Raw genomic sequence first — 57,671 nt, forward strand, 5'->3', positions numbered from 1 at the left:
GTTATTCCGCTTGGGAACCACTGTGACAGGAAGATCCGGGATACACCGCTGTACTTCCGTAATATACCAAGACGGAATCAACACTCCTCCGTTTTGATCCATGCGTTGCGTGCATAAGGTGAGAATTTCGCTGGTTGAATTGACCAATAAATAAAATAAGAGTTGCTCCTCTTCATACCCCGCAGCCTTTTCCGGAACCTTAAATCCTAAGGTGGCATCAAAGATTCGACGTACGGGATCTCGTAAAAACGCGTCCTCTTGAATATGTCGCGGAAAGACATGCTCCTGTAACCCCAATACAAACAACGCTCGAAAAGAAAAACCTCGTGCGGCCATCGCATTGAGAACCCATACCCCATCAACAAAAGGGTCCAGAGGATGGAGAGGCACCGTGGCCCCATGCATATACCGCTCCACGGTTTCGACAAAGTCTGAAAGGGACACCTCCCCGGACACTTGAACGAGCCGACGAATCTCATCAAGTTGATCACAGACCGCTTGATGGAGAAGTGAATCACTGATGAAACCTTGATCGTTTAGATCTCCGTTCCCCCAAACGTTCTGGACCGTTGAGGTTTTGCCATCCTCTGGTTGGTTAGGTGTTAAAAATTCTTCCAATAACTGAAAAGTCCGATCGACAAAGACCTCGTAAGTGGCCTGCGGAGGTAAAAGAGTCACCCTATCGAATAATTCTCGCAGCACATCACGGCACATCCTTACCTGAGGAGGGGGCATAGCATGAGAGTTCCCCCGAGCCTCTGGCTGTCCATTTTTTCCAGATTCTTTTTCCAACACCTGGACAAATCGTTTCCACTCCTCGACTCCCTTGATGATCCCTAAGCGGCGACTTGCTCGATCCCAAAGATCGGGTTGAGGATCTTGCATCTTCCGATGAGGGACGTTCCATCGAAAGTAGGGCGAGGTTAACACCTCCATGATCGGATCTCGCTGAAAATCGGAAACGGGAATCCTCAGAAACCGTAACAAGGACTGGACATACGGAAACTCCGCAAGTGACCGCTGCATGGTACTATTGAAGGTAATTCCATGTTCCGCGAAGACACGAGGAAGAATATGTTCATATCCCGATAAGGTCCGTCCCACCACACCAATGTCTCGCAAAGGAATTTGGCACTCCTCTGTGTAGCGTAAAATTTCTTTGGCCACGAACCGAATTTCATCTTCAGTTCCAGAGGTCTGAATGACCCGACACTCCGGCATGGAAGATTCAGGAAATGATTTGCTTCCAAGAACTTCATCGTCAATTAACTGGCTGGGCGAGGACACCGAGTCATACGATGGCTGGAAACGGCCTGCATCATCCTTTCCCTTATGGCCAAAGACTGTACGCAGCATTGTCCGCTCTGCCGATCCTGGAATATGTTGAACCCTTCCTCCACTCAAACCAAGAAGATGACGATCAAAAAATTGTTGAGCAAAATGATAAGCGGGATGATGCAGATCGAGCGGAAACAACACTGATGTGGGAAAGGTCTGGGCAATCGCATGAAGAAGGTCCAACTGGACCTGCGTCAGATCATAAAATCCGTAATACCAGATATGCCCCTGTTGGGAAAGAAAGGGTGAAGTGGACACACTGGCCGTCGCCATCCCCGCCACATCATCACAATCAAAATTCCGACTCTGTTGTTGTTCCTGGCCAAACCCATCATACAGCTTCAACACAGTGGGACTGATTGGATCAACCTCGCTCCCACTTTGAAAGAGGGCGTCCCGTGCCAAGACAGCATCAACGGCCCCATTTTTCAAATCTTTGATCGTGCTCCAGAGGGCAGCCCATCCTCCTGGCATATCCGATAATCTTGCTAATTGCGGCAAAGCAGCACTTCGCCTTCGTAGAAGATAATGAATCCATTCGTGAAAAAAATTATTCGATCGAAAACCATTGGCAAACGTGTGACCCTGCTCTTCGACGACACGAAGGGAGAGTTGGAAAAATGTCAGGAGATGGACGTTGAATAGTGAGAGCTCTCGTTCTGCGCACAAAGCCCATTGCAGACGAAACCTAACATATTCCGAAGGCACGACAATCGTCAGAGGAATGGTAGGAGCATGAGAACGAAAGGAGTGGAGGTGTTCAGCTAACGCGTCTTCAAGGTCGGAATACAGCGGGCCTGTTACAACATGAAGCATCGGGGGATAGGCAGCCTATCTTCGCGTTGTCAAGGAGGTAATTTTGGGGAAGGAGTTTATCCAGTTTCGGGGCCAATCAATTCCCCATTGCAATCGGTACATCCCCACTCCGCATCGATAAATTTCATGGGTTCGCCACAAAAGGGACATTCGGGGGCGGGACCACTGGCCATCGGTGGAAGAACGGGAAGTTCAATATCCAGCTCATCCTCATCCATGCCAAATGGGCGATCGTTGCTCATAAGAGTATGGAAGGGGAACTACCCACTCCGCCCAGCCAGAGCTTTCTCGATACTTTGACGGGTCGGAACGCCCACAAAGGTCAATCGACCATTGATAATGGAGGCAGGGACGGCACGAACTGAATGGCGATCGGCAAGTTCTTGTCCGTCAGGGGTACTGATATCAATCTCGCGATAACTGAAGCTGTGCTTCACACGCATTTGCTTCCAAAGACTTTTTGCCGATGGACAAGCTGAACAGGTAGAAGACACGAGCAAGGTCACATTGGCCATAGGAAAACTCTCCTTTAAGAACTAGAGAGCTAATGATAACACTGCAGGAAATGGAGCCGCAACCAGTGCTCCTAAGTGCGGGAGTACAGGGGAAAGAGGCCGGGATTCTATGCCAACACAGGCTTGGCCGACCGGAGAGCGTGTTCCTCGGAATCAAACACCGGGATAATTTTGGGAAGTTGGGTCATTTCTAGAATTCGCATCACGGTCCCACTAGGTTTGAGTATACAAAATTCAATATTTTTGACTTTAGCTTGTTCAAATCCCAACGCCAATAGCCCTAATCCGGCGCTATCCAGATAGGCCAATTCTTCAATATTCAGCACAATTTTCCTGGGATTTTTCTCGCGGGCCTTCGCCAACGCATCTTGGAAATCTTTTCTGACATCAAAGACTAATTTTCCGCTTAATGAAATAATGACCGTTTGACCAACCACACGTTCCGTCATTTTCATAGATGTCTCCTATCTATTTTTCGGATTTATTCCCGCTCTTTGGAAATCCATGGTTAATAATTCGGCATTAATACGAATGAACTAAAGGCATTTGGTCGATTTTTTGAGCGGAAAGTGGGCCGAAGCCATGAAGAGAAAATAGGACCTCCATGGGAACCCTGGCTTAGGAGCTAGACAACGGGAGAGAAGCAAAGAAGCCTCACTAGGCCTAGGGATGAGGCTCTAACTCAATGATCCCTTTGCGAATGGCGAGAATGGCGGCTTGCGTACGGTCGTAGACATGAAGTTTGTGGAAGATATTTCTGACGTGGTTCTTCACGGTTTTCTCACTCAGATCCAGAACATTGGCAATTTCCTTGTTGGTCTTACCATCGGCTACCAGACGAAGCACCGTAATCTCGCGCTCCGTCAGATCATGTTCGAGTAAGGACTTTCTCTTACCTTTCCCTTCAGATAACAGGGAAAACTCGGCCAAGATTTTACTGGCGACAGAGGGGTGAATCAGGGATTCCCCCCTGGAAATGGCGCGAATCGCAGCCAGGATTTCCGTGGAATCGGAATCTTTCAATAGATACCCCGTGGCCCCGGCTCGCACTAAATCAAAAATATACTGCTGATCTTCATACATGGTGAGAGCAATAATGCCAATATGAGGCATTTCGCGTTTAATGATGCGCGTGGCTTCCACCCCGGTCATCCCCGGCATGCTCACATCCATAACAATGACATCAGGCAATAATTGCCTGGCTTTTTCCACGGCCTCGCCGCCATCCTTGGCTTCCCCGACAATTTCAATTTCTTCTTTGGTCTCCAATATGGCGGATAAGCCTTCCCGCACGACACGATGATCATCCGTGATTAATACCTTAATTTTCTTGGTCATGCTGAAGCACATCCTTTCTTCCTAAAGGAATGCGCACCGTAATCGTAGTGCCTTTCCCTTTACTGGATTGCAACCGGGCTTCACCGCCGAGCAATTTAGCGCGCTCCTTCATGCCTCGAAGCCCAAAATGGTCCCACTTTTCCGGATCTCGGGATACGGCTTGCACATCAAACCCCACCCCATTGTCACGAATCGAGGCCGTGAGCATATCATGATTCACTACGATGTGTACAAACGCTTGAGATGCCTTGGCATGTTTGGATGAATTCTGGAGAGCTTCCTGGACGATTCGAAAGAGGAATACTTTCGTTTTAGGAGGTAAAGACAAATCATCCCCCTGAAAATCAAACTCCACTTTTACGCGATGTTGCTCTTCAAACGATTTCAAGAAATTCGACAACGCTGAGAATAAATCAAGTTTTTCTTCTTGCCCGGGGCGTAAGTTAAACACCACCTGACGCGTTTCCTGAATTCCATGTTTCAATTGGGCTTTGGCTTCCCGCATCAAATCCGACGACTTCGTGGGATTTTGAGCCACCAACTCCGCACAGAGTTCCATTTTAAAATTCACGCCGACCAACGTTTGCACCAAGCCATCATGAATTTCACAGGCAATTCGCGTTCGCTCTTCATGCACCGCTCGTTCCGCCTCTTCTTTCACAAAACGTTGAAATAAAGACTGATACCGAGTGAGAGTTTTTTCAATTTCCGTGGTGGCCCGAATACGGGCTTCTATGAGTTGCCACATAAATTTGGCACTGGCTCCTCCGATCACGGCCAAATTCGGCCTCCTCACCTTGAGTAACGCCAACTCCACCTTTGGGTTTCCGGTGACATCAATGATCAGATCCACGTCTTTGCGCTTGAGCAAATCCCGATAGTCCTTGATCACCGGCACTCCAAATTGTTGAGCTAATTTGGTCCCTGACGTCCGTGGTTTACTTTCGGCTAGACCCACGATGCGGGCCAATGGGTCTTGAGCAAAGATTTCCATGAGGGCTTTTCCGCCTTTCCCGCCACCAATAATGGCAACGCGGGTAGGATGGCCCGACCTGGAACGCACACCTTTTGATTTTGAGGATGGTTGTGGAGAAAGAGATCGAGGAACGGCCTTCTTACTCAAGGGACGTTTTGCCGTAATAGCTGAAGGAGGCATGAGAGGCTACAATCGAGGGACGATGCGTTTAACCTTTCTGTTGTTAGACATAAAGTCTTGCTTACAACCCACCACGTTCTTGGGCCAAAGATTTAATCGTATCCATGAATTGATCAATGTCTTTAAACTCTTTATACACAGAGGCAAATCGAACATACGCCACTTGATCAAGCTGGTGAAGTTCCCGCATCACCTCTTCACCCACCACGCGAGCCGGCACCTCGGATTCACCATATTCTTGAAGACGCTTTTCAATACGCTCGACGGCGGCTTCAAGGGCCGCGCTGCTTACCGGACGTTTTTCACAGGCTTTTTTGATTCCCGCCATGACTTTATTGCGATCGAAGGTTTCACGGCGATTATCCTTTTTGACGAGCACCGGCAGGCTTTCTTCAATACGCTCATACGTGGTGAATCGACGCTTACACTCCAAGCATTCGCGCCTTCGGCGGATCACTTCGCCTTCACGAGCCGTTCGAGAATCAATAACTTTATCATCAATTCGATTGCAAAAGGGGCATCGCACGTCTGAATAACCTCAGTGTAGAATCAAATGCATGACTTGGCACATTTACTATGCCCCACGTCGAATAGCATCACCTGGCTCATTGAAAGTGGGAAAAACCAGACTCTTTTTATGTGGCTCCCTGCGCTTGCAGAGAGAAAAGTGGGTCGGGTTTTGGGCATGAATAAACAGGACTCAGATGACGATGCCGTCATTGTGAGGTTTGAAAGATTGGAAACCGGCTACAGAGGGCTTTCACCTCTTTGGCGATTCGTCGATGCACACGACGCTTATCACTCTGCTGCAGAACCTCATCGATCCAGGCGACGATCTGTGACATTTCCCTGAGGCCCATGCCTCTGGTTGTCACCACTGGAGTGCCGATGCGGACTCCACTCGTAATGGCCGGAGGCCGCTCATCATTGGGCACAGCATTTTTGTTCAGAATAATACCCGCCGTCTCTAAGGCGGATTCGGCATCTTTGCCAGTCACACCTTTAGATGTCAGGTTCATGAGGAACAAATGGGTGTCCGTCCCGCCTGAAACAACGTGGTACCCACGCTCCGTAAACCCGTTGGCTAAGGCCTTGGCATTATCCAAAATGTTCTGTTGATACACTTTGAACTCCGGGGCCAAGGCTTCTTGAAACGCGATCGCCTTGGCTGCAATCACATGCATCAACGGCCCACCTTGGAGACCAGGGAACACGATTTTGTCAACCGCCTTCGCATGTTCCTCCTTGCACATGACCATTCCAGCCCGAGGACCGCGCAAGGTTTTATGGGTGGTGGTGGTCACAAAATCGGCATAGGGCACAGGGCTTGGATGCAACCCCGTGGCCACCAAGCCGGAAATATGGGCAATATCCACTAACAGATAGGCACCAACCGAATCAGCAATTTGCTTACAACGCGCAAAATCGATAATGCGAGAATAAGCACTCGCCCCTACCACTAACATTCGTGGGCGACATTCCTCTGCTGCACGCTGGACGGCATCATAATCAATCAGTTCTGTTTCGGGATTCAGCCCATAGGAATAGGACTGAAAGAGCTTTCCTGAAAAATTGACTTTGCTGCCATGGGTAAGATGTCCGCCCTGGGAAAGAGCCATCCCCAAAATGGTATCCCCTGGCTTGAGAACCGAAAGATAGGCCGCCATGTTGGCAGTGGAACCGGAATGCGGTTGCACATTCACATGTTCACAGCCAAACAACTGTTTGGCACGCCCAATGGCAAGGTCTTCCACCGTATCCACATGCTCACAGCCACCATAATATCGCCGTCCTGAATACCCTTCGGCATACTTATTGGTCATAAGCGACCCTTGCGCCGCAAGAACAGCCGGACTGGCATAATTCTCCGACGCAATCAGCACGAGTTTATCACGCTGACGCTTCTCCTCTGCCCGAATGGCCGCAAACACTTCCGGATCGGTCGACTGAATCGCTTTTAATGTACCAACAGCATGTCCCATGGTGAGATTGAGGTTTCCTTATGTTTGGGAGGATTCGGTGTCTGAATCTGGGGTTTCAGTCGATTCATTCTCTTCGGCTGATTCTGAGTCTTCATTTTTGGCGGCAGCCTCATCACCGCCCTGTTTGACCAAGGTCACGGAAATTTGCGCCGAGATTTCCCGAAACAACTTAATCGCAACCGCAGAAGTGCCCAATTCCTTCAAAGGCTGTCCCAGCTGAATTTTCCGCCGGTCGACCTCAAACCCATCAGCGAGTAACCGTTCCTCAATATCTTTCGAGGTGATGGACCCAAAGAGCTTACCGTCTTTCCCAGCTTTCACCTCAAAGGTCAGCGAGACTCCGCTCAATTTCTCCGCTTCCCCTTTCATTCCCTCTTCCACTTGCTTGGCCTTATGCCCCGTCACCCGCTTGGCATGTTCCAAAGCTTTCACATTCCGGGGGTTGGCTTCCGCCGCTTTTTTTCGAGGCAATAAAAAGTTCCGAGCGTACCCGTCGGCCACATCAAGGATATCACCTACATAGCCTAAATTGTCGACATTTTCTTGAAGGATCACCTTCATCGTGCTTACTCCTCCCTTAGGTTCTTGACGAAAGAAAGGATATTAAGGACCGCCAGGAGAAATGTCAATTTTGGCAGTCGGCAAGCAGGATAAGATCAACTTGGAAAAATCTGAGAGGTAAGGGAAGACTAACCGTGACCATTCGGCCAGCTCGTTCTTCGAAGGTCCTATGGGAAAGGGTGTTTGTAAAGAATTTTAGTGTGTGGGCGAAATCCCGAGTAAAAATTAATGGTGGGCGATGCCCACCCCACAATATAAATAATAATTCCAATCTTCCTAGACACTCTAATTCACTGTTTACTACAATGCTTTTATGCTAACACCAAGGATCACAATCTCTTTTCTCCTCTGCATCTTGCCCCTTGTCATGTTGCTCGGAAACACTAGCCTCGCCGAGAATCTCCTCCATTCTTCCTATAAAGGAGCAGCGAAGGTTGATCCTGACACTCCGAATCTCACGTCGCTCAATGTCCGCATGAGTCATCAAGCTATTGAGGCTCCAGAAGGGTTAGTGAAAGAAAGCATGGATTTACCGGGAGTTCGCGCCGCGCGATCAATGATCGCGCCAACCCCCAAAGCCGCAATCCTCGAAGATGACAATCACCATCGCGTGGTGATTCTTTCGGCATCCGAGGAGGGACAGATTCATGCGCAAGTGCTAGAAGATCTCGACTTTTCTCAAAAAATTCCTTTCATTGCCGCCTGCGCCGACCAACGTGGCTGTGCTTTTAACCGCCAACCCGTCACCGGGGGGCTGGCCTGCGTGGCCATCTGTGTGCAACAAGCCCTTGACCCTGAGCACGAAGTGGCGCCATGAAATTGCTTGATCTCCTTCAGCATTACGCCAAACAATTAACCGAGGAAAAAGAGGAGGCGATTGCCCAGGGTTTGGACGACCCCATCGAATCTCCTCTCGCGAACAAGCTGGGGAAAGCGGGCAATTTACATCTTTATTCTCTTACGCTCCCTTCCCGAATGACCGTGCTGGAAGATATCCCTCTCACAATTGTTCCACCCGGTGATCTTGAACCCACAGAAGGCTATTCACTCCGTCACCTTGGTGGAGAAATTCTGATCCAAACCGTTGATTCCTTGGGGCAATCTCTCGACGACAACACCATTGTGCCCGACACTTCGGGGTTTTTTTTGACGGCGACAAAACGACTAGAGGAGATGGCCGCGAAACCCGAGTCCTATTCGCTGGGCCCTGCCGAACGGTTGACCCCCTGGCTTGACCCTGAACAGGCCGGCGGTGATGGGTCCGCGCGAACCGGGGCTTCCACAGCAGTCCTGTCCACGGTTTGGAGTGATGACGCCTCTGCCCGGTGGAAGAAACTTGCCACGATAGCGGTGGATCTCATGCGCAAAAATAAACGCGTATTGCTGATTGCGCCAAGTCATCACATGGTGAGTGATTTATTAGGATTTTTTGCAAAAACGTTTCGGGATGCCCCGCTGCCGTATAAAAGTTTGCTGAGTTGCTATGAAATCCCCGTGCTTTCTCATGGGTCGGGCATCTCCTTGCAAGAATTGGGATATGAATCCCAAATGCATTCCTTTTTCGCCGCATCCCGATCGCATAAAACGGCCCTGCAACAAAAGTATGATCGTTTTCGTGAACTCACCCCCATCCTGGCCTATAAGGGTCAGAAACAACGCGACCTCAATGAGGTCAAATTACTGGAATGGCGATTACTCGCGGAAGTGAGTGGGTTTCAAGGTAAGATCAAAGACATCGACAAAATCTTAGCCGACTATGAAAAACTGCCAATTTGGAAACGACTCGGCATGCAAGCGATTGGGAAGAACATACAAACACTTGCTGAATATCGAGTGATCTACACGGAAAAAATCGCGGGGCTGATGAAAGAAGTCGAGATTGCCCAAGCCCGCATTCGCGAACTCGTACCCGAAGCTGCCATCCCGAAAGAGATGAGGCCGGAATACGAAGAACTAAAGGATGATATTTCGCGCCTTGGCGGCACGAAAAAAATTCGCGAAATGCTCTCGGCAGGGGAAGGTACCAATCGACAAGCCTTTATTCAAAACAAAAAACTTGTGGCAGCCACCCCGGCGCGAATAGTATGCGATCCACTATTTAAACGAGTACGCTTTGACGTGCTGATTGCCGAAGACGCCCCTAATATTCCTGCACCACTCTTATTAGGTGCCGCAGGATTGATTCGGGAACAAATCATCATCGCCGGCAATACCCAAGACCTCACGTCGACCCACGGAGCTTCAGCAATCAGTGGTCTCTGGCGACAATCGTGCCTTGAGCCCAATCCCGCACCGTCGAAGACGGCATCATCATCGTAAAGAGGATGATTCGTTAAGCATGATGGATGAAGCGTCATGCGAGAAGACTGCGTCTCTTTCTCTTTCCTCTCGGGTCACTCTCTTTACGCTTCACAACTCAAGGAAAAATTTCTTCATGACCTTCGGCATTCTAAGAGCAGGAGTTTTCAACTGCCTTCACACGATCAACGCATCTGCCTTGACGCTCTCCCCTGAAAAGCTGATAATTCTAACTCTTCTTGTGCCGAAGTGGCGGAATGGCAGACGCGCTAGATTCAGGTTCTAGTGCCCTCACGGGTGTGCGGGTTCAACTCCCGCCTTCGGCACCACTTTTACTTCCCCTTCAAGTGGTCCCCACTGGTGCATTTCTTTTGTAGCTGCACGATCTCATCGTGCATTCTTCGAACCTTGTCATGGGTCGGGGAGGCCAAAAAAGAGTCGGCATAAGATGCCGAAGCTACACTTTTGTTGTCTGGCCAAAAGAGTCAGAACTCATGCGCGATTAAAAATGGAGTGTATGAACAAAAAGAAAAATGGCTATACAGGGTTCGTGAAGGCAAATGCGCGAAGCGTGAGCTAGGAAAAGGGCAGGGACGTTCTTTCACGTTTGACGATTCGCCGATTACGCCTCAAATTTTGCGTGAGGAAAGAAAAGCAGCAGGTACCCATATCACCAAGTCAGTTAGGTAAATGATTCAGAATTTGCCGTAATATGCGCGGCAAAAGGATTGGGGTCCTTTTCAGTAGGTGCAGGCGGGACTAAAGCCTCCGGCGTTTTGGCCATTTTCACTTCACCCGATGCAGAGGGTTCTGTTTCTTCTTCTGCTGAGTCTTCCAAGCTTTGATCTTCTAATTCTCTATGCTTAAACGAAGAGATCTGTTGGAGGTGTGCCATGCCACATCAGAGTCAGCAGGACTTCCGACAGACTATCAGCCACGAGTCGAACAGGTTCAGAGGCATCATAATCCGGTCGAAGAATTTTGGGATTGGTGGTCGCAGCCAGGCCGGAACATACTGGAGAACCCTCGTGGCAAGATAGCTCACGGTAAAATACCAGGTCGGGCGAGATATGTGGATGATGTCCATACCCGCGCTTTTCATGGCAAGCCGAAGCGTTGAACGATTGAAGTAGCCAATATGGGCCAGCCGATAATGCCACCATCGCCACCCCATGAGCCTCGCCGCCACCGAGCCGATGTCGGGAGTAGCGATGAGGCACACTCCATCATCGGCCAACACGTTTCCAAGCGACTGGGTCACTTCGATCGGGTTCGGCACGTGCTCGATAACGTCCACCAGAGTCACCACATCAAATGGCCCCGTCACGTTGTCGTGAGGAAGAGCCCCGAGAGTGACCGGAAGACCACGCTGGCGCGCCTGCGCGTGTAAGGACCGAGACGGTTCCACTCCACAGGCGGTGAAGCCTGCTTTTTGCGCCTGCTCCACGAAGATTCCGCTACCTGCCCCCACGTCGAGCAGGCGGCCCCTCGGCTTGAACCTTTCGACGATCTTAAGCAAGGTGTTAGCCTGGATCGCACGTTCAGCGCGGGTCGCTTCGTACTCGTCATCCTCCATCTCCTCGTAGTACTGGAGAACGTTGACGAGATCCGAGCACTGCCGAAAGCCGCACTGGCCACACTGGAAGATGTCCGCTGTCAACCCATAGGTCGCGTCGGTGATCCGATAGTCGTGTCCCGACATGTTTTCGGGAATCGCTCCCCTCTTGACCAATGTCATCGAGGAAGATTTACAAACCCAGCACCACTGGGTCGAATTATCTAACGTCGTCAATCCTTGTGTGCTAGGGAATGAGGGCAAGATGCGCTCCTGCACCAGCAGTCCTTCGTCCATCATAGGCTGCCCTTCAATGCGACAAGCAACACGTTCGGTGCGAAGACCCTGAAGGGTACAAAGGGATTGGTTACGAGGCGCTTATTGGCAGAATTTAATAAAGCATACGAGTTAAGCCGGACAAGCTGTAGAGCACTATTCAACATAAAGTAAGTTCTTTCGTTGTCTTTCTTAATATTAAAAATTGCAGACCTAAAAAATATTCAGAATGTGAGATGGAGTCATAAATCTATTTTTCTCATCCATCGCTAATCAGATCGCTCAGTGTGTAGGAATTGAGTCGATGGAAAAATAGGGGACTCCTCACTCATAAAGTAGAATTATTAGTTTCCTGCAGATATGTCAGAGCTATGTATGCAGAATACGTGAAGGGTTAGGGGAAAGTGAATACGTCTTTTATCCAAGAGTTTTTTGACACAGTAAGTCGTGACATCCAAGATGCACGGTAATTGTCAAGCTTTTTGGCAAGTGGCTATTGTAAGAAGTAATGGATTCCCGGTGTTCGGTGTGACAAGCAACAAGCATCACTCCTGAGCTATCTATGCACCGTACAATAGGAATCAAGGCGGGCAATGGTCGGATAGACATTCAGGTTCTAGTACCCTCAGGGTATGCGGGTTCAACCCCACCTTCGACGCCACTTCACTCTCTCCCCTGCTCAATCAGACATTGATCGATACTAAACCATTCTGGGCCTATCGAGATCGTGACAGGTTTCGTGAAACGTGAAGCGTCGTGCGTGGAACGTGGGGAAAAAGAGTTCGGCAGTTCTTCCGCACTGCACGCTTGGGGTCAGAAGGACACTCGCTAGATGGGTGTTTTAGCAGATCTGTTACGTTGTCGATTCAGAAGATGCTGAAAGATGCACCGCAAATGGGTTGGGCTTCTTCTCAATGGGTACAGGTTGGACTGAAACCTCTGGCGTGTTTGACCGTTCTACGTCACCCGGTGCAGAGGGTTCTGTTTCTTCTTCCACCGAATTGTTCAAAGTTTGATCTTCTTCATACGCTTGTTTGACTGAACGAATCTGGATATCCACATCTTCACAAGCCAGCAACCGTTTTAAATCCCACTCGGTCACCCAGCTCTTGACCCACTCACGCATGCGTTTGCCTTTGAAATGGGCGGGAGTCGATTCCTGAATCTGCATTGAGGCATGCCGATCATCACCATAGACGGAATGATGAAGTTGTCGAATCTTATGATACGCTTCCTCCACCCGGACTTCAGTCAATTCTCGAAGAGGAGTAGTATCCCATTCGATAAATCGCACCCCTTGCTCAGCCTGCTTTTCAAGTTGAGCCGTGGTTCCGACTTTCCCCAACGCAGCGAGCACGCGAGCCCGATCTCCCTTGGATTCAAGAATTTCGGATTGAAAATCATCCGTCAATGCGACGACGGCGGCCAGCCCTGGAATCCCCACCTCTGGAGAGGCCCCTAGCATTCGCGATAACTCCGCATAGGCTTTGAGCCGTTGCACAAACGAATATCGCCCTATCAATTCAGCCTCATCCAGACACACGACCCATCCACGATACCCGGCCAGGCGCATCAGTCTGGCCGCGAAACGAAACCGTTGGATCGCCAAATCCACCTCACGGATTCTTGCAAACGAGTAGTTTTGGAACACGCCACATTGCCGAAGGCAGGCCCGAATCTCATTCATGGCCAGTGGTTCACCACTCCAAAATCGCGTGACACGATGACACATTTCAGGTTCGGTGCTCATACGTTGAAATAAAAACATAGTCGCGGCAAATCGCTGATCCATGCCATTGCGATAATCATGTACCCAATCAGATAATTCTTGATACCCCGGACTCCACACATCGAGTCGATTGGCTAGTTCCACCAATACTTGACCGGTTTGCCCTGGCATGACCGCGCTTTCCACGGCAGCCTGAAATACTTTCAATGGATGATATAACGGCGTTTCCTTACTGATGATGACGCGGCTACAAATACATTGTTGCTCTAGGGCAAGATGTTGCAAATAGGCCAGTACATGAGACTTCCCCGTGCCGAAGCCTCCCTCCACGATCATGCCTCGAGTCGATTGGCCCTCCGCCGCTTGCTGATCTACTGCCGTTAACATCCGCTCGAACCGACCTTCGACTTCCGGTTGATAACACCCCATGACTCGAATCACATCAAGGTTGGGCACCCCTGCTCGCAATCCTTCGATAACTCGACGATCCCGCAAAGATGCAGCCCCCTGGTGAAGAGGAGTTGCTCCAATCCCAATGCTATGGTGACGGACATTCGCCGGAGATGCGGACAGTCGCACCATGGGTGCGAGAGGGTTTTGTTGATATTTATCACGAACATCATCCCAAATGCGTAGCTTCAACGCTTCATAGCGATCCAGCCCTCGACGACGATCACTCAAAAACTCCTTTGGTGCCAATACCACAATCAAACATCCCGCATGGTCATCCACGCTATCGATGAATTGGCGCAAAGTGTCATACAGATCGAGTACGGCCGCCGAACTGTAATAAAATGTGGAATCGATTTCAGCGGGTTTCTTTGCAACCAAGTATCGCGACAAATCCAATGTCAACAGAAGCCCAGTCTTTTTCGCCCGCCGCAACCAATGCGTGAGGGACGTCAACATGTGTCGACCATTGTGACGAGAGATCTTTTGAAAGATTAACGCGTGCTTCACGCTGGAAATTAGTCGCAATTCCCCTCGCAACCATTCCTTGACCGATTGAGCGACATGGAGATCCGCGTCACTGGATTGTAATTGGGCCGTACACAGACTGATCATGGCCATCCGGAATTCCTGGCAAAGATTCAAATCAGCTTCAATCGTACGCTCAATCCACGTTTGCATGTCTTTCCAGAGCAGGGCCTCTTTACGATCATTGAGTTGGGCAAGTTTTGTCAGACTGAAATCTTCCCATTTATCAGGAACCTGATACCCTTTTTCACGAACGAGGTCGACCAAAAAATTATAGGCAAGTTCATCCCAATCTATTTGCTTCGCAACCTTGAAAAACAATCGATCCACCATATGCATCTTGGTAAACCGGGCGTCGACTCTGGCAAAGAGTAGGCCTTCCTCTTTTCCCAGAGCACTCAATCCAGACTGAAGCGCCGGACGGGTCTCTTGGCATGACCCAATCGCAAATTTGACCGAGCTTCCCCCATCCCGAATATATGACCGCACGTATTCTTGCTTGAGAATTCGCAACCAATCCTCCACCAACATTTCATCCAATTCGGGTTCCGCTGGCTCTGAAGATTCAGCCAAGGCTGAAGGGGCAGTCGGTTTGGGCATAGAGACAGAAGGGGCAAAAAAGTCGCGCAAATCCGCGGGACGTCTTTGAGCTACTTCGACCACAGATTCGTCAGGAATTTCGGCTACAGCCTGAGGCGCTTCGCCCCTCGAGCCTTCCCCGGACCTTGCCGCCTGAATGCGGTTTAGCGCTTCCACAATCTCACTCATGCCAATGTTCATCCTTTCCAGGGATTCATAAGCCTCTGATTTGGAAAATAGATCATTTTTAAGTTCACGGTTTGGTGTCACAATCACCCATTACCAAGGGTTTTGCCAGGTTCATAGGGCTTATGGAACTTTATCGGTTTTTCCTACCATTTCTTGATACTTTTTTCCCTTCCGCCTCCTAAAAACCTTAGTCACCAATGCCAAAATTTTTTCCCGTATGGGATGGTACCACCACCACAAGATCTGGTAGTGTGCATTCAGGACAACAAATTTACATCGCGATTGATGAAAGATTTCTCCTCAAGCCAATTCTTTCTCTTTGGAAGGGCCAAAAAATCATGGTGATATCCTGTTTTCCCATACTGAAAATCATTTCATTCCTCCTCCTGATCCAGGGTTGGACCACTGGGGCAGGAATCCCCCTTGCACAGGCCAAACCGATTGACGGTGTTGGCCAATTGAAATTTGGCATGAAGCCCAGTGCGGTCGAGGCCTTGGATGGCTGTTCCAGCGAATACGAATGCCTCTATGACATTTTAGGGAAAAATCGCTATTTTACATTGAGTTATGGAAGATCAGGGCCCTCCAGCACCCCGGACGATTCTCATTCGCAAAATGGTACGTTGACCCATATCGATATCGACATGGGAAGCCATACCAAAGAATGGTTTGGGGAATTGTACGAGGTTCTGGTTTCCCAATATCCCCTAAGTCATATACCCACGGAGCAAGAGGACGACCATTTCCAAAGTGGAAAAGATCAGGAGTTAATTATTGGGTTCGCCGATGGATCCGTGTTGCTCAAAATTGTTCGTCGCAAATTCGGGAATACGATTCTTCGGGTCGTGTATCAGGACGAGGTAGCCGCCAAGGCCCAACGAAATCATTGGGAACAGAATCGCGAGTAAAAGGATCACTCTTTTTCTTCTTTCTCCCCTTCCACTCATACTGTCCACTCCACCCTTCACCAGTGTGTCAAAAATTGCCTTGGTTTTTTCAATTCCTTTAGCATTTTCAAGAAATTCAAGCATATAGACTAAGCATGAATATTGCTTATTCTTCAGCTTAAGTACTAAGGCGAAGGGAACCCTCATGAAGGTTATGGAACATACAATTCAGGGCGCTATTCTATTGGAATTGCAGGGGGAGCTCGATTTTTCATCACGAAAGGAATTTATGGATGCCATTCAACAGACCTTTCATAGTAATCAGCCACATATCATTGTTGATCTTCAAGGGATAACTTGCGCTGATGAAGCGGCCATGAGTTTGCTCGTAATCGCCCATCAAAAGCTTATCCAACAATGCCGACGCTTAAGTTTACTTCATCCCCCAAACCATTTGGCAAACAAACTTCACTCCATGAAATTTCCCCGTATCATTCCTATTTATCGTTCGCTCGAAGAAGCCTTAAAGCGACAAATTTTTTCTCTACCCCTATATCATTAACTCCCGCTCGCGAAAATTCCTGGGACTAGATCCGTTAATCCCTCGAAAACTGCGGTATACACTCCTCCTATTGTTACCCTCCAAACCACATTTGAACCAATCCTCTTCATACTTTCAAATAGTTGCAGGCAAGGAAGAATCGGGGTCATAATTTCTTAAGGACACCTCGATTACTAGTGTGTTCCTGATAATATTGATCACCACTCTTTACCAGAGGAGGTCTGCCATGAGTGCCACTGTGACCGAAACTCCGCTCTTACCCTCCGTGCAAAAATTTCTCGCCACAGAAGGCAAACTGCTTATTGATGGAACCTGGATCCCAGCTCTTTCAGGGAAGACGTTTTCCACTTTCAACCCCGCCACAGGAGAACCCATGTGCCAAGTGGCTGAAGGACAAAAGGGCGATATCGATCTCGCCGTGAAGGCTGCTCGACGGGCTTTTGATAAAGGTCCGTGGCGAAAACTGACCGCGTCAGAACGTGGAAAAATGATTTGGAAATTGGCTGACCTCATGGAAGCCCGACTAGAAGACTTTGCCCAATTGGAATCTTTGGATAATGGAAAACCCGTGGCTGTGGCCCGAGTGGCTGATGTACCCCTAGCCATCGATTTGTTTCGGTATATGGCAGGATGGACCACTAAGATCGAAGGCAACACGATTCCGATTTCCGTGCCCTATGCCCCTGGGGCTCAATTTCATGCTTACACACTTCGCGAACCCGTTGGCGTAGTCGGACAAATCATTCCCTGGAATTTTCCTCTCCTCATGGCCGCGTGGAAATTAGGTCCAGCCCTTGCTGCCGGTTGTACCATTGTGCTGAAACCCGCTGAACAAACACCATTGTCGGCCCTGCTTCTTGGAGAATTGTTTTGTGAAGCCGGATTTCCTCCAGGGGTCTTAAATATCGTGACAGGCTTTGGCGAAACAGCCGGAGCAGGCCTGGCTGCTCACCCTGATGTGGATAAAGTGGCATTCACAGGATCCACAGAAGTCGGGAAATTAATCGCCAAGGCCGCTACCGGCAATCTCAAAAAAGTCTCCCTCGAATTAGGCGGAAAATCTCCCAGTCTCGTATTGCCCGATGCCAACATCGAGAGCACCATTCCGGGTGTGGCCAATGCCATCTTTTTTAATCATGGACAATGTTGTTGCGCCGGGTCACGTCTGTATGTAGACAAATCTATTTTTGACAAAGTCGTCTCTGGGGTGGCGGAGCAAGCTAAGAAGATAAAAGTCGGTCCTGGCATGGACGCCCAAACCGACATGGGCCCGCTGGTCTCCGATGAGCAACAACAACGAGTCTTAGGATATTTAGAGTCAGGGATGAACGAAGGCGCCAAAGCCATGGTGGGAGGCGGACGGGTTGGGACTAAAGGATATTTTATTGAACCGACCGTCCTTGTCAACACAAACCAAAAGATGAAAGTCATTCAGGAAGAAATTTTTGGTCCCGTAGTTTGCGCCGAACCGTTTACAGATTTGGAGGAGGTTGTCACGAAAGCGAATGACAGCATCTACGGATTGGCTTCAGCCATTTGGACCAAGGATATCGGCAAAGCCCACCGCATTGCCGCCCAGCTTCGCGCGGGAACCGTGTGGATCAACTGTCACAATATTTTCGATGCGGCACTGCCCTTCGGCGGCTACAAACAATCAGGATGGGGGAGGGAAATGGGCCACGAGGCCATCGATCTGTATACTGAGGTGAAGTCCGTCTGTGCGCTATTGTAAGTAAGAAAATGGGTTGAGTAAAAGAAGGCGCTAAAAAAATTCGTTTTCGGTTGATCGCCTGTTTTAGGCAACCTGACGATTTTCATCAGATTCAAGGAAGTAATATTCATTCGAAGCCTCGGCCTCACGGGCGCCTCGAATAACCTGCCTCCAGCATCGACGACATAGATCATGATCTTTCAAACTCACGGTCCTTCCAAGCTTTCCTGAATGTGGATTTCGTTTAGGAGACACATGAATTTTAACATCCGTGCCACATTGAGAACATTTGCATAGGCCTCCTGCATGACTTTTGAATTCCCTTACCCTCTTCGAATGAGAAAAGGACTCATCTTCCCAGAGTGAAAACATCAATCCATAATCTTCTGATTGGCAATCCATCATCGGATATGAAATAGCCAAACGGGCCATGGCAACCTCCGTGTCGTTCTGGGTGATGCATCAGGGGCACCAACCAATTCAGTATCAATACGTATTCACCAATGCATTCCTTAAATTATTCTCACAGAATGAGCAAAGGAGGTGCCAAAACTGATATTTTAAGAATTTCCAGTCGCAACATATTGTAAAGTATGGAAGTTTTCGAATGTATATAACAATTTCCACACATGTCCATTGACCCCATGAGGGAAGTTAGGAAGTTTGGAATATGGGATTTTTTGACAGGCTGTCAGACGTGGGGACAGGCTTATTGAAAAAGATTCAACGGTTGGAAGGCATGAAGCTAAAACAAAAATCCTGCAGACATTCTTCGTTGCGCTTCAGAAACCTCAATGAAAAAAACCAGGTAATCAGAAAATTTTCGAGTCACAGGTAGGCTATCGCACTTTCGCACCAGGCGCTGATTCATTGAGGATAAGCCAGTACAGACCAAGCTGCTGAACAGCCTGAGTAAATTCTACGAAATCCACGGGTTTTCGAACATAACTATTGGCCCCAAGTTTATAACTTTTCATCAAGTCCTGTTCCTCTTTGGACGAGGTCAAAATCACCACCGGCAAAAATCTCGTGCGATCGTCAGCCCGCAATCGTCGCAAAACTTCCAACCCATCGATTTTAGGAAGTTTTAAATCGAGAAGAATAAGCTGAGGCATCACACTTAAATCCCGTCCAGCATGAACCCCGGTACCAAACAAATATTCCAAGGCTTGAACCCCGTCCCGCGCAATAACCACCTGGTTGAGAATATTATTTTTTCCTAATGCCCTCATGGTCAGTTCCTCATCATCCGGGTGATCTTCAACCAACAAAATGACTTTTTCACTCATATCTTGCCTCCCTCATTTTCCAAGGTAAAGAAAAAGGTGGCCCCTTTTCCTACAGACGCCTCGGCCCAAATACGGCCCCCATGACGCTGAATAATTCTATGCACGGTCGCAAGGCCGATTCCGATACCCTGGAACTCACTGACGGCATGTAATCGCTGAAACGCCCCAAACAATTTATCCGCATACGTCATATCAAAGCCCACCCCATTGTCCCTGACAAAAAACACAGGCTGGGCATAGTGATACGTCATTCCCAGTTCAATGCGAGGGAACTCTTCATGACTCGTGAATTTCCATGCATTCCCCAATAAATTTTCCAAGATCACTCGGGTTAAGTCCGGGTCGGCCGTCGTACGAAGATTGTCCACCACCACCACCTCCACCTGACGGTCCGGATCGGCTTTACTCAGGTCCATGGCAATCGAACGCCCGATCGCTGAGAGATCCACTGATTCAAAAGTTAATTCAGCACGAATGAGCCGAGCCAGATTCAGCATGGCATCAATGAGCTTCGCCATGCGCTGGCTTGCCTCACGTACCCGTCGTAAATACTGCTTGCCGGTCTCATCAAGTTTGTCGTGATAGTCGTCCAAGACGGCCTGACTAAATCCATCGATTCCTCGCAATGGTGCCCGCAAATCGTGGGAAACTGAGTAGCTGAATGCTTCCAACTCTTTATTAGAAGCCTCCAATTGAGTCGTACGATCCAATAGATCCGCATTGAGCTTGCGCATATGCTCTTCGACTCGTTGACGCTCAGTAATTTCCCGAGTCAGGCCAGCATTGGCCTCTTCAAGCTTGGCAGTTCGTTCATGTACTCGATGTTCAAGATCCAAATGAGCCTGACGCAATTCTTCTTCGACTCTTAAACGCTCACCCATTTGACGCTGCAGCTCAAGATTGGCCTCCCTCAGGGCTGACGTACGTTCCATGACCCGCTGTTCCAACTCCATGGATGTGCGACGAAGCTTACTAATAACCAGGCCTAACCCACCTAACCAAATCACAATCAATAAGGCAGTCCATCCATACAGGTTGTACCAATCCTGAAATCGGACCCGTTGAACGATATCGCTGGAATACAGGCCCTCGAGTTCATCCAACGCTTTTGAATACACCTGAACATCTGCCACAGCCATCGACTGAATCAAATCGCCCTGAAGCTGGGATACCTGCAGCAGCATGAGGGCCAAGCTCGAACAAAACACCACCGTGAGCACCAGCACCATGCGCTCATACAGCGGATCCATAAATCGAGTGAATGCATGATTCATAACTTGACCGATTTCCAACACACGTTCACGGAGGGTTCCCATGTTCTCAAAGCCAGTGGCCGCAATTTATCCGACCTGCGCCCCGACCAACTCCGTCGGGGACGCAACGTCCTCAGTACCAACACCAGCCTGATCCTCTTCGGCGGGAGTTTCGAATTCAGCATCTTCCATATAACTGGGTCGCAGGGGCGTCACTTCGAGATCAACCGTTTCTTCAGGAGCCAATCGCTTGAGATCCCATTCCGTGATCCATCCTTTCACATATTCCCGCATGCGAGTGCTGGACAACCGCTCAACAGAGGGAATCGTTGGCGGAGCCCAATGATAAGCAGAGGCATGAATCGTCCGAACTTTTTCTTGGGTTTCTTCAATCATTCGATCGTAGGGACCGACCAAACGGGCCCGTTCACTTTCAATCAACCGCATTCCAGCCTCTGCTTGATCGGCCAACAGCACATCGGTTTCCGATCGTCCTTCTCGTAGTTTGTTTGGAATTTTTTCCCGGTCGCCCTTGTCTTCCAAAATCGCACTTTGAAAATCATCCGTCAGCGCAATGACTGACGCGAGACCTGATTTATATCCAAGATCCGCATAGCTCGATGCATCCAATCCACCCATCCATCGCGCGAGCTCGGCATAGGACTTTGCTCGTTGCTTGAGAGAGTAACGCCCAATAATTTCTGCCTCGTCAATGAGTAAAATCCATCCTGAATATCCCGAAGCCACCATCAATCGGGAGGCGAATTTAAATCGTTGCAAGGCCAAATCCGTTTGAGAAATTTTTTCAAATGTGTAGGGATTCGACGCACTACAGGCCTGGAGATACCGCTTGAGTTCGACGACACCAATTGGGTCTCCGGACCAGAAGCGGACAAGACGGTGGCTCAATTCTCGATCATTGGCCATTCGTTCATACAAGAATAATGTGGCGGCAAATCGGCTATCCAACTCGCCACTGGGTCCATGCACCCACTCATAGAAGTCTGCGTATTGGGGACCCTGAAAATTCAGCTCTCCTGCAACTTCAGCCAATGTCCCACCGCGCTTCCCAGGGATCAAGATCGTTTCAATTGAGGCACGGTAGATTTTGACCAGGCTGTACAACGGGGTTTCTTTACTAATCACAATACGGCTACAGGCAAAATTCTTCTCCAATGCCAACTCTTGAAGATATTCCAAGGTATGAGATTTTCCAGTCCCGAATCCCCCATCCAACAAGATACCTTTCGTTGTCGTACCTTCGGTCACGCTTCGCTGGGCGTTCTCAAGCATGCGCCGGAATTGTCCTTCAATTTCAGGTTGAGCGCACCCCAACACTTGGACGGCATCTCGATTGGGCACTCCGGCCCGTAAGGCTTCGATCGCCCGGCGATGCAACATCTCCTCCCCATTAGCGACCGGCGTTCCTTGGGTAAACCCGCTCGCGGCAACCCCGGGAGATGCCGAGTCCTTTGAAATCCTGACCAAGGGTGCAAAGGGGTTTTGCCGACGCTTATCTCGGACATCGTCCCAAATCCGAAGCTTGAGTGCCTCATAACGATTGAGTCCGCGCCGCTCATCTTTCACAAACTCCTCTGGGGCAATCACCACAATCAAGCAACCTTCGAGTTCATCCGTTCCATCAACAAATTGACGCAAAACTTCATAGGCGTCCATGGCCGCCGCTGCCGTATAACTCAAGGCTGCATCAGGTTCTTTTGACCGTTTCACTACCATATACTGACTAATATCTAACGTAAGGATTAACCCACCTTTGCCCACCAATCTCACCCAGTAGACCAGCGAGGCCAGCATATCCCTGGCATTGTGTCGCGCGACTTTTTGGAAAATCAGTGCATCTTTGAGTGCGGAAATCAAACGCAGTTCCCCACAAAGCCATTCTTTCACGGCATTCGCCAAAAACGGGTTTGGGTCACCACTATCAAGTTGGGCCAGACACAGACGGACCATAGCCATTCGAAATTCTTGGCACATGCCCGAATCACGATAAATGGCTTTTTCTAACCAACTCCGGAGCTCACGCCGAAGTAGCATTTCTTCACGATCATTGAGCTCAGCAATGGCTTGAAGGCTAAACGCTGCACGATCATCTGGCACCTGATATCCGTTTTCAACTAACAGCCGGGATAGGAATAAATGCGCTAATCCATCCCAATCAATTTGTTTCGCAATTTTATGAAATAAACGATCCACCATATGAATCTTGGTATATTGCGCATCGGCCTTAGCAAATACGTAGGCATCGTTTTTCGCCATTTTGCTGAATAGCTGCGGCAAGGCACGACGAACCTCTTCCTCGGCGCTCACGACAAATTTTACCGCAGATCCTCCCTGGCGGAGATAACTTTGGAAATACTCTTTCCTCATGACCTCCAACCAATCCAGAGATGACATGTTCATGACGATCCTCTCTTTCCCTTGAAATACGTCCACATGATGTAGGCCAATGCAATCATTAGTTTGCCCCCTTGCGGTATCAGTTGGATCGAGACTCGTTGGGAGGAGAAAAAATCGAAGAGCCCACAAGTGGGCACAGAGGGGCAATGCTATCGAATAGTCGAACGTTGCAACCAGACCAACCCTGAAAGGAAATTTAAGGTTCCCCTTCTCCTCAGGTCTCTTGGCTTTGCGTCCTGCCCTCTCAGGCAGTTTGCCCTTTCGCCTCCTACCTCTATTACTATTACTATCGGAAGCATCAAAATTTCCTTGCACAGAAAGACGAGGTGAGAGGGAACAACAAAAACGAACATCATGTTGGCAGGATGTTTAGTCACCATACGCAACCGTATGGGTCAGAAATCAACTGGTCTGGTCAGGATGGCTGAGAAAGAAGGATGGTTACGCTGCAGACGTAAAGGAGGTGCCGTAATACGTCCGCAGTCGGCCCCCTTGCGCAATGACACTCAAGACTTTGGTGGCGTCTTTGATGCCAGTACTGGCATGGAAATGAAGCAGGTGACCCTTTTTTGTTTGATTCACTCCACTTTTATCGAGAAAGTAGAGATCTCGTGCAAATTCTTGTCGAGTATATTCAAACGTTGGGCGTGGCAACATGGTGAGCAATTCATAAATTTCCATTAACGGAATGACGATGCCTGTTCCGAGCAGATGCTTTCCACGAATCCCGACGGCGATAGAATAGGCAGAATACAAGATGGCCAAAAATTCGTGAGGTTTAAATCGATACGGCCTGGTTTGCAAATCCTTTAAGCGTTTCACCAGTAAGGATGGGCGCAATCGAGTTTCTCGAACGCGGTCAATCGTCACAGCCATCTCTTTAGGGTGAACTCGAACCAACGCCGGATAGGCAAACAACGTTCCCTCATGTTCAATCAAATCCACGCCCATTTGTTCGGCCATGGATAACAAGTCCTGCTGGAAGCCTAATCCGCCCAAATAATCCTCTTCATCAAAATTCCAACTCTGGGTCGTTGAGGCCAGTTCCTGTTGTAATTGCGCGGTGAACTGATTGGCTTCATTGAGAGCATGGCGAAGCTTTTGGAAGTCACCAACACTGGCCGCCGTCCGAATTTTTTTCACCGCAGTCGCCGCCTCAGCAACGGTTCTCACCAGTAGATCTGAATCTTTTTCGATTTTGGCCAAGGTTTGTTCGAGATTTGTTCGCACTTGTTGTTCAATCATCACGCGGTTTCCAAAAAGGCCATGGAGACTGAGGCCCCATATAGGGATTAGACTTCTTTCTCGGCTACCTTGACGTTTCCTAAAGACACGCTAGGATGTAAGAGAGAGGTTTCTGGACATTAGTCCGACTTTCTTTTCATCTTTGCTCTGCCCCCCCAGGCCACTGCTCATGGGCAGGGAATAGTGCACCCGAGATGACGAATTCGAAACGTCCCTTTGCTATTATTACAGGTGCCTCAAGAGGCATCGGCGCGGAATATGCCCGAGGATTGGCTCGCCAAAACCACGACCTCCTTATAGTGGCACGAGATAAAGCACGCTTGCGAGAACTTTCCCAAGAATTGGAAACCGCCCATACTATTCATGCCCATATGTGCGTCTTGGATTTAGCCCAACCCAATTCAGCCCATCAATTGTTTGTAAGGGCCCGGGAATATCGACAAACACCAGACCTGCTGATTAATAACGCAGGTTTTGGACTATACGGGGAATTCGTCTCCCACCCCTTACCCAAAATCCAACAAATGCTCCATCTCCACATTCAATCGGTCGTAGAAAGCATTCGTTTGTTTTTGCCGGGAATGATGGAGCAAGCCTCGGGTACAATTATTAATGTCGCATCGATTGCTGGCATGCTCCCGATTCCCTACTTCGCAGAATATGCCGCCACGAAAGCCTTTCTCATTTCCTTTTCTGAAGCACTGGCGGAAGAGGTCAAATCCAGCGGAGTCACCATTCAGGCTTGCTGCCCCGGTCAAACAGAAACGGACTTTCATGCTTCCGCAGGATTTCGACCTTCAAGTCCTATCCCCATACAAACAGCATCACAAGTCGTTCAAGCTTCTTTGGCTGCCATCGATAAAAAACAAACCGTTGTGACCGTAGGATGGCCAGGCAAGCTTTCCTCTTTTCTGGCCACATGGGTGCCAAGGACAATTCTCACGAAGCAAACCGCCCGACGCACTCGACCACCTTCAATGACATAAGGTGCCCTAACCGAGTCCCGAAGGAGTAAAAGGCTATGTTATCGACCTTCACGAAGAGCACATTCAGACAAAAGTTATTGATCGCCTTATTGGCGTTACTCCTTTGGGGTTGCGCAGGGCCACAGCCTGTCCTTTACCCCAATGCTCACTATGAGGGCGTTGGACAAGAACAGGCCGAACGGGATATTGCTGAATGTCGAGAACTAGCGGATGCGCATACGTCCTCCCCGAACCAAGGCCAAGAAATCGCCCAAGGCACTGCGGTTGGGGCCGGAGTCGGAGCCACGTCCGGCGCAGTTATTGGGGCCATTCAAGGATCGGCAGGAAAGGGCGCGGCTGTGGGCGCCGCGGCTGGCGCCACCGGCGGATTTCTAAGGTCTATGTTGCGAGGATCTGGCCCAAGCCAGACCTACAAGAATTTTGTGAACACCTGCCTCAAAGAACGAGGGTATAAGCCAATTGGGTGGGAATAGACGAAGACGGCCTTTTTGGTTCTCGCCAGTAACGGCCCTTCACGACTCACTAATTTTCGCGTTCCGTGCGGCGTAAACTCCGCATCAGTGCCTTGTCATTGAGGGCCATCTCACTCAGCGCATCCATGATGTGCAAACCTTGAGCTTCCATCAACTCTTTGGCTTTGGCGTATTGCTTGGCATTAAACCGCGCCACGGTGGGTTGGTTGTTAATCACTTGGCACGCTAACACTCCATCTTCGATTTCGAGTGTGCCCCCTTGATCAATCAACTCTTGCGCCTGGGAAATGGTGATGCCATGCAACGTGGCAAACTCTTGGATGCCACCAGTCTCCACCATGGACCCATCGGGCATCGTGCATTTGCGTTTAAAGTAGGGTGACCAATCTTTTCGGAAATCGATATATTTAATATCGCCACCCTTGGCCACAGACCTATCAAGTTTCGAATAATCAAGCCCAAGATTTTTTTGTTTAAGCCGGTCTTGTAATTCCTCAGGAAGCCCTCGAAAAAATATCCGTTCCGCCGCATCCGTCAGCGGAATATCGGAATACCGACTAAGTTGTTCCGCCTCCGCGGTTTGGGCTAAATCTAGAATCCAGGTGGATTTAGGAGTTTCTCCTGTCGAATCTATCCTGCACACAAACATTCCCCGAGTTACCACGCCACCTGTTTGTGGGTAAGAATAGATCCCACCTTCGGCCAATAAGGTCTGCATTTCCTCAATAGGGATTTCGTAACTTGCCCCAAGAATTTTGGCATGATGCTGAATATCTTCCTCTCGGGTCATGGCACAAACCATCACATTCCCGGGCGGGTCGAAATCCGTGTAATTCTCCAGAATGTTATACAGCTCAGGTTCCTTCTCCGGTTTTAATGGCCGCTTTTTGAGCTTAAACATCTTTTCATTACTCCCTACTCACATGACTTAAAGAAAATCAGACCACCGTTGCCATTATTTATCTTTGAATGATAGAACAGACACCGGCCTTTTTGAGGAGTATCCTTTCCCATGTACAAAGCACAACTCGCGGCATTATTTTGGAAGTACGAAGCCTTTAAATGGGACTCACATGATGGCTTCCTCTTGGCCTCAGGAAAAAAGAGTCCCTTTTACGTCGACTGCCGCGCGTTGCTTGCTCACCCAGATGCCCGATGGCTAGTAGCCAACTTGGCCTGTGCCTCCATCCAACAACTCCCTTTCGAAGCCATTGGCGGTTTGGAAATTGGGGCCATCCCACTGGCCACAGCTATATCCGATTATGCCTTCGCGACTCAACCTTCACGAACCTACCGCACCTTTGTTGTTCGAAAACAAGCAAAAGATCATGGGTTAGGAAAACGGATTGAGGGAGCAGCCAATGCAAACGATCGCGTGCTCGTAGTGGATGACGTACTGACAAGCGGGGGCTCTATTCTTCAAGCCCTTCGGGCCGTAGAGGAAGCAAACCTCCACGCCTCCCATGCTCTCGTCCTTGTGGACCGCCAAGAACAAGACGGCAAAAACAAAGTCGAAGCGGCAGGGGTCTCCTTGATTAGCTTGTTAAATTTGGAAGATTTAAAAGCAGCCAAACCTTAATGACATCCTCACTCTCTGCTTAGATCAAGAATTTTCACACTGAAATCGAACTCCCCACCAGTTTTCAACAATGATATCTGATCCTCCTACTCCTTCTACCACGCGTTGACGACCCTTCGTTGGTCCTTCCTTTACAATATCAAATGGCCCCCGGCAAAATTCCCGAATGGATTCAAAGGCTTCCCCTCGTTTGGGAGTCAGCATTTGACCATCCGTCCCTTTATAGAGATACATCATCACACCACGCCCCTTACCTTCAGGGACCATCTGTAACCCACCACCGCATCCAGCTAAAAGGGCAAATCCGCAGAAAAGACCAACTCTTGACCAGAGGGAAAGGCTGGGCATACGATATCTTACAAGGGATGTCTTTTCATGCATCGAGGTTTCTCAAAAAAAACGGGTTATTCCGTTTCAACATTAAGGAGACCGCTATGAGGAACTTAAAAGTATATTTCCCGTTGTTGGGTTTTTGCAGTCTATTCATGATCGCCATCGGGTCCCCTGCTGTGGCCGCGGAAGATTTTTATGTGCTGAGCGTCCATGAATTAAACGGGGGATTAAACAAGGCACCCAGTCTCGCACAAAAAGGATTCACCCTTATCGATGTCCGTGCTCCGGAAGAACATAGCACAGGATTTATTCCCGGGACCGACCTGAATATTGATTTTCGCGAAATTGGTGCTCGTCACCGGGAGATAGGCGCACGATTGGACGACCATATTGTAGTCTACTGCCAATCTGGACACCGCAGTAACATTGCCGCTGAAACCTTAGCCAGTCTTGGGTATACCCACGTCTATAACGTAGCCGGCAGCATGAATGCTTGGGCCGAGGCTGGATATCCCATTCAGACAGTCAACCGATAAACTATGTAAAATTTCTTTTTATACATTTCTACAAATTCTATAAACACCAAATACGAAAGCCGAATTTCCAAACAACGCCCAAATAAAAAATGCGAAATTTTCAATTTTGGAAATTTCATTTTTCGGATTTCGATATTTGCGTTTTGAACTTGGGATTTTGTTTCTCAATCAACAACAGAGGTTGAGGGACCCTCCTCTACGATCTCAGAAAAAATGATATCAAACTGTTCGTGAATCTCTCGAAATGCATCAAGAAGTTGTGGATCGAAATGCGAAGGCCGGGTTCGATGATCTCCGTGCAGCATAATGTCACAGACCTTGGCATGGGAAAATGCTGGCTTATATGGCCTTTGACTTCGCAACGCATCATAGGTATCCACCAACATGACCATGCGGCCGCCAAGGGGAATTTCAGTTTTTTGTAAACCCTGCGGATAACCCGTCCCGTCCCAGCGCTCATGATGCGTCAATGCGATCTCGCGCGCGGTCTCTAATAGTTGCGACGGGGAACCGGTTAACAGATTGGCGCCAAATACCGGGTGCTGTTTCACGATATCCCATTCTTGTTCATCCAACGGACCCCGTTTCTGCATAATCATATCCGGAATACTCACTTTGCCCACATCATGCATGGGTGCGGCATCGAATATTAGTTGAGCCTCATCTTCACTAAGCCCAATACTGAGCCCAAGGGTTTTGGCATAATGACTTAATCGTTGAATATGCGTGCCCGTTTCTTCGTCTTTATATCGTGAAGCCAGTGTAAGCCTGACTACCGTATCTGCATAGGCTTTTTCCAATTCCATAGTTTTCTGTCGCTCAGCATGGTAGGCAGCTTTTAGATCTTGGGCATAGGCTTGCATTTGTTTATTGACGGCCTCCAGCTTTTTCGCTTTCTTTTTCTCACGAACTAGCAACTCCTTGAGATCCTTGGCGTAAATAGCGAGCTGTGATTTGGCCGCGCGAAGTTGTTTGTTCAAATCATGATCGGGGACTGAAGGAGGAGAAAGTTTCATAGATGGTTACCCCGCAAATCTGGCTGAGGATTCCCCCATCAGCTGTTGCACCAAATCCAATAATTGCAACGGACTGAAGGGCTTTACCAAATACGCGCATACTCCAGCTTCCTGTCCTTGATCCTGGTCATCAGTTTGATCTTTGGCGGTCAGCATAATAATTGGAATGTATGAGAGTTGGGGGTGAGCTTGCATGGCCCTGGCGACTTCGATGCCATTCTTCTTGGGCATCATCCAATCCAGGATTACGACATCAGGATGTTCTGTCTGAATAAGCTGAAGGGCAGATTCGCCATCCGAGGCTTCCACCAACCGATAAGCGGGATCTTCTAAGGTCATGAGAAGAAGGGCACGGAGATCTTCTTCATCATCAGCGATAAGAATGGTTTTCATATACCTTGATGGCATGACCACCACAGATATGCATTAATCTTTTATCGTCTCTGCCGTGGTGCTTACCCGCCATCCCAGTCAGGTGCAGTATCGCCATTCTCCTGAATTGAAGGGTCCGTCATCTCGCTCGACAGGGACTGGACCTCCATGACCTGTTCCACGCGTCGAGCAACCGTAATAAATCCTGAATGCGCAATCATGCGAAGATCTGGCCGCACACTACGACCTTGAATATTCCAATTGCGCGTAAATGACTCAAAGGTTTCGATCATACCAAAGGCTCGTGTGTGATTGAGGGCATCAACCGTTTGCGTGATTTGCGGCACCGTCGGAACAAAACTCAAATAAATCCCACCTAACCGAAGGGCCTTCGCTGCATGAGGCACCACATGCCAGGGTTCTGGAAGATCAAGCACTACACGGTCATACAAGGTTTCGCCATCCCCTGTCTGACAATCAATCCCTTCATGCGCATCACGTTGGAGAAGTTGAAAATTGGGCACCGGACCAAGAAACCGCTCAATATTTCGCATGGCGGTTCTTGCAAAATCATCGCGTCGTTCATAGCTGGTGACAGACCCGCGTTCACCAACGGCCTGCAACAAAGCAATGGTGAGGGCTCCCGACCCAACGCCGGCCTCGAATACTCTTGCGCCGGGATAAATATCTGCCCACATTGTGATTAACGCCAGGTCTTTCGGATACAGGACCTGAGCGCCTCGTGGCATTTTGAGAGTATATTCGGCGACTGTCGGGGAAAGAGCCAGCATCTTTTTTCCCCGAGACAGAGTAACAATCGAGCCATCAGATTTCCCAATCAGCTCATCATGGGAAATCGTGTCACCACTAAACTGAAAAGTTTCTCCTGCCTTAAGAGTTAAGGCATATTGACGTCCCTTTTTGTCAACAAGGTGAACTCGCTGGCCTGATTCGAATATCTTCATAAGAGGCCATTTTAGGTACCAATTTCATAGGTTGCAAGGAACCTGGTTTAAGCCAATTTGTTGAGATATTTTTCAAGGGGAAGATTTCTTGACACCCCTCGGGGAGCGACGTAAGATCATTTGTCTAGGAGGTTTTTCTCATCTCAATTAAATTTTTACCATTCCCTTTTTTCTAAATCCACCATGCCTGAAGAAAGAAAGACTACCCTGGTTTTTGGAATCGCCTTGAAGCCCCTGCAAAGTTAACATCCACAACCTGAATTTCCTGGGTTACCACGAAGGATTGTTATGAAGCGTTTGTTTGCAGTTATTGGTTTGGGTCGGTTTGGTTTTCATGTCGCAGAATCCCTTCTTCAGAAAGGGTGCGAGGTTTTGGCCATTGATACGGAGGAATCTAAAATCCAGGCCATCAGCGATATCGCCACATTTGCAGTTCAATGTGACGCCACAGATGAACGTGCACTGAAGGCGGTGAGCACCCAGAATGTCGACGTGGCAATTGTTAGTATTGGGGAAAATATTGAAGCCAGTATTCTCATCGTTCAAGCCTTGGCTGAAATGGGCGTGAAATCCATCATTGCCAAGGCCGTCACCAACACCCATGGGAAAATCCTCAGTAACCTCGGGGTTTCGGAAGTGATCTACCCCGAACGCGATGCGGCAAATCGACTAGCCCACCGCTTGATTTCGCCTAAGGTATTGGAATACCTCGAGCTGGCTCCGGGTTATAGCATTGAGGAAATTGCGGTTCCCGACCGTTTCGCGGGCTTAAGCATCCAAGAATCAAAAATCCGTGAACTGCACAATCTCAATGTGATTGGCATTAAGAAACAAGTGAAGCGGATGGTAAAAGGCCGGCTTATGAAGGAAGAATCTTTTAATTTCACCCCAGCGTCCACTGATCTCATCGAAAAAGGGGATGTGCTGGTAATGATTGGAAAAGAAAACGATTTGGATCGTTTCAGCGACGCTGAATAAGCTGGTTTCCCACACATTTTCTCTTCTATCCTTTCCTCCCTAATCCAGGGCCTTCCTTGGAAATCCCTGTAGGCTTTTGTTGATAACCCCCTTCAGTTCAATTCATCTCGCCCTTGGCCCCCTTCATTAAGTAAAAAATCATATAAATATATCTATTTTATTTAAAGTTAAGTTGATAAGGGACATCGGGCCAACCTTTTGCTATAATCCGACCGCTTTCATGAAAGGAACGGCTTATGACTTTGCCTGGAATCCAAATCTTGCTCATGGAATTTCGGCAAGAACTAGAATTGTTTTACAAGCACCTGCAACTCGCTCCCCCTTATGACAGCGTCGAAAAGGCCCTAATATGCCTCTCCCGCAGGCTTAGCAACCAATCGACCGATGAACAAGATCAAATGGCTCATGACCAAACATTCAAATGGAAACTTTTTCAGGAAGCCGTTGTCGAATCGGGACTCCATAAAAAACATCGAGGGATTATTGTGGGATTACTTCGTTCGCAAGGCCCAGATTTCATTCCTGAAACCCAACGATACCTGCAAGAACCATTTTTGGCACAAAAATAGACTAATCTTCATCACCTTAAAATGTATTATTTTTGCAACACTTCTATTGATTTTTCACATCATCTAAATCAACTATCAATATCAATTATTCACAATTTCAATACGTTATGAAATATTATTTGATTTTTATTATGGCCCATGTTTTGCATTTCACTTTAGGGATTTAGAAATTTCGATTAGAGGAGAAATGCACGTGCAGAGAACATTGAGGCAGCCAACAGCACTAGAAGGAATCGGACTGCATTCTGGAAAACCGTCCAAGGTAACTCTGTCACCAGCCCCGGTAGACTCAGGGATTGTATTTCGACGGAAAACGAATGGGCACCTTGAGTCATGTCAAGCCTCAATCCGAAATCTTCGCCCTATGGAATTGTGCACCACTATTGGATCTAACGGATTTCAAATTCAAACGACCGAGCACGTCTTGTCAGCTCTTTGGGGCATGCAAATTGACAATGCCTATATTGATATTAATTCGGAAGAAGTACCGGCCATGGATGGCAGTGCCTCCCCCTTTGTAGAAATGATTCACACCGCAGGGATCGTTTCTCAGGAACGTCCGAGGTCCTTCCTAAAAATCATTAAACCCCTTCATATTGGGGATCATCGTCGTGGAGTCTCAGTCCTCCCCTCAGTCACTCCTAAAATTACCTATTCGATTGATTACAACCACGCACTTATCCAACAACAAACCTATGAATACGAATGGTCGCCGGCAAGCTTTCAAGATAGAATTGCCGAGGCCAGAACATTTGCCTTTTCCCATGAAGTCGAAGCGTTATGGGCCCGAGGACTTGGTCAAGGTGGATCGTTGGATAATACCATCGTATTTTCAGAATCTGGCATTCTCAATGACCAGGGTCTGAGGTTTCCTGATGAATGTGTTCGGCACAAGGTTCTCGATCTCATTGGGGACTTGGCCTTATTAGGACTTCCAATCATAGGACATATTATCGCTGATCGATCTGGACACTTTTTGCACAATCAACTCATCCAAATGATTCTTGATAATTCCGATGCTTGGATTTTGGTTGGTTCCCATCATCCAGGATGGGATAACAGTTCCGATGGGTACTCGAATGAAAATGACATGGCCCATTCGGTTTCACTTTCCGCTAATTCCGCTGCCTAGCCAGCCAATCGTTCCCTTCTCTACTTTCCCAAGAATCTCCTCTTTCCCACCCATAATTGCGTTCGGTTCCGCCACATGTTAGGGTCGGCCTCACCCTTATGAATAACCGAGACCTCTCCATTTTCATTGGCCTGGCTGCTCTGAGTTTCCTCCTCCTTTTCACGGATCCTTCCCAAGCCATTAGTCCCATGACTCACGACCCTCAGGGGTTTAAAGGAATTAAATGGGGAACGGCACTTCATACCCTCAATCATCTAACCTTGGTAGACCCGGACGATCGAATCCAGGAGTATCAATTCAAAGAAGATTCGCTACAATTTGCCGACACCAAAGTTGAAACACTTCGACTTCTCACCATTGACGGAAAATTTGCTCGAGTCATGATTCGTTACCATGGCGAAAACACTCACCAGACCATTATTAAATATCTTTCTGCTCAATACGGGAAAATACAACGCCAACGTGGATCAATGGTACGGGGATTAAATCAGGAAAATACTTGGCGGGGGAACGACACCGAAATAAATCTCAACTACCGAGGACATGGAGAACAAGGATTTATTTTGATTCAAAGCCGAATTCTTGCCCCAAAATTTATGGAAATGGTCTCCGAACATTCGCATTGACCAGCCAAACAAATAGTGAGGTTTGAGTACACCCGCTTACCCTTCAATTTCCTCTCGCGCCTCTAACACTTTTTTTACAATCACCTCGATAATCTCCTCATCGACAAACGGCGAGAGAATAAACGACTTCAAGGCCACAATCGGTTCACCATAATCAGTATGTCGATAACAATCGGTTAATGAGAGCACCGCCCCTCGGCCAGCCATCGCCTCCTCATGAACATAGTGAAACACCTGCCGATTATATTCGTTATGGGCGAGAAGCTGCTCCCGATGCAAACTCTCGTGTAGTTCCTTTTCCTTGATCCGAAATGTATCCACACCTGGAGGATAGGCCCGAAATACTGTCACCGTTCCAAAATTATCGCGGTTCAGGACGGTCGTACAGGCATGGCCCTCTAGATGCTCCCGCAGGAGCTGTGTCATTTCCACAATATGCCCAATAATGACCTGCAACCCTTGCTTGCCAAATAACTTCATATTGGCCAAAGCCGCTAAAATTCCTGTACCGGGTCGAGATGTTTCTATCGTAAACATTCCGGGCCGATGACTCCCGAATTGATACAAATACGGCATTTGCTCCTGGGGTCTTTGCAATAATTTAATATCTTCTCCATGGCGAAATAGGACTAGGCTGGAAATATACGGAACAAAACCAGGTTTATGAAAATCGATTCCAATACTGTCCGCAAGATTCACATGCTGAATATGGTGACGCACCCCTGCTAAGGCTCGAATCGTCCGTGGACGAAACCCCATAGGATTTGCCTCAAAATCATAATCATTAAATACAGACCACGCCCACCCAATCACGGCATCGGCATGGACATGAGGCCGATAAGAAAGTTGAAACTCTTCCACGAGTTCATCACGTAGAGCAATAATCCCCGCAATATCATCTAATCCAAAGGCATCAGTCGTCCCTAACGTCGCAATTATCGCGGCAATGCGTTTCCCACTGCGGAGCGCCGAGCGCGCCTGTTCACCAAGCACACCGACATCCATGGCATTGCGGGTATCCGTGGGAATCGTGATTAAACGTTTGGATCCCAAACCCAGCCATCCGGCGATATTGTAACGGCAATAGTGACTCGCATCACTGGCGAAAATTACCGCCTCTTCGCGCACACCATGTTCCATCGTGCCGGGAAGAGCTTTTTCCAATCCCGTTTTGACACCATACAAGGTGGTACCTGTCCCGCCAAACGTAAAAAACCCCCTAGCGCTGTTAGGGTCATAACCCAACAAGTGCGCGGTCATAGCCACCATCTCCACCTCAGCCAGGGACAACCGGTGACTATATTCATCCCATGACAAATTAGGATTATAAAGGGACGCGAGAAGCACACCGATGAGGGAGGAAATGGTCGGAGGCGGCACAACGTTCTGTTGCGTTTGGGGATGCCCGGGAATCGTTAGCCCAGCACAATAAGAAACCAAATCACTCGTCACGGCTTCGATAGTCATTCCTTGTTCCGGGACAACAGATTGACGCGCGAGGTCATAGTCCAACGGTTTTCGCTCGCCCAAAATCGGTCGTTGGCTTTTTAGTGCATCCACTTCATCCATCGCTCGCATGACACTATGGACAAGGTAGGAATCATGGACGCGATCCGAAATGGGTTGAGGAAACGCCAGGCGAATGTTCTCTAAAATATTGCGGTAGGGTATAGCCATGAAATTCTTCCTCCTTCAACGGTGAAAGAATCGACACGGGGGCAGGAAAAACGTACTTTCCCGATTATTTTAGCACACCTAAAGATTGTGGCTATGGAAAATCAGGAACATGTAAGAAGCCCAACTCTTCCTAAAGAGACACTCAAGATCCATCGCCTCGAGTCACCTTCCAGCTTTCAGACCCCCCTACCGGTATAAACCCGAATTGACTGGACATTCCCATTAAGTGCACCATGCCTTTTTAGTCAAACTACTCAGGGAACTAGTCATGAACATGCCTTCCAATCCCCTTATCATCAACCCTCATTGCCAGGTCAACATCGAATACTTAGGGCAGGGACGCCACAAAATCGTCATTGCAGATGACTTTTACCAACATCCCGAAAAAGTGCTACAATTGGCCCTGGAATTGCCATATACCGATAGGTTTGAGATCGTCGGTAATTTTCCTGGTGTTCGAGCCTCAATCAACCTCGAGATTCAGCCCATCTTTCAAAAAATCAGCGAACTCTGGGGTATCCCCCTTTATCAATTTTTTGATCCCCAACCCGTGGTCTTCCAGGGGATCACCAACAAAAATTATCTCCTTAACATTGGGCAACGACAGCCTCACATCGACCAAGACATTACCGCCATGGTGTATTTAAACCCGGAGGAGTCTTGTGTTGGAGGGACTGGGCTCTATAGACACCGGCCTACAGGCCTGGAACGAGTGCCTATCACACCAGACCAAGAAATCCGGAACCTTGCCGATAGATTAGAACTTAGTGATGAATTTTTGACCAGTGCGGAAGGCTATGAAAACTTTCAGAACAGTATGATATTCAACCCACTCTTCGCGAATCGCGACAACACCTATATCAACGAAGGGAACGAATACTGGGAATTACTGAAACTCATTAAAATGAAAACAAACCGACTGATCATTTTCGACGGGAGATGCTTTCATTCCCAATACATCTTTCCCGAACAATATACTGAAGCCTTTCGGGTTAACCAGATCATCTATTTGAGTCAAAAGCCAAAAAGCTGAGAAGAGGCCTACGCACGCCTGAATCTCTTTTTCCTGCCCGTCAAGACTTACGATTATCCCCAACGGATTCACAATCGCTCACAGGGCATGCTTGGAGTCAAGTATCAAAAATCGTTCGCCCCGTTCATCCCAAAGGCCTAGAATGGCTTAAGAATCTTAAAACCCTGTATTGACAAGGTATTTTGGACGTACCAATAGCATTTCCATTGTGTCAAAAGGAAAAACTCTAGTAAAGACGAAAATACGCCCACAAAACTTAGCAATTAAGAAAGGAAGCAGGTTATCCACAAGTACAGACCTTTACTTCTCCTCAGATTCCTCTTCTTGAAGATAGGTCTGGCCCTGATAGCGCTGGGCTATCCAAACAAACAGCATAGAAGCCCCAAGCATCACTCCAGCGAAAAACCAATAATAGGAGGCCCCTTCAAGCATGGAACTCCCATCCTCATTTTGGATAAAAAAATTCACTAATGACGTAAAGGCATTCCCAAGAGATACAGACAAGAGGAATAACGCCATGACGATAGACTTCATTGCTCGTGGGGCCTGTGTATAGGAAAACTCCAAACACGTAATCGACACCATCACTTCAGCAGAAGTCATGACTACAAAAGCCAGCAGTTGCCATACGATATTCGGTCGAAGGCCTTCCGCAATTTGCATTTCAATTTGTGCCGACAGAACAAACGCCACGACTGTGATAAAAAACCCTATGGCAATTTTTCGTAACGGCGTGAGGGGATAAAATCTTTCCACCCAAGGGTATACCGCATAGGAAAATATCGGGATCAATATCATAATGAGAAAAGGATTGACCACCTGAATCTGGGAAGGCAACCATTCAATACCTAGCCAGAATAAGTCCATGTGCTTAGCTTGCAATACCCATGCGGAGCCCGTTTGGTCATAGAGTGACCAAAAGAACGCCGAAAAAATAAAAATGGGAATTAGCCGCCAGATGGCGTGGAGATTCTCTGAAGTCCTCAACTCACTAAGAAATTCCTTCCCCTTTGGCGGAATGTGTGCATACTCCCACCGTCCAATCCAAAACACCCAGGTGGCCAACAACATCAATAGCCCGGGTACCCCAAAAGCCATATGAGGCCCGACGTGGTACAAGAGCCAAGGCGTCAACAAAGTCGAGATACCCGCCCCAAGGTTAATGGAAAAATAAAACCAATAAAATGCCTTCGAGAGTAAATGTCGATTGGCAAAACCAAACTGATCACCAAGATTGGCAGAGACGCAAGGCTTAATGCCCCCAGAACCGATGGCAATCAGGGTTAACCCCACTGCCAGACCGAGTCGGGTTTGATCCACAGCCAAGGCCAGGTGGCCAATACAATAGACAATTGACAGCACAACAATAGTTCGAAATTTTCCCCAATAAACATCCGCAACCAACGATCCCAGGATCGGGAAAAAATATACGGCTGAGGCAAAGAGATGAAAATACTTTCTTGCTTCGGCTTCTCCCATTACATCAATGCTACCATCATGGTTCAGTAAGTACTCGGTCATAAACACGACCAAAATGGCCCGCATGCCATAATAACTAAAACGCTCTGCGGCCTCATTCATTACCAAAAAAGGAATAGCCGATGGCATCCGGTCAGTTGGCAGGGGAGTTGTTCGGTAAGATGTCATTTTCAGGATTAGAAAAATTAGAAAAAATAGCTGGTAAAGTTGATGCCCCTAGGACTTAGACCACTCTCAACCCAAATCAGTGTATAGCACAGAGAGTAGGGCTTGAGAAGGTAGAATACTATTGAACAAGTTGGGTGGAGGTAAATTGAGAGAGGACTTAGGATGAGCCAACAGATTGTGCGGCCAATCGTTTTTCAAGGGCCCGGCAGGCCCGACTACATTCTTTTTGAAACACAGTAATGAGTTTATCAATACCCTCAAGAGTGCCAGTTTCGCCTAATTTTTCTAATTCCATAGCACTGGCAGCTAAGGCCCGCGCTCCGATATTAAAACTACTTCCTCTCACGGCATGAGCCGCCTTGCGAAGAGCCATGAGATCTCGATCTTGAATGGCAGACTCAATAGCTGCCACATGTTTGGGTTGGTCTGTCAAAAACTGTTGAATGACCGATTGGAGAAAATCTGGCTGCTCGGCATCACCAAGGGACTCGAGTTCCTTGAGAACCTGTTCATCGAGACACCCTCCCCAAGACTCCTCCTGGCCAGTGAGAAAATTTCCTGCAGGAGTCTTGGGAAGCCACCGAAGTACAACCTCTTCGAGAGTCGCTGGCTTCACAGGTTTCGCAATATAGTCATCCATACCTTGTTCCAAACATTTCTCGCGGTCGCCTTTCATCGCATTTGCGGTCATGGCAATGATAGGAATATGAGTCAAATGCGGAAAGTCCGCCATTTCCCTTCCCCCTGGATTGTCCATATTCGCCTCACGCCTTCGAATGGCTTGCGTCGCTTCAAATCCATCCATTTCAGGCATCTGACAATCCATGAGAATCATATGATACTGTCCCTGCTCCCAAGCGTTCACTGCTTCAAGGCCATTTTTCACGACATCCGGGCGAAAGCCCAGGCGTTCCAGCATTCGCACCGCAACTTTTTGGTTCACTAGATTATCTTCTGCTAATAAAATATGGACCGCTTCTCTTCGTTGGACTTCCTTGACTGTATGTTGAGTGACCAGCTTTGCGGCATCGGTCTTTCCTTCGGCCCCCATCAACATCATTAAACTGTTAAACAGCACCACCTGGCGAATTGGCTTGGTTAAATAGGCTGCAATGCCCACTTGTTTGGCTTTCTCCGCATCTCCCCGTCGCCCCAAGGAGGTGAGCATGACCAGTTTCACCGAGGATAAAACAGGATCCCGTTGAATAGATTGGGCTAACGCAAGCCCATCCATGTGTGGCATCTGCATATCCAGCAGAGCAAGATCAAACTTGTTCCCATCTTCCGCGGCCTGCCGAAGAACCTGCAGGGCTGATGGCCCATCCAGCACACTCACACTCTGCATGTCCCAGGCTTTGACATAATATTCCAAAATTTTCTGGTTGGTGACGTTATCATCGACAATTAAGACGCGCAGACCTTTTAAATTCCCTCGTCCCCCGTCATTGGTCGGATCACCCACATGAGCTACTGGTTCCAAACATACTGTAAACCAAAATGTCGTGCCCTTCCCTGCCTCGCTCGTAAATCCGATTTGTCCGCCCATTAACTCCACTAATTGCTTACAAATCGCCAACCCTAATCCTGTTCCACCATACTTTCGGGTCGTTGAGCTATCGGCCTGGGTGAACGATTGAAATAATCGGGCTTGGTGTTCCATTGGAATACCAATTCCTGTATCAGCCACCTCCACTCGAAGTACGATTCCTCTTTGGCTATCGTGGACCTTATTGACACGAACCACCACTTCACCTTCTTCCGTAAACTTCACGGCATTCCCCACTAAATTAATCAACACTTGGCGAAGCCGCCCAGGATCTCCCTTCAATTCGTGTGGTATATCCGAATGCAAAAGGCAGGCAAGTTCAATGCCTTTGGCTTCTGCTTTCTCTGCTAGCAATTCCACCACTTCTTCCACGGCAACTCGAAGATCAAAATCAATAATTTCCAAATCAAGCTTGCCCGCTTCAATCTTGGAAAAATCTAGGATGTCATTAAGAATAGTGAGCAACGCTTCCGCAGAATTTCTCACCGTTTCAGCAAATTCCCGTTGTTCGGTGGACAAGGGAGTGTCAAGCAGCAATCCGGTCATGCCAATCACGCCATTCATCGGCGTGCGGATTTCATGGCTCATGTTAGCCAGAAACTCCGATTTGGTCCTGGCGGCCGCTTCCGAAGCTTCTTTGGCTCGCACCAATTCCTCTTGGACCTCTTTACGTTCGATGACGCGGCCCAATTGCACGCCCACGGATACCATCGAATCCAAAAGCCGATCATCAACTTCATTATGTTTATCTGAGAAAAACTCCATCACCGCCACCACATCCACTCCTACGACAATGGGCGATGCAAAACTTGATACGAAACCCACAGATTGGGCAAGGGATGAGCGAGTCGAGATCAAGTCTTTGCCCACATCATGCGTTACGATGGCTTGACGACTTTGATGAACCTGGCCGGGAAGGCATTCTCCCGAAGCCAGCGAGAGCCTGTCCGTTGCCGAACGAAACTCCCCATACCGAGTAGGATGATCCAGGAACCAAATATTCGTAGAAGTCAGCCGGTATTCTTCCCTGTTATACAACCACACATGCCCCACCGGCCATCCCAACAAGGAACATACCCAATTCAAGCTCGACTCCAACGCCAACTCCACGGTAGGGGCCTCGTTGGCTGCAGAGGCCACGCCTTGATGAAGCTGGACAAGCATCGTCTCTTGCAATAGGGCTCGTTCCGATTGGCGACGTTCACGGATATCCCTGAGGAAGGCGCTGAAGCAATGAGTATCCCCCATTCGTAGCGGACAGAGGGACATCTCCACTGGAAACTCTGTGCCTTCGCGGTTCATGGCCAAGGCCTCCGCTCGCCTGTTCAGTAACGTTCCGTCTCCAGCATCTAAAAAACGTTGGATGCCACGGCCATAACTCTCGCGATATTGGGAGCCCAAGACGACCTCCGTGAACACTTGCCCTTTCACCTCGTGCTCCTTCCATCCAAACAACCGTTCGGCTTGGGGATTCCAATGGGTAATCAGCCCATTGTCATCAAAGGTGACAATGGCGTCTAGGGCTTGTTCAATAATGAGGAGGGCCTGAAGACCTGCAAAGTTCTGTGACTCGCCAGATACCGAAGCAGCCTCGTGGGAAATTTTGTTCGGAAATGAATCAGTCATAAAGACAGAATCCAGACAAACCCTCACGGGATAATGAGAAATATCCGGTGAGGGTGATAAGGACCATTGCAGCCTTTAATTAAGAAATGAGAGTCGCTTCGTAGAACTCATGACAACCCACCTGTGGACACACGAATGCAGTGAGAATCGAAAATGCCATGCAAACTGTCTTGGAACTAAATTTTATTGGAAGTCAGCCCACCCTGATGGAGCCATTCCTTCACTTCGTCCTGGACCAAACGAAAGTGTTTCCCCACTTTATGAGCTGGCAATCCCCCATCATGAATGAGTTTATAGACCGATGACTTAGGGATTTTTAAAAAATTGGCCACGTCGGAAATAGTCAAGATTCCGTCGTTTAACATGGGAGCCTCCTTATCCTTACGGGATATTGGAGAAGGTCCTGATTGAGGAGCCGTGGGTTTTCTGAATGTCCCGTGAGCCATCCAGAATAGAGTGCCAAGAATCGGCGCCAGCGACCATTCTTGCTGTGCAAAAAAAAAGCACAAAGCAAGACCTTCACCAATTTTGTGAATGGCCTTCCCTCATGCCATCAACCAACAGGCCATGTATCCTGCGTGCTTGGCTGGAAGCCCTGTCATGCGCCTCAACTCGCGGCCCGAAGCCATTCATTAGGCACATCGTTAATTTATCGTCGGATTTACCGCCTGTTAACTCTTTTCGGTCTTAGCCTGGTAGACTTAAGCCTTTTTCGTCAGGGTTGAATGATTTTCTAAGACCGATTCCACTTGTCGTCGTAAATCTCCTAACAACTTCGACTTAAAGGCATCTTTGGTCTTCGTTAATACTTGAATGGTTTGATACATCACTTCTCTATAACGCTGGCAATGAGGACAAATCCCCTGGACGTTGAAATCAGTGTGTTCCCTATCATCACCCTGTTTGATGAAATCAATAGTAGTTTTGAGCCCTGTAGATACAGAAGCCAAATACCCAACGGCATGATCCAAATATTTGCTGATCGCCAACGGGCGGAAATCCTCACGAGGACTTGTGCCTCTCGTTGTCTCCACATTCTCAATAGCTTCGAGGGTGCCAATCAGAGCCGTCATCTCCTCTTTGGTTTTTCGAACCCTCCGAACGAATTGCCCTTTTTTTACAGCCGAGTCGATTAACCCCAATAACTCATCAAAATTAATAGGCTTTTGAAGGTAATCAAAGACTGCCATCCGAAAGGAATGCACCGCCGTGTCCACGGAAGGATAGCCCGTAATCACAATAATGGGCAATCCCAGGTATTTATCATGGACTGCATTCAGGAATTCCAATTGTCCATTTCCCGGCATATTGATATCACTGATTACCAAGTCATATTCGTTCTGTTGCAATAATGCCCTGGCTTCATTGGCATCCATCGCGCAATCACATTCATACCCTTGATCTCGCAATAAATCCGCGGTGGAATGCAAAAACGTCTTTTCATCATCAGCCAGTAAAATTTTGGCCGAACTAGCCATGGCCTTCCCCCTTCATCACAATTGCTGGTTCGCAAGATTCGCGTATGGCTTCAATCGTATACGGCAAATGGATAATGAATGTGGTCCCTACGGTCGGAACCGTTTGCACATCAATTCGCCCACCTAACGATTCAATCAGACTGCGTGAGACCGATAACCCCAGCCCCATGCCACCCTGACCCGCTCCAGACTTGGTTGTAAAAAATGGTTCAAAGATATGGGGCAGAACGTCATTTGCAATACCCCCTGCCTGATCAGTGACCACTAACCGAATGCCCTGATCATCCGTCTCGGCCGTAAGGCAAATGTTCTGATGGCCGGAACTTGCCTGAATCGCATTGTGCACAAGATTACAGAGGACTTGGGTAATATCCCGAACGGGCAATCGCACCAACGGCATAGACTGGGGAGCCACAATCTCTAAATGAGAATTGGAATCTTTTAACGCCGGTCCAATCATTAACGAGACATCGTGTAATATTTCATGGAGATTCACCGCACGGAGGACAGCCGGATCCGGTTGATAGAGTTGGTACATTCGCTTTGTTATGCCTGAGATACGATCAATCTCATTTTCAATTAAGCCCACGTACCTTGCTCTTGGATGAGTATCAGGGATGCTTCCCTTCACAAGACGGAATGCATTTTTGATCCCCGCCAACGGATTATTTATTTCATGAGCCACACCGGCCGCCACCTGCGCTAAGGCGGCTAATTTCTCTACTTCCATCCGGCGCTGTTCTAGTTCTCGAATCCTGGCAGCTCTTCGGTCAACTTCCTCTTCGAGTTTTTCCGTATACCGCATAACTTCTTGCTCCAAAAGCCGCCGATCAGAAATATCGCTAAAGGTCACGACTGCCCCCACGATGGCTCCATCCTCCACGATGGGCATTCTGAGATATTCCACGGGAAAGCGCGTGCCATCTTTTTTCTGAAACCAGTCCTCTCTCACGAATTGCCGAGCACCCCCATGAATGGGCGACGAAGAAAAACACCCTTGTCCCAAAGCGTCATTCCCTTTTGGGCAACAACCACCAAAATTGGCATGCATGGATCTCCCTACCAATTCCTCAATTTCCCAGCCCAACATTTTTGCGGCTGCCGGGTTGGCAAATAATGTATTCCCATCATGATCCAGTCCAACAATTCCATTTCCCGCCGATTGAAGAATAAGTTCATGTAACCGACCCAGACGATCGAATGCCGTTTCAGCCATTCGTCGTGCCCTCAAATCCTGATTCGCCCTCAACTGCGATTCTTTTTGGAGTTTGATCTGACGGTGCCAATCCGAAACATCTTCAATGCTCATCAAGGCAAGACTACACCCAAATTCCTCGGATGGAACCGCTGTGAAATGCGCACGGTAGTGCCGTTCGTCACGCAGCCCTCCGACAAACATCGAAAACGGATCATCTTGTTCGGACGAAAGACTCGAAGCTTCTCCCCTTTGAAAAACTAGTTGCAAAGACCGTTCATAGTCCGAATTCGCCAGCCAAGGTAACTGCGCAAAAAGAGACTTTCCTAGTATTTGAGTCCGGTGAATCTGACTCCACTCTTCGAGGCGCCGATTCCAAAAGACTACAGTCCAGTCCGATTTCAGCAGGCATACCCCTAGAGGAAGACAATCTAAAAACGCTTCCTCCCGCAAGCCATTCGTCAATTGAACTGTTGGAACGAAATACTCCATATTCCCTATTTTCCCCACCAGGGCATACTAGTGGTTCACCCCCATTCTTTAGTTTTTCTTTTACTTACTATAATATTACTATCGGTTGTTTCTTCCAAAACTTAAATCCGAAAATAAGCCACCCTCCTCCTTGCCACTTTTCACAGTGACAACCTTTTAAAGCCATCCAGGGTTTTCAAACCGGTAGCCTCTGACAATGGGCTTGGGGCAAGAAGGGCCTACATTTCTTTTAGAAGCCTTCTTCCGACCGTGGGTCTTCCTGAACCTTTGAACCTCCGGCCTCCTATCGGTATGGTGGCAGCCAACTATGCTTTATTGGCCGACCGCTATATTTTGGTTTATTAGCTTCTGGACGCTTGCCATACATTCCTCTTGCAATGTACTGGCATCGGAGAAAGAACCTATCGAAGTCCTTGACCCTATCGTGATTACTGCCACAGCGAGCCCCACTACCCTCTCTCAAGTCCCTGCGTCGGTGACAATCATCACCAGAGAAAAGATCGTACAGCAACAGGCCAACCGACTTAGCAGTATCTTGCAACAAGTTCCCGGAATTATTGTGGATGAAATGGGAGGACGAGGAGGTCTCAGTTCAGTGTACCTCAGGGGAGGAGACCCTAATTTCACCCTTATCATGATTGATGGCATTCCCCTCAACGATCCCAGTAATCAACGAGGCGGTTCAGTAAATCTTTCCATCCTCACACCCGAGCGTATTGAACGCATTGAAATTGTTCGAGGTCCTGCCTCAATCGTCTACGGGTCCGATGCCATGGCGGGAGCCATTAATATCATTACCAGAAAAGGGCAGAGCCATTCCAACTACCAAGCCACGGTCGAAGGTGGCCAATTTGGATATGGACGGAGCACCATTCTCGCTCAAGGGTCAGCCAAGGATGTTCTGTACAGCGGCTCGGTAGCTTTTACTCGTAACGATGAACAGGTTGAAGGCGATCGTTTTCAGAACATTAACACAGGGGGTAATCTAGCTTGGACATATGATTCGTCAGTGAATGTCCAGATGACAGGCCAATTCACTCAATCCGACATTCGGGCGTTCCCTGAAGGTAGTGGGGGATCGCGGCTCTCTATTTTAAGAGCCACGGAACAACGACTGACGAAGGAATTTCTTGTTGGGATCACCCTGACCCACCAGTTGTCCCAGACCTGGAAACAACAGTTCTCAAGCAATCTGTTTTATCGACAAGAGGATGTCAATAATCCAGGTGTCCTGGATACCGCCCGTACGTTTCGCAACCCTCCAACCATGTTTACAACCGATTTTTCTCGATACCGATTTCTCTGGACCTTGACTCAGGCATTCGCTGAAAATTGGAAACTATCCGGCGGCTTCCAACTCATTTATGAAGACGGACAACGAACCGGCACTCAACAACTTACCGCCCTAGGTTTACCGACGGATCAACGCAACGATTTTGCCAAAACGCGCACCACCCCCGCGGGATTTCTCGAAAGTGTCTGGAAGCCATTTTCCCATACCACTGTAACCTCCGGTCTTCGTATTGATGACCCCCAAGAGTTTTCTCCTGAAGTCACTCCTCGCGTAGCCATGAGCATTCAATTACTCCCGGAAACCTTTGTTCGGAGCAGTTATAGTGAAGGATTTAAACTCCCCAGCTTCAATGCGCTAGGTGATCCTCTTATTGGAAACCCGTCATTAGCACCGGAAAAGAGCCAAGGATGGGACATCAATGTGCACCAGGAGTTGTTTAACAAAAAGATCCAGCTTGATCTGACTTATTTTCACAATCGCTTTTCGAATGTAATCGACCTTGATCCCATACTTGCAAAGCAAAATGTCTTTTCTCTCGTGAATTTGAGCACGGTGATCACCAATGGGGTTGAATTTGAACTCACCACCCTGCCCTATCCCTGGCTCGAGGTCCAAGCCTTTTTCACTTATCTGAATACCGACATTCTTGGACTCACTGATTCTTTACGAAACCGACCAAACACCTTTGGTGGATTCATTCTGAATATTCGCCCAAATTCTCGCCTCCATATTCGGAGTGAGCTAAAAGCCGTAGGAAAACGATTCGACATCCAAATCCCTACCACCGAGACCACTGTTCCCAGCTATTATCGCGTGGATCTCACTGCCACATTGAGAGTCAATGACTCTTGGAAAATTTTCGTTGCAGGGGAAAACCTGACCAATGTGCAATACGAGGAATTTTTAGGATTCGAAGCACCGGGGGTATGGGGTCGATTTGGATTGGAATGTCAGGTGGGGGACTAACTTGATTGATTACGGTCGAGCAGTGGTCTAGTCTACATTTTTCTAAACTCCTACAAGTTCGGGCTGAGGATCTCCTGCGGCGCAGAGCTGATTGCGGCCGCTTTGCTTGGCTCGATAGAGCGCTTGATCTGCCCGCTCGATCCAATTGGCTGGAGTACCTCCCATAAGATATTCCGCCAGTCCAATAGAAACCGTGACCGACAACTGCAAGTCTTCATGTTCAAATAAAGTTTGTCTCACCGTGGCTAATAATCGTTCCCCAAGCACCCGCGCCGCCTCGAGACCAACACCCTGGATCACCACCGCAAATTCCTCACCGCCATACCTTGCGACAAAATCCGTCTTCCGGGGAAACGTTAATACTGTCCGTTTCGCGACTTCACAGATGACGGAATCCCCGGCCCGATGGCCATAGGAATCATTGACCCGTTTGAAATGGTCAATATCGATCATCATCAGGCAAGCTGGAGAATCCGAGAGAATACTCAAGGCACTCACTTGTTCAAGATGCTGATCCAGTGCCGCACGATTGTATAACTGCGTAAGACCATCCAAAGTCATTTGCTGACGTGTTTGACCCAGTTCGGCTTCCACTTGCTTGAGCTTTTCTCCAAGTTTTTCAACTCGAAGCCGTGCCTGCTGACTCCGATCCTCCACGAGCTTACTGAGGTCCTCCGCAGCAGCCAACACCTCACGCTTAATATCTTCTGGACTTCGGCTTGCGACCGCGTTTCTGAGGCGACCAATGTGCGCCTGCATATGTCCATCCACCCCCTGCTCTTGAATAAACGCCTGACTCACGGTACTCGTAAATGTCCAAATCACATCGCGCAGGGCATGAAACCCTTTGACGACATAATTCTTTTCATTTTGCCGATGACGATTTACAAACTGATTCAGGCCACCCCAATTTCGTCGGCCATCCGGATATTCCTCCCGCGCATCAGGATCGTCGGAAGTCGTTGTTCCTAACAACACATGACGTGCCCAGCGCTCAAAGTCCTTTTCAAAAGTTTCCGCATCGCCATTGTCGAGATCAAACGTATGCCGTCCCCAGGTCCGAAGAATTTTGGCGACAGCCTCAATCGCGGAATCTTGACTCTTCGACAAAGAGGCATCCGATCCGCCTTTTTCCCTTCCAGAGGAAACAGGGGAACGCTCAGATTCCGGTGAGTCATTTTGGCCCGACCACATTTTAAACATCAGGACATTCCCTCATGACGTATGCCCCTTAAAAAGACTTTCTCTCAATTTCTGATATTTTCTGCCCATTACCTGATTATGTTATCGGCAGTGCATGAGATTTCTTAATTGATGGAGTGGGGGAAAAGAAACAGAAGAATAGTCTCTCAGGAATCCAAGCATTCTTTCCTGGTTTCATTTAGTTTTTAGGAAAATTAAAGGAACAAGGCGTGGGGTTAATGATCCCATTCCACTTGACGGAGATTGAGTTGTCCATCAGAGCACGGATGGGTTCGATGGTGGACGACTTGTATATCCAAAGCATTTGAAACGAGGTAAACCCGCTCACCGACTTTTGGACTTTTTCCCTGGCTAATACAGTGGACGGACAAATCTAATAACCGATCAATAGCCGCACTACTTGATAGCCCGCGTGGAAGAAACACTTCAAATTCTTCCAGTCCAAATTTTGCCAGCCCGCGGGTGTGTAACCATTGACGTCCATCAAGCATATGCTCTTCCTCCTTGATACAGACATGGTCCCCAATGTGGAAATCATTGAGGGAGCAATCGCTCCAGTCGGAAGGATTGAAATGCCTTCCTGCAATCACATCGTAGGCTGTTCCGTCAGTAAGCAACGTTAAGCCTCTGGCCAGTCTTGAGAGAAAAAGCACGACATCCTGCTTCATACTTCCTACTGGTGAAGTAGACACGACTTCCACGACTTGGGCATGCTCCCAGCCCACTTGATCCTGCCATCGCGAAACTTCCTCGTCAGAACGGACCAGGGTGATCTTCGCTTGCCAGTCCACATGACGAGCTTCTATGGCATCATGGGAATCGGAATCCAGAAAACGTATATGAAGCGGACCTCCGTACTGTTGATCAAACCAGCCTGCAAAGAATCCTGGGGGCGGATACTCATCTCCTGAAAATCCTACAACAAAGCTTGGGCGTCTCCTAGGAGACGTCTTGGATTTGCGTTTAATTTTTTTCACTCAACCATTTTCTTTCTCTGAGTACGATGCCCAAAGCGAGTAGCGGAGATTTTAGAAATTTTTAGGGGGCAATACTCTAAGCACAGAAGATTTGAGAGGAAAAAGGCAGACATTTCCTTGCAATAATGATTTGAAGAATTCACCACTTGGTCTGTGGGGGGGGCCAGTCAATTTCGGCCTGGCATCCGCAGTAGTAACAGGCAATGCGGTACCGAGCACGGCGCCGAGGATTCGGCAAGGACGTAAAAACAATGGGTGCGGAATCGTGCGGACAAATGGGTTGAAGATGAAGCAAGTGCTCATCGATTATAGCTTCAAGTTCCGCCTCTTCCCAGGACTTCCCGATTTCTTCAAATCCTCGTAAGTGGTCTTCCCACCCACAAAGAAGGCAATGCACCTGAAAGGTCTTTACTCGGTCGTGAGGATGAGAGACCTCCACGCATTCCACCTGCCCAGCACACGAGGAAGTTCCACAAGCTATGGGTTCATGTTGCAAAGCCTTGATAAATGATTCAGGAGCACCCACCTTGGACCTCCGCAACTGAACTAAATCCCAGATCGTCTCGCTAAAGGAAGGCTGAGTAAAACAAGGGTCTCTCACTCACGCTTCCAAATTCTGGATGTAGCCTATCAGATTTAGGCTAATCGTGGAAGGAACCTCCCCTAACGACCAGCATCAATCTAGGGTCAAAAAGGAAATTCACAAAAGGGTCAGCCTAGTTTCGTGAGACATCAAACTCTGCAGCGCCTTGTTGCTTGCGCCGAGCCATGGCCAAACGCAGCCCTTCATAAATTTTCAGGGCACCTTCAGACCAGCTTGGATCAAAGGCAGATCCGCGAAATGCGGCTTCGGCTGCTTTTTTTTCGTCATAGGTCAAGGGTCGTGTTGATCGTGATGTTGTGTTCATGGCATTGCCCTCCTTATGAGATGTGTAGGCCAGTGGCCGAAGATAATCGTTTCCAAGCGGGAAACACATTCCAACGCATGAGGGATCATTGAGCAAAGCTCGTGCCGTGAACCTACTGAAAAAACAACCCGCGGCAACTCGAAGAAACAAGATTCAGATGAGATGATTGTCCAAATTTGGCACAACCCGTTTGATCAATATTCCACTGACCCTATTGGCCTATTGGAAAATAGTCCGACGGAGTTTGTGATGAATGGAGGGCAGGAAAGGAATAATAGAAACCTTTCAACACGTTAGAGCTTATTTATTAACTGTAAAATTTCATGACGCCCAAATTGGGGGCAAACCTAACTTCCCAGAACCTATTCAGGATTTCTAGTAAATGTTAAGCACAAACCCTGTACAAAACAATCTGCTCGACAATGTTAAATCCCGCGACATCCCACGAATGGGGGATAAATTTTCAACACGATGAGCCTGTCACTCTCCTTTCAAAATTCACCCATAGACACATGAAAATTTGTTCATAGAAAAAAGCCTCGCGCCGCGGATATCGGCATTGAGGGAAAAGACGAGTTATTAAGATAACCAGACCATCCGTTTAAAAAAGTATTCTTTTCAAATCCTACGCAATTCCCTTTAGATTTTTTCTAAAACCACCGACAAAACTTGGAGAAAAGTTAGAATTAACTCCCAATCGAAACCAAAAAAAGAGAATGGTGAGAGTCCAGAGGGTTTATAAATTTTTTTGCGAATAAATATAGACCCATCCGTTGGAAAAAACGATAATGAGTATGAAAAAAGAAGATCAGGACGCCCCATCATCCTCCAATCTTGAATCTACAAATCAAGCAGGAGAAGACCAACCTGCTTCAGCCGGAATCTCGCTCGACGATGAATGGGCCGCAGCTTTGGCGGAACAAGAACAAGGCGACCCCACGCCGGCAGCCCCCGATCCTCAAACCACGACCACAACGGAAACGCCCGCGCCCGAACCTTCACTCGACGATGAATGGGCCGCAGCCCTGGCGGAACAAGAACAAGGCGACCCCACGCCGGCAGCCTCCGATTCTCAAGCCACGGCCACACCCGAAACGCCCGCGCCCGAACCCTCGCTCGATGATGAATGGGCGGCGGCCCTGGCCGAACAAGAGCAAGGCGACCCCACGCCGGCAGCCTCCGATCCTCAAGCCACGACCACACCCGAAACGCCCGCGCCCGAACCCTCGCTCGATGATGAATGGGCGGCGGCCCTGGCCGAACAAGAGCAAGGCGACCCCACGCCGGCAGCCTCCGATTCTCAAGCCACGACCACAAAGGAAACAGCCGCACCCGAACCTTCACTGGAAGATGAATGGGCCGCGGCCCTGGCGGAACAAGGGCAACCAGATTCTCTTCCCGCACAAGAAGAACCTACTAAAGCAGAGAATTCACCCCAAATTCAGGATGAAGTCTCTGCCTCGCCCTTGGGAGATCCCGCAGATTCTTCTTCTACCGAGGATGAAGATTTAGAAAATGATTGGGCTGAGGTTCTTGAGGAACAAACTCAGAAAAGTCAGGAGAAGGAAACGCCACCCCCAGCACAAGATGCTGTTGCGGAGGATTCCGACCAAGTCGTCATGAATTGGCCTGGATCAGGTTCGGCCCAACCTTCACCACAACCCGCTTCCAGTGAGTGGAAACCCAAAACACTCTCAGCCAAACCTGAAAGTGCTACGGCAACTGAATTACCATCACCGGAAGAAATGCTCGCAGCCGTGGAAGCCTCCTCCAAAACCCCTGAGCCCTCAACCCCCCAAAAAGAAGAACAACTCGTTGCGACTGAACCTCCATCAGAATTGTCATTAGCCGCCGCCGCTGCACAAACATCTATTGATGCAGCCATATTAGGCGCGGATGAAATTACGGCAATTCTGCAAACCAACCCAACAAAAGAGCTGGCAGACCAGGCAGGATCAGAAACACCAACCGTCGCCAACGCCCCAAACGCCAAAGAGGTGGATCCCGCTCCACCCAATCCAACCCCACCACCTCCAGACTTAGAACCTCAAAGCACTGGAGAAGCGCCTGATCGATTTCGACGTCCTTTCTTTACGGGTAATGGCAGCACACTCTTTGGCATGTTCACCATTAATACGTTGCTCACGCTCCTGACCTTTGGCGTGTATTCATTTTGGGGTCGTACGAAAATTCGGCGATATCTTCACAGTCAAACGAAGTTTGCCGGAGCACGACTTGCCTTCCATGGAACCGGGGAAGAACTCTTTAGAGGATGGATGAAGGCGGTTTTGGTTTTCGGGATTCCCTACGCGGCACTCAACGTGGTCAGTACACTCCAAACCGAGGCAACGTTTCAGTGGGGAGTCAATATCATCGCAGGTCTATTGATTTTTTGCTTTATTCCCATTGCGATTGTGGGATCGCACCGCTACCGTATGACCAGGACTTCTTGGCGTGGCATATACTTTTCCTTCCGCCACTCGGCCAAAGATTTCTTTAGGCTCTACCTTAAAGGCACCTTCCTCTCGGTTTTCACATTGGGTATCTATTACCCAGTGTTTGAGAATGCCAAACGAACCTTTTTAGTTTCAGGGACACAATTTGGCAGTCGCACGTTTGATTTTGATGGAAATGCCAAGACCCTAGGATCAATCTATTTCAAGGCCTTTCGAATTCTAGTGTTAACTTTAGTGACTGCAGAAGTTGTCCTATTGGCTACCTCATTTCTTACCGGTCGGACCCACCCAGATCAGATGATAGACATTGTCTTTTGGGCCACGGTGGGTATGGTCTCCATGGTCGTACCGTTTATCATTGGATTGTGGTTTTGGTTTCAAGCGACCAAGCAACGTTATATGTGGAGTCATACTACCTTTGGTGGCGCCCGTTTTCGAGCGACCATGAAGGGAAAAGATGTCTTCGAACTGAAAGTGACGAATTTGCTCCTACTACTCTTTTCCCTAGGACTGGCTTGGCCTTGGGTCCAAACGCGAAACTTACAATTTTTGTATTATCATGTTGGACTCCAAGGTCCCTTGAATCTTCAGAATATCGTTCAAGAAGCCGGTACGGCGTCACCCATGGGAGAAGAACTCGCCGGATTCTTTGACACGGGATTTGATCTCGGATAACCATTCTCCCCCTTTTCAGATAGCCCTCCACGGGTTACAAGGCAACCCTGTTTGCCGAAACTACCAGCTCCAGGTTCACTCATGTCGAAAACCTCAACTTGGCACGGGCAATATTTTGATGGTCACAGTCCCATGGCCCATCCAGTGTCGATTGACATCACGGCCACAGGGCTCACAATTCAGGGAATTTCCAGTCAGGCCATTCTGTGGCCGTATAAAGATCTTCAGCAAACTCAAGGCGGCTATCAAGGGGAGGAAGTTCGGTTGGAACGACGAGGTTCCTACCATGAGCTCCTGGTCTTGGACAATGCAGAATTTTTAACTGCCCTCCATTTTCTCGCGCCCGGTAAGGTCAGTCATTTACATAACCCTAATACACGCAGCCGCCGCATTTGGCTCACCGCAGCCGCAGGGATCCTCGCCATTCCACTCATTTGGTTGGTATATGCCAAGGGAGTCCCGGCTTTGGCAGGGCCTTTGACCAACCTCATTCCATACTCTTGGGAACAACAACTCGGAGGAGCCCTCGTCGAAGAAATTGCCCCGGTAGATGAACGATGTTCCGACCCACGCCTCGTCGAAAAAACCAATGCCCTGGTCCACGCATTAGTATCGACCGTAGGCTCCGTGCCTTACACATTTCGCACTGTCATCGTGGACAAACCGATTCTCAATGCGCTGGCGCTTCCAGGTGGATATATCATTATCTTTCGAGGATTGCTTGAAAACACGGAGACCCCAGAAGAACTCACCGGCGTGTTGGCCCACGAAATCCAACATGTTCTCCAGCGGCACGGCATGCGTCTTCTCGTACAAAATATGACGCTGGGGTTATTAATCGGCGCATTAACGGGAGACGTCAGCGGCATCATGGCTTTTGTCTTCGAAGGCGCTCACGTGCTGCAATCATTATCCTATAGTCGAGGCGCGGAGGAAGAAGCCGATCGCAAAGGGATGGCCTTGCTTCTTGCGGCAGGAATCAACCCAGAAGGTATGCTTAGCTTTTTCGAATATTTACGAGAACAACGTGGGGGGGGGTACCAGGACTCTCTATGGCGCTATCTTTCAACACATCCCCCGGCAGGCGACCGAGTTGCCAAACTTCAAGCGCAAGTCCACAAGGCCAACCAGCCCGTCCATAGCCTGTTTCCATTGGACGATTGGCAACAGATCACCAATCTTTGTCATGAACGGGAGATCACCAACCCCAGGAAAAAAGTTGGTCGGGGAAAACGACACTAAGTCTGAAAGGAAATCACGGGATATACAACTAACAGGTACACCGCGCGTTTAAACCCAAAATCATAGCCATTGATTGCGGATAACAGGTACCATCCAATCGCCTTCGAGTACTCCTGCTTTTCTTCATAGATCAGACCGATTCCATAATACGCCCATTCATCTCCTCCCCTTGCCGCTCGCCGCAACCATTCGTGGGCCTTATCAAAATCCTTCTCCACGCCATGCCCTTGCATATGCAAATAGCCAAGACGAGACTGGGAATAGCTGTTGGCGAGCGCCGCACCGCGTTCATACCACATCCGAGCTTGAGCATAGTCTTTCTCGATCCCAACCCCGTGTTCGTAGAAATGTCCAAGATTCGCCATTGCCTCACCTTCGCCATTTTCCGCGGCGGCTTCATACCATTTCTTGGCTTCTTGGAAATTTTCCTCCCGGCCATTTCCATATTGATAAAACTCACCGAGTTTCAATTGTGCAAGAGCATAGCCTTGTTCGGCCGCCTTCTGATACCAAGTGAAACTTTCCTGAAGGTCAACCGGTCGCCCATCACCATTTTCAAACATCTGCCCCATCAAATATTCCGCCTCAGCATACCGCAGATCTGCGGCCCGGCGTGCCCAAGTATATTCCCCTTCGAAATCTCCTTGATCGCCAAGCGCCAGGGCCAAATTGAATTGACCAATGGGTGATCCCTGTTCTGCGGCGCGACGATACCACACAATCTCCGCTTTAGCATTTTGCCGTACCCCATCCCCACGCCCAAACATCAGACCCAACATACTTTGAGCTACGGAATAACCTTGCACCGCTGACTTTTCATACCAGTTATGTGCTTTTTGAAAATCTCTATTGGCGGAACTCAAGTTGTAATAGATCCAGGCAAGACCGGCTTGGGCATGCCCATCCCCTGATTCTGCTTCGGTCTCAAGGTCATCCAATATCTGGGCAAACACCTGGATGCCCTTGCCTTGATCAGCCGGCACTCCCAGACCTTTATAAAAAGCCATGCCCATCAAAAATTGACCAAAGACATCCCCTTGCTGTGCTGAAGCCAAAGCGTAGGCCAAACTTTTCTGTAGGTGGGTTCCGGTTCCCAACCCATTGCTCAACATATCCGCGAGGATGGCTTGAGCGCGGGGATGATCATACTCCGCAGCTTTCGACAACCACACAAACGCTTCCTCATAATGCTGGGAAACATCTTGCGCCCAATAATAGCCGAGACCTTTGGCAAAAAATTCTTTGGCGAGTTCATTTTTTCCCGATTCCCCCCATCCAAGTGTAGGGCTCACCAAGAACCCTCCAACAATGAGTAAAAAAATACTCAAATATTTCCTTGCCTGAATTGGGATGGCGACTGTTAGGTTAAACATGGATTTGATCATCAATACATCAAGTGAAAAAGTTTTCAATCTGAGGTAAGCACCAAGGGCGATATGGTCAGGGAAAAACTCCTCAAGGTACACCAACAACTATCTTCTCCTTGTGGGGTTCACCTAACGAGGGATATAACTGAGACGATGACGTGGCATATTCGAATTGTCCAGGGATCGGGGCCCTGACTTTTGATTCTTCTTGGGGTTGCCGAATTTTTTTGGTATAGACCACCACCGTCCCAGCCAACTTATCGTGCCAGCCTTGTTTTCTGGGATCAAAGGCGGCATGGATAAATCCCCAACAAAGAGGGATCGAGGAAACAAAATACCCAATGTATCGTTTTACCAATTGCCGCTGCGTCGGTTGTCCGCCAGTGGTGGAATCCACCAGACGTGCACCAATGGCCATTTTTCCTGGAGTCGCCGAACAATAAATCCAAAACATCACAACCGCGGCAGCCGGAAACATCCAGGAAAGAAGTAAATCCACGGAGCCTTCCACTAACGCCCAAGACTCCAAATATCCCCAACCATATACCACAAGGAGCAATGGGTACGTCACGATGGTGAGCAATACCGTATCCAATAAGGAAGCCATAAACCTCGCCCAAAATCCCACATACGCTCCCTTTAGTTCAGGGGGTTCAATGGGCGGCCAGGCCTTCGTATATTCACGTTTTGTTCTCATCTCCGGGGCATCTCGCTCACAAATATTTTTAAAAAATTTTCAGGACACATGAAAAAAACTAGTCCTATTCATCATGTCGGATTAATGAACCTAACCCTTGAATAATCAAGCCAAACGAATTCTGACCAACACCAAAAAACAAAAAACCCCTGCCAAGGGCAGAGGCTTCAAAGACAGGTCACAAAAAACTGGGCTAAGGTTATTTCTTAAAAAAACTGATGTGGTCCTTATACTCTTGCACCGCAGCCTTTAATGCGGCCTTGCCCCGTGGGATATTGGCTTCCAAGGTATCTTCAATGTCTTCGCTATCAATGACCACATCATACTTTTCCTGTACATTCGTCATGACTAACCCTTTTTCCACCCGCCGAGGCATATAGATCTCCGTCCATACCTCTTTTTCCACCAAACACACATCACAAAATCGATCATATAACATTTCCAAACGCTCAGGATCTGTTTCTTTCATGCTCCAAAACTCCTTCTATGGGTGACGCTCTTATTCTCTCAGACAGCTGCGAGACTAGATAAGATATGCCACTGCCGTCAATGGGACAAGGTTCACTATCGTCATTATTCCCATGGTCAAAACCTGCAAGTGGAACTCAAGTATCTTACCCCTTTTCACGCCCATACCCCCCTCCCCCAGGGGTCTCAATTCGCAAACGATCACCCGCACAAACATCCAACTGAATCTTCCCCGGCAAAACCCTCTCCTCCCCATTACGAATCAAAACATTCCGACCAGTCATTCCAGGAATTCCCCCAGCCAGTCCGTAAGGTTTCGTCTGCCTGCGATCGGAAAGAATCGTGACTTGAGCCTCATGAAGAAATTCGATTTCTCGAGTCACACCTTCTCCCCCACGGTAAACTCCATCCCCACCGGTTCCTTCACGTATGCCATAGTGGATGATGCGAAAGGGATAGGCATATTCCAACGCCTCAACCGGTG

51 protein-coding genes, 1 tRNA gene, 1 pseudogene and 1 riboswitch (2 of these 54 running past the window's edge) are annotated in these 57,671 nt (G+C 48.5%); of the genes and pseudogenes, 18 read left to right on the plus strand and 35 right to left on the minus strand.

Annotated elements, in window-relative coordinates; all coding sequences use genetic code 11:
- From PPG34_RS06960 to rplI, 9 genes are all read right to left on the minus strand, one after another.
- A protein-coding gene (locus PPG34_RS06960; RefSeq protein WP_313832447.1) for a PD-(D/E)XK nuclease family protein crosses the window boundary here: on the minus strand, positions 1 to 2,154 show its 5' portion. Its footprint begins 1,266 nt before the window's first position; the window shows 2,154 of its 3,420 coding nt (coding positions 1–2,154); the start codon lies at positions 2,152 to 2,154; its stop codon lies beyond the left edge, outside the window.
- Between the two features lie 56 nt (positions 2,155 to 2,210).
- Positions 2,211 to 2,396 carry a hypothetical protein gene (locus PPG34_RS06965; protein ID WP_313832448.1) on the minus strand — a complete coding sequence of 62 codons (186 nt, stop codon included), beginning with the start codon at positions 2,394 to 2,396 and terminating at the stop codon, positions 2,211 to 2,213.
- A gap of 18 nt (positions 2,397 to 2,414) precedes the next feature.
- Entirely contained in the window at positions 2,415 to 2,669 is a 255-nt protein-coding gene (locus PPG34_RS06970; RefSeq protein WP_313832449.1) for a glutaredoxin family protein, read from the minus strand.
- Between the two features lie 107 nt (positions 2,670 to 2,776).
- The gene (locus PPG34_RS06975) at positions 2,777 to 3,124 is read right to left on the minus strand and encodes an STAS domain-containing protein (RefSeq protein ID WP_313832451.1); all 348 of its coding nucleotides are present in this window, start codon (positions 3,122 to 3,124) and stop codon (positions 2,777 to 2,779) included.
- 208 nt (positions 3,125 to 3,332) lie between these two features.
- Positions 3,333 to 4,007, minus strand: a complete 675-nt coding sequence (locus PPG34_RS06980; protein ID WP_313832452.1) for a response regulator transcription factor — start codon at positions 4,005 to 4,007, stop codon at positions 3,333 to 3,335.
- Entirely contained in the window at positions 3,991 to 5,163 is a 1,173-nt protein-coding gene (locus tag PPG34_RS06985) for a sensor histidine kinase (RefSeq protein WP_313832453.1), read from the minus strand. Before PPG34_RS06985 ends, PPG34_RS06980 begins: the two co-directional genes overlap by 17 nt.
- A gap of 61 nt (positions 5,164 to 5,224) precedes the next feature.
- Complete coding sequence (gene nrdR / locus PPG34_RS06990; RefSeq protein ID WP_313832454.1) at positions 5,225 to 5,689, minus strand: transcriptional regulator NrdR; 465 nt, start codon at positions 5,687 to 5,689, stop codon at positions 5,225 to 5,227.
- A gap of 190 nt (positions 5,690 to 5,879) precedes the next feature.
- A complete protein-coding gene (locus tag PPG34_RS06995) occupies positions 5,880 to 7,145 on the minus strand; it encodes a serine hydroxymethyltransferase (RefSeq protein ID WP_313832455.1) in 1,266 nt (421 codons plus the stop codon).
- An 18-nt stretch (positions 7,146 to 7,163) separates the two neighbouring features.
- A complete protein-coding gene (gene rplI / locus PPG34_RS07000; RefSeq protein WP_313832456.1) occupies positions 7,164 to 7,706 on the minus strand; it encodes a 50S ribosomal protein L9 in 543 nt (180 codons plus the stop codon).
- A 367-nt stretch (positions 7,707 to 8,073) separates the two neighbouring features.
- Between rplI and PPG34_RS07005 the strand changes: the two genes are divergently transcribed.
- The 3 genes from PPG34_RS07005 (at position 8,074) to PPG34_RS07015 (ending at position 10,333) form a co-directional block, all read left to right on the plus strand.
- The gene (locus tag PPG34_RS07005) at positions 8,074 to 8,523 is read left to right on the plus strand and encodes a hypothetical protein (RefSeq protein ID WP_313832457.1); all 450 of its coding nucleotides are present in this window, start codon (positions 8,074 to 8,076) and stop codon (positions 8,521 to 8,523) included.
- Positions 8,520 to 10,025, plus strand: coding sequence for a hypothetical protein (locus tag PPG34_RS07010; RefSeq protein ID WP_313832458.1), 1,506 nt, complete (start codon positions 8,520 to 8,522; stop codon positions 10,023 to 10,025). The genes PPG34_RS07005 and PPG34_RS07010 overlap by 4 nt, the downstream gene beginning before the upstream one ends.
- Positions 10,026 to 10,247: 222 nt before the next feature.
- Positions 10,248 to 10,333 (plus strand) — tRNA-Leu (locus PPG34_RS07015).
- A 353-nt stretch (positions 10,334 to 10,686) separates the two neighbouring features.
- Here the strand turns inward: PPG34_RS07015 and PPG34_RS07020 are convergent.
- From PPG34_RS07020 to PPG34_RS07030, 3 genes are all read right to left on the minus strand, one after another.
- Positions 10,687 to 10,899, minus strand: coding sequence for a hypothetical protein (locus PPG34_RS07020; protein WP_313832459.1), 213 nt, complete (start codon positions 10,897 to 10,899; stop codon positions 10,687 to 10,689).
- A 12-nt stretch (positions 10,900 to 10,911) separates the two neighbouring features.
- Positions 10,912 to 11,859, minus strand: a complete 948-nt coding sequence (locus PPG34_RS07025; RefSeq protein ID WP_313832460.1) for a class I SAM-dependent methyltransferase — start codon at positions 11,857 to 11,859, stop codon at positions 10,912 to 10,914.
- Positions 11,860 to 12,688: 829 nt separating this feature from the next.
- Positions 12,689 to 15,310, minus strand: coding sequence for a BREX system ATP-binding domain-containing protein (locus PPG34_RS07030; RefSeq protein ID WP_313832461.1), 2,622 nt, complete (start codon positions 15,308 to 15,310; stop codon positions 12,689 to 12,691).
- Positions 15,311 to 15,648: 338 nt separating this feature from the next.
- On the opposite strand from PPG34_RS07030, the gene PPG34_RS07035 reads away from it, so the two are divergent.
- From PPG34_RS07035 to PPG34_RS07045, 3 genes are all read left to right on the plus strand, one after another.
- On the plus strand, positions 15,649 to 16,218 hold the full coding sequence (locus PPG34_RS07035) for a hypothetical protein (RefSeq protein WP_313832462.1): 570 nt from the start codon (positions 15,649 to 15,651) through the stop codon (positions 16,216 to 16,218).
- 184 nt (positions 16,219 to 16,402) lie between these two features.
- Positions 16,403 to 16,759: an STAS domain-containing protein gene (locus tag PPG34_RS07040; RefSeq protein ID WP_313832463.1), complete on the plus strand. Its 357-nt coding sequence runs from the start codon at positions 16,403 to 16,405 to the stop codon at positions 16,757 to 16,759.
- 226 nt (positions 16,760 to 16,985) lie between these two features.
- Positions 16,986 to 18,491, plus strand: a complete 1,506-nt coding sequence (locus tag PPG34_RS07045; protein ID WP_313832464.1) for an aldehyde dehydrogenase family protein — start codon at positions 16,986 to 16,988, stop codon at positions 18,489 to 18,491.
- Positions 18,492 to 19,309: 818 nt separating this feature from the next.
- Here the strand turns inward: PPG34_RS07045 and PPG34_RS07050 are convergent.
- The 4 genes from PPG34_RS07050 to PPG34_RS07065 all read right to left on the minus strand — a co-directional run bounded on the left by PPG34_RS07050 (position 19,310) and on the right by PPG34_RS07065 (position 24,675).
- A complete protein-coding gene (locus PPG34_RS07050; RefSeq protein WP_313832465.1) occupies positions 19,310 to 19,759 on the minus strand; it encodes a response regulator in 450 nt (149 codons plus the stop codon).
- Positions 19,756 to 21,075, minus strand: a complete 1,320-nt coding sequence (locus PPG34_RS07055) for a sensor histidine kinase (RefSeq protein ID WP_313832466.1) — start codon at positions 21,073 to 21,075, stop codon at positions 19,756 to 19,758. The genes PPG34_RS07050 and PPG34_RS07055 overlap by 4 nt, the downstream gene beginning before the upstream one ends.
- 24 nt (positions 21,076 to 21,099) lie before the next feature.
- On the minus strand, positions 21,100 to 23,433 hold the full coding sequence (locus PPG34_RS07060; RefSeq protein ID WP_313832467.1) for a BREX system ATP-binding domain-containing protein: 2,334 nt from the start codon (positions 23,431 to 23,433) through the stop codon (positions 21,100 to 21,102).
- Between the two features lie 162 nt (positions 23,434 to 23,595).
- Positions 23,596 to 23,698, minus strand: a riboswitch (cyclic di-GMP riboswitch).
- 173 nt (positions 23,699 to 23,871) lie between these two features.
- The gene (locus PPG34_RS07065; RefSeq protein WP_313832468.1) at positions 23,872 to 24,675 is read right to left on the minus strand and encodes a hypothetical protein; all 804 of its coding nucleotides are present in this window, start codon (positions 24,673 to 24,675) and stop codon (positions 23,872 to 23,874) included.
- 194 nt (positions 24,676 to 24,869) lie between these two features.
- Between PPG34_RS07065 and PPG34_RS07070 the strand changes: the two genes are divergently transcribed.
- Both PPG34_RS07070 and PPG34_RS07075 read left to right on the plus strand, forming a co-directional pair.
- Positions 24,870 to 25,661, plus strand: coding sequence for an SDR family NAD(P)-dependent oxidoreductase (locus PPG34_RS07070; protein ID WP_313832469.1), 792 nt, complete (start codon positions 24,870 to 24,872; stop codon positions 25,659 to 25,661).
- Positions 25,662 to 25,696: 35 nt separating this feature from the next.
- Positions 25,697 to 26,134 carry a glycine zipper family protein gene (locus PPG34_RS07075; protein ID WP_313832470.1) on the plus strand — a complete coding sequence of 146 codons (438 nt, stop codon included), beginning with the start codon at positions 25,697 to 25,699 and terminating at the stop codon, positions 26,132 to 26,134.
- A 49-nt stretch (positions 26,135 to 26,183) separates the two neighbouring features.
- Here the strand turns inward: PPG34_RS07075 and PPG34_RS07080 are convergent, their stop codons facing one another.
- Complete coding sequence (locus PPG34_RS07080) at positions 26,184 to 27,035, minus strand: hypothetical protein (protein ID WP_313832471.1); 852 nt, start codon at positions 27,033 to 27,035, stop codon at positions 26,184 to 26,186.
- A gap of 111 nt (positions 27,036 to 27,146) precedes the next feature.
- Between PPG34_RS07080 and pyrE the strand changes: the two genes are divergently transcribed.
- Positions 27,147 to 27,713, plus strand: a complete 567-nt coding sequence (gene pyrE, locus PPG34_RS07085; RefSeq protein WP_313832472.1) for an orotate phosphoribosyltransferase — start codon at positions 27,147 to 27,149, stop codon at positions 27,711 to 27,713.
- Between the two features lie 24 nt (positions 27,714 to 27,737).
- On the opposite strand, the gene PPG34_RS07090 is transcribed toward pyrE, so the two are convergent.
- The gene (locus PPG34_RS07090) at positions 27,738 to 28,061 is read right to left on the minus strand and encodes a hypothetical protein (protein WP_313832473.1); all 324 of its coding nucleotides are present in this window, start codon (positions 28,059 to 28,061) and stop codon (positions 27,738 to 27,740) included.
- A gap of 86 nt (positions 28,062 to 28,147) precedes the next feature.
- On the opposite strand from PPG34_RS07090, the gene PPG34_RS07095 reads away from it, so the two are divergent.
- Positions 28,148 to 28,582 (plus strand): rhodanese-like domain-containing protein, encoded by a 435-nt coding sequence (locus PPG34_RS07095; protein WP_313832474.1) that lies wholly within the window; start codon positions 28,148 to 28,150, stop codon positions 28,580 to 28,582.
- Between the two features lie 164 nt (positions 28,583 to 28,746).
- Here PPG34_RS07095 and PPG34_RS07100 read toward each other — a convergent pair whose 3' ends face one another.
- The 3 genes from PPG34_RS07100 to PPG34_RS07110 form a co-directional block, all read right to left on the minus strand.
- The gene (locus PPG34_RS07100; RefSeq protein WP_313832475.1) at positions 28,747 to 29,598 is read right to left on the minus strand and encodes an HD-GYP domain-containing protein; all 852 of its coding nucleotides are present in this window, start codon (positions 29,596 to 29,598) and stop codon (positions 28,747 to 28,749) included.
- Between the two features lie 6 nt (positions 29,599 to 29,604).
- Complete coding sequence (locus PPG34_RS07105; protein ID WP_313832476.1) at positions 29,605 to 29,991, minus strand: response regulator transcription factor; 387 nt, start codon at positions 29,989 to 29,991, stop codon at positions 29,605 to 29,607.
- Positions 29,992 to 30,053: 62 nt separating this feature from the next.
- Positions 30,054 to 30,935 (minus strand): tRNA (adenine-N1)-methyltransferase, encoded by an 882-nt coding sequence (locus PPG34_RS07110; RefSeq protein WP_313832477.1) that lies wholly within the window; start codon positions 30,933 to 30,935, stop codon positions 30,054 to 30,056.
- A gap of 288 nt (positions 30,936 to 31,223) precedes the next feature.
- Between PPG34_RS07110 and PPG34_RS07115 the strand changes: the two genes are divergently transcribed.
- The 4 genes from PPG34_RS07115 (at position 31,224) to PPG34_RS07130 (ending at position 34,240) form a co-directional block, all read left to right on the plus strand.
- Positions 31,224 to 31,913 (plus strand): potassium channel family protein, encoded by a 690-nt coding sequence (locus PPG34_RS07115; protein WP_313832478.1) that lies wholly within the window; start codon positions 31,224 to 31,226, stop codon positions 31,911 to 31,913.
- Between the two features lie 236 nt (positions 31,914 to 32,149).
- Positions 32,150 to 32,482: a hypothetical protein gene (locus PPG34_RS07120; protein ID WP_313832479.1), complete on the plus strand. Its 333-nt coding sequence runs from the start codon at positions 32,150 to 32,152 to the stop codon at positions 32,480 to 32,482.
- A 193-nt stretch (positions 32,483 to 32,675) separates the two neighbouring features.
- Entirely contained in the window at positions 32,676 to 33,614 is a 939-nt protein-coding gene (gene lpxC, locus PPG34_RS07125; protein ID WP_313832480.1) for a UDP-3-O-acyl-N-acetylglucosamine deacetylase, read from the plus strand.
- A 98-nt stretch (positions 33,615 to 33,712) separates the two neighbouring features.
- A complete protein-coding gene (locus tag PPG34_RS07130; protein WP_313832481.1) occupies positions 33,713 to 34,240 on the plus strand; it encodes a hypothetical protein in 528 nt (175 codons plus the stop codon).
- A 36-nt stretch (positions 34,241 to 34,276) separates the two neighbouring features.
- Here PPG34_RS07130 and PPG34_RS07135 read toward each other — a convergent pair whose 3' ends face one another.
- Complete coding sequence (locus PPG34_RS07135; RefSeq protein WP_313832482.1) at positions 34,277 to 35,917, minus strand: pyridoxal phosphate-dependent decarboxylase family protein; 1,641 nt, start codon at positions 35,915 to 35,917, stop codon at positions 34,277 to 34,279.
- A gap of 268 nt (positions 35,918 to 36,185) precedes the next feature.
- Here PPG34_RS07135 and PPG34_RS07140 point away from each other — a divergent pair, with 268 nt between their 5' ends.
- Positions 36,186 to 36,950 (plus strand): DUF6445 family protein, encoded by a 765-nt coding sequence (locus tag PPG34_RS07140; RefSeq protein WP_313832483.1) that lies wholly within the window; start codon positions 36,186 to 36,188, stop codon positions 36,948 to 36,950.
- Between the two features lie 300 nt (positions 36,951 to 37,250).
- Here PPG34_RS07140 and PPG34_RS07145 read toward each other — a convergent pair whose 3' ends face one another.
- From PPG34_RS07145 to PPG34_RS07165, 5 genes are all read right to left on the minus strand, one after another.
- On the minus strand, positions 37,251 to 38,531 hold the full coding sequence (locus tag PPG34_RS07145; RefSeq protein ID WP_313832484.1) for a POT family MFS transporter: 1,281 nt from the start codon (positions 38,529 to 38,531) through the stop codon (positions 37,251 to 37,253).
- 223 nt (positions 38,532 to 38,754) lie between these two features.
- Entirely contained in the window at positions 38,755 to 41,769 is a 3,015-nt protein-coding gene (locus PPG34_RS07150; RefSeq protein ID WP_313832485.1) for a hybrid sensor histidine kinase/response regulator, read from the minus strand.
- 176 nt (positions 41,770 to 41,945) lie between these two features.
- Positions 41,946 to 42,134, minus strand: coding sequence for a helix-turn-helix domain-containing protein (locus tag PPG34_RS07155; protein WP_313832486.1), 189 nt, complete (start codon positions 42,132 to 42,134; stop codon positions 41,946 to 41,948).
- A 336-nt stretch (positions 42,135 to 42,470) separates the two neighbouring features.
- On the minus strand, positions 42,471 to 43,247 hold the full coding sequence (locus PPG34_RS07160; protein WP_313832487.1) for a response regulator: 777 nt from the start codon (positions 43,245 to 43,247) through the stop codon (positions 42,471 to 42,473).
- Complete coding sequence (locus tag PPG34_RS07165; protein ID WP_313832488.1) at positions 43,240 to 44,934, minus strand: PAS domain-containing sensor histidine kinase; 1,695 nt, start codon at positions 44,932 to 44,934, stop codon at positions 43,240 to 43,242. The genes PPG34_RS07160 and PPG34_RS07165 overlap by 8 nt, the downstream gene beginning before the upstream one ends.
- Positions 44,935 to 45,241: 307 nt before the next feature.
- Between PPG34_RS07165 and PPG34_RS07170 the strand changes: the two genes are divergently transcribed.
- A complete protein-coding gene (locus PPG34_RS07170) occupies positions 45,242 to 47,194 on the plus strand; it encodes a TonB-dependent receptor plug domain-containing protein (protein ID WP_313832489.1) in 1,953 nt (650 codons plus the stop codon).
- A gap of 42 nt (positions 47,195 to 47,236) precedes the next feature.
- Here the strand turns inward: PPG34_RS07170 and PPG34_RS07175 are convergent, their stop codons facing one another.
- The 4 genes from PPG34_RS07175 to PPG34_RS07190 form a co-directional block, all read right to left on the minus strand.
- Positions 47,237 to 48,397: a GGDEF domain-containing protein gene (locus PPG34_RS07175; protein WP_313832490.1), complete on the minus strand. Its 1,161-nt coding sequence runs from the start codon at positions 48,395 to 48,397 to the stop codon at positions 47,237 to 47,239.
- Positions 48,398 to 48,612: 215 nt separating this feature from the next.
- Positions 48,613 to 49,374, minus strand: coding sequence for a hypothetical protein (locus PPG34_RS07180; protein ID WP_313832492.1), 762 nt, complete (start codon positions 49,372 to 49,374; stop codon positions 48,613 to 48,615).
- Positions 49,375 to 49,513: 139 nt separating this feature from the next.
- Complete coding sequence (locus PPG34_RS07185) at positions 49,514 to 49,900, minus strand: hypothetical protein (protein ID WP_313832493.1); 387 nt, start codon at positions 49,898 to 49,900, stop codon at positions 49,514 to 49,516.
- A 190-nt stretch (positions 49,901 to 50,090) separates the two neighbouring features.
- Positions 50,091 to 50,282, minus strand: a complete 192-nt coding sequence (locus PPG34_RS07190) for a hypothetical protein (RefSeq protein WP_313832494.1) — start codon at positions 50,280 to 50,282, stop codon at positions 50,091 to 50,093.
- A gap of 788 nt (positions 50,283 to 51,070) precedes the next feature.
- Here PPG34_RS07190 and PPG34_RS07195 point away from each other — a divergent pair.
- Both PPG34_RS07195 and PPG34_RS07200 read left to right on the plus strand, forming a co-directional pair.
- Positions 51,071 to 53,413 (plus strand): DUF898 family protein, encoded by a 2,343-nt coding sequence (locus tag PPG34_RS07195; protein ID WP_313832495.1) that lies wholly within the window; start codon positions 51,071 to 51,073, stop codon positions 53,411 to 53,413.
- Between the two features lie 81 nt (positions 53,414 to 53,494).
- Positions 53,495 to 54,655, plus strand: coding sequence for a M48 family metallopeptidase (locus tag PPG34_RS07200; protein WP_313832496.1), 1,161 nt, complete (start codon positions 53,495 to 53,497; stop codon positions 54,653 to 54,655).
- Here PPG34_RS07200 and PPG34_RS07205 read toward each other — a convergent pair.
- From PPG34_RS07205 to PPG34_RS07220, 4 genes and pseudogenes are all read right to left on the minus strand, one after another.
- A complete protein-coding gene (locus PPG34_RS07205) occupies positions 54,652 to 56,028 on the minus strand; it encodes a tetratricopeptide repeat protein (RefSeq protein ID WP_313832498.1) in 1,377 nt (458 codons plus the stop codon). The genes PPG34_RS07200 and PPG34_RS07205 overlap by 4 nt on opposite strands.
- 217 nt (positions 56,029 to 56,245) lie before the next feature.
- Positions 56,246 to 56,719 (minus strand): annotated as a pseudogene (locus PPG34_RS07210) (RDD family protein); the annotation flags it as partial.
- 199 nt (positions 56,720 to 56,918) lie between these two features.
- Positions 56,919 to 57,188, minus strand: coding sequence for a hypothetical protein (locus PPG34_RS07215; RefSeq protein WP_313832500.1), 270 nt, complete (start codon positions 57,186 to 57,188; stop codon positions 56,919 to 56,921).
- A 145-nt stretch (positions 57,189 to 57,333) separates the two neighbouring features.
- Positions 57,334 to 57,671, minus strand: partial view of a hydantoinase B/oxoprolinase family protein gene (locus tag PPG34_RS07220; protein WP_313832501.1) — the end only. Its footprint extends 1,240 nt past the window's final position; 338 of the gene's 1,578 nt are visible here — the last part of the coding sequence; its start codon lies off the right edge, out of view — the gene reads right to left on this strand; the stop codon is at positions 57,334 to 57,336.

The sequence above is a fragment of the Candidatus Nitronereus thalassa genome, assembly GCF_032191465.1.
GTDB lineage: Bacteria > Nitrospirota > Nitrospiria > Nitrospirales > UBA8639 > Nitronereus > Nitronereus thalassa.

Coding starts and splice junctions, on each gene's coding strand:
- PPG34_RS07075 (WP_313832470.1), top strand. CDS start 25,697: ATGTTATCGACCTTCACGAAGAGCACATTCAGACAAAAGTTATTGATC.
- PPG34_RS07030 (WP_313832461.1), bottom strand. CDS start 15,310: ATGAGTGAGATTGTGGAAGCGCTAAACCGCATTCAGGCGGCAAGGTCC.
- PPG34_RS07045 (WP_313832464.1), top strand. CDS start 16,986: ATGAGTGCCACTGTGACCGAAACTCCGCTCTTACCCTCCGTGCAAAAA.
- PPG34_RS07155 (WP_313832486.1), bottom strand. CDS start 42,134: ATGTTAAACGACGGAATCTTGACTATTTCCGACGTGGCCAATTTTTTA.
- rplI (WP_313832456.1), bottom strand. CDS start 7,706: ATGAAGGTGATCCTTCAAGAAAATGTCGACAATTTAGGCTATGTAGGT.
- PPG34_RS07055 (WP_313832466.1), bottom strand. CDS start 21,075: ATGGGAACCCTCCGTGAACGTGTGTTGGAAATCGGTCAAGTTATGAAT.
- PPG34_RS07080 (WP_313832471.1), bottom strand. CDS start 27,035: ATGTTTAAGCTCAAAAAGCGGCCATTAAAACCGGAGAAGGAACCTGAG.
- PPG34_RS07120 (WP_313832479.1), top strand. CDS start 32,150: ATGACTTTGCCTGGAATCCAAATCTTGCTCATGGAATTTCGGCAAGAA.
- PPG34_RS07065 (WP_313832468.1), bottom strand. CDS start 24,675: ATGATTGAACAACAAGTGCGAACAAATCTCGAACAAACCTTGGCCAAA.
- PPG34_RS07095 (WP_313832474.1), top strand. CDS start 28,148: ATGAGGAACTTAAAAGTATATTTCCCGTTGTTGGGTTTTTGCAGTCTA.
- PPG34_RS07130 (WP_313832481.1), top strand. CDS start 33,713: ATGAATAACCGAGACCTCTCCATTTTCATTGGCCTGGCTGCTCTGAGT.
- PPG34_RS07010 (WP_313832458.1), top strand. CDS start 8,520: ATGAAATTGCTTGATCTCCTTCAGCATTACGCCAAACAATTAACCGAG.
- PPG34_RS06965 (WP_313832448.1), bottom strand. CDS start 2,396: ATGAGCAACGATCGCCCATTTGGCATGGATGAGGATGAGCTGGATATT.
- PPG34_RS07090 (WP_313832473.1), bottom strand. CDS start 28,061: ATGCCCAGCCTTTCCCTCTGGTCAAGAGTTGGTCTTTTCTGCGGATTT.
- PPG34_RS07110 (WP_313832477.1), bottom strand. CDS start 30,935: ATGAAGATATTCGAATCAGGCCAGCGAGTTCACCTTGTTGACAAAAAG.
- PPG34_RS07005 (WP_313832457.1), top strand. CDS start 8,074: ATGTTGCTCGGAAACACTAGCCTCGCCGAGAATCTCCTCCATTCTTCC.
- PPG34_RS07145 (WP_313832484.1), bottom strand. CDS start 38,531: ATGAATGAGGCCGCAGAGCGTTTTAGTTATTATGGCATGCGGGCCATT.
- PPG34_RS07100 (WP_313832475.1), bottom strand. CDS start 29,598: ATGAAACTTTCTCCTCCTTCAGTCCCCGATCATGATTTGAACAAACAA.
- PPG34_RS07140 (WP_313832483.1), top strand. CDS start 36,186: ATGAACATGCCTTCCAATCCCCTTATCATCAACCCTCATTGCCAGGTC.
- PPG34_RS07170 (WP_313832489.1), top strand. CDS start 45,242: ATGCTTTATTGGCCGACCGCTATATTTTGGTTTATTAGCTTCTGGACG.
- PPG34_RS07195 (WP_313832495.1), top strand. CDS start 51,071: ATGAGTATGAAAAAAGAAGATCAGGACGCCCCATCATCCTCCAATCTT.
- PPG34_RS06985 (WP_313832453.1), bottom strand. CDS start 5,163: ATGCCTCCTTCAGCTATTACGGCAAAACGTCCCTTGAGTAAGAAGGCC.
- PPG34_RS07115 (WP_313832478.1), top strand. CDS start 31,224: ATGAAGCGTTTGTTTGCAGTTATTGGTTTGGGTCGGTTTGGTTTTCAT.
- PPG34_RS06970 (WP_313832449.1), bottom strand. CDS start 2,669: ATGGCCAATGTGACCTTGCTCGTGTCTTCTACCTGTTCAGCTTGTCCA.
- PPG34_RS07175 (WP_313832490.1), bottom strand. CDS start 48,397: ATGTTTAAAATGTGGTCGGGCCAAAATGACTCACCGGAATCTGAGCGT.
- PPG34_RS07105 (WP_313832476.1), bottom strand. CDS start 29,991: ATGAAAACCATTCTTATCGCTGATGATGAAGAAGATCTCCGTGCCCTT.
- PPG34_RS06975 (WP_313832451.1), bottom strand. CDS start 3,124: ATGAAAATGACGGAACGTGTGGTTGGTCAAACGGTCATTATTTCATTA.
- PPG34_RS07050 (WP_313832465.1), bottom strand. CDS start 19,759: ATGAGTGAAAAAGTCATTTTGTTGGTTGAAGATCACCCGGATGATGAG.
- PPG34_RS07025 (WP_313832460.1), bottom strand. CDS start 11,859: ATGATGGACGAAGGACTGCTGGTGCAGGAGCGCATCTTGCCCTCATTC.
- PPG34_RS07060 (WP_313832467.1), bottom strand. CDS start 23,433: ATGAACATGTCATCTCTGGATTGGTTGGAGGTCATGAGGAAAGAGTAT.
- PPG34_RS07150 (WP_313832485.1), bottom strand. CDS start 41,769: ATGACTGATTCATTTCCGAACAAAATTTCCCACGAGGCTGCTTCGGTA.
- PPG34_RS07205 (WP_313832498.1), bottom strand. CDS start 56,028: ATGTTTAACCTAACAGTCGCCATCCCAATTCAGGCAAGGAAATATTTG.
- PPG34_RS07160 (WP_313832487.1), bottom strand. CDS start 43,247: ATGGCTAGTTCGGCCAAAATTTTACTGGCTGATGATGAAAAGACGTTT.
- pyrE (WP_313832472.1), top strand. CDS start 27,147: ATGTACAAAGCACAACTCGCGGCATTATTTTGGAAGTACGAAGCCTTT.
- PPG34_RS07200 (WP_313832496.1), top strand. CDS start 53,495: ATGTCGAAAACCTCAACTTGGCACGGGCAATATTTTGATGGTCACAGT.
- PPG34_RS07135 (WP_313832482.1), bottom strand. CDS start 35,917: ATGGCTATACCCTACCGCAATATTTTAGAGAACATTCGCCTGGCGTTT.
- PPG34_RS07040 (WP_313832463.1), top strand. CDS start 16,403: ATGAAGGTTATGGAACATACAATTCAGGGCGCTATTCTATTGGAATTG.
- PPG34_RS07035 (WP_313832462.1), top strand. CDS start 15,649: ATGGTGATATCCTGTTTTCCCATACTGAAAATCATTTCATTCCTCCTC.
- PPG34_RS07215 (WP_313832500.1), bottom strand. CDS start 57,188: ATGAAAGAAACAGATCCTGAGCGTTTGGAAATGTTATATGATCGATTT.
- PPG34_RS06995 (WP_313832455.1), bottom strand. CDS start 7,145: ATGGGACATGCTGTTGGTACATTAAAAGCGATTCAGTCGACCGATCCG.
- PPG34_RS07070 (WP_313832469.1), top strand. CDS start 24,870: ATGACGAATTCGAAACGTCCCTTTGCTATTATTACAGGTGCCTCAAGA.
- PPG34_RS07190 (WP_313832494.1), bottom strand. CDS start 50,282: ATGAACACAACATCACGATCAACACGACCCTTGACCTATGACGAAAAA.
- PPG34_RS07020 (WP_313832459.1), bottom strand. CDS start 10,899: ATGGCACACCTCCAACAGATCTCTTCGTTTAAGCATAGAGAATTAGAA.
- PPG34_RS06980 (WP_313832452.1), bottom strand. CDS start 4,007: ATGACCAAGAAAATTAAGGTATTAATCACGGATGATCATCGTGTCGTG.
- PPG34_RS07165 (WP_313832488.1), bottom strand. CDS start 44,934: ATGGAGTATTTCGTTCCAACAGTTCAATTGACGAATGGCTTGCGGGAG.